Genomic DNA, 54,796 nt, shown 5'->3' on the forward strand with positions numbered 1-54,796 from the left:
TAGCTAATCCGAAAAAATATGGGACAAGATAAGGATGGAATCTTGCGCTAGAAAACCATTCTTAAACAAGTTCTACGTTATTTATAAGCTCTTAGTGTAACAGAAATTCTTCGTTTTTTGTATTTCTGAAAATGGGGAACTTCATGGGTATAATTTTGATTTGTTTCCCACGGTATCACCAATACATCGCCGTCTTTTACTTCATAGTCTTGATATCCTTGTCCTCCATAAGGTCTTAGTCTAAAAATTCTTTCCTCTCCAAGTGAAACCGTTACAATCGGACTTCCTTCTTCCAATCCTTTTATTGAATCCCTATGTTTTCCAATATAGTGTTGATTCTTGCCCTCATACCAGTTTAGCAGCAGACCATTTAATCGCTCATCAATATTTTCTTGACACCACATCAGATATTTTTCATCTATTCTATCTAAAGGTAAGGCATTGTTTTTTGAGCCTGTATATTCATAGTTCTTTCCATACGCTTGTTGCCACCTTGGTGTTTTTATCTTTTTTCCATGAATTACCACTTCATGAAATTCTGCAGGATGCTCGTTCCATAATATATCAAATTCTGTTTCATTCAACTTAAATATCTCAACTTGATAATACATCAAGATATAATGCTCTTCATCCAAGTATATTTTTTTATACTTCGAAGAGTTATTTTGAAAAAAAACTAATTGTTTCATGTCTATATCTTTTTTTCCTTACCCAGCTATAAATTTAATAAGACTCCCTTCAGTCTGATTTTTCTGAATATGCAGATGCGTTCGGATTTCTTGTTGCAGACTTTCTACGTGTGAAATAATACCAACAACTTTGTTTTCTTTTTGCAGACTTTGCAGCGTAGAGAGGACGATTTGAAGCGAATCATTATCTAAAGAGCCAAAACCTTCATCTATGAAAAAGAACTCTTGCTGTTTTCGCATGCTTTCCGAAAGTGCGAGCGCAACGCACAATGAGGCTTGAAAAAGCTGTCCTCCTGAAAGCGTTTTGATAGCTCTAGTTTTGCCCTCACTTAAAAAATCTCTAATCTCAAATTCGTTGTTTTCATTCAAAATAAGTTCTAAAGAATGATGTGTAAGCTCTCTAAAACGGATGTTTGCCAAATTGCACAAATTCCTCAAATATTCTGTGGATGCAAAATCCACAAAACCACCACTTCCTCCCTTAAAAAGCTTGGTAAGCGTTTGTAAATTGTCTTGGCGTTGCAAGAGTTTAGATTGCTTTTGCTCTAGCTTTTCTTTTTCTATTGTATCTTTTTCGGCTTTTTTGATGTCTTGCAGGATGAGTGTTTGCTGTGAGCTATCTTGTTTTTGTTTGGCTGTAAGGTCTTTAATTTCCTTCACTACTTTTTCAAACGAATCGCTTTCATAACTTTTTCCTTCAGTTTGTTTTTCTAGTTTTTCGTATTCGGTCTGTGTGGTTTTTAGATTAGTAAAAAAGGTTGTAATTTCTTTTCGCTCATTATCTGTATCGATGTTTTGCTTCAAAATAGCTTCAATATCTGCTTGAGTTCGCTGTTTCTGTGCTATTTGGTTTAGTTTTTCTAATTTTCCCTCAATTTGTTTTTGGTTATTTTCTACTTCTTCATTTAGGCTAGAGAATTGAGAATGTATAGATTTTAGTGTTCCTTCTAACTCACTTTTTTGGTGGAAAAACTGCTTTTCTTGTTCTTGATTTTTCAAAAATGCTTGCTCTGTTTTTTCTGCATTTTGCTTTATTTCTACAATAACTTTTTCTAATGCTGAAACTAAAAAATCGGCATACGTTTGACTTACCTTTTCAGAGTTTCGTTCCAGTTCTTTTATCTGTCCTGTCTGTGAAGCATATTCTTGTTTTATTTTTTCGATTCCTGTTTTGTATTTTTCTATCTCTGCTATTATTTTTTCGGCTTCTTGTTCGGATGTTATTAGATTTTTTTCAGCGTTTTTGATTTGATTTTGAATGTCTTTTTGCTGTTTCTGAATTTTCAAGATTTCATTTTTAGATAAATTTTTCCACTCTTCTAAAAATAGTTTTTGATGATTTTCAAACTCTGCTTTGGCTGTGGCTTGCTTCTGCATTTGCTTTTCCAAAGCCTGTTTTTTTTCTGCAATTTTTTCTACAAAACGAGTGAGTTCTACTTCCTGTTTTTGTAATGTTTTAAGGTCTTGTTCAGTTTCTTTTTTCTGTTGTTTGAGAGATTTTAAGTTACTATCAATATTTTTTACGTCCAAAATATTGGGGTGCGATTCCGAACCACACACAGGACAAGGCTTTCCATCTTCCAACGAATGCACAGCTTGATGAAGTCCTTTTTGCATCGTTAGTTTTTCGATTTCTTGACTAATTTTTTCTAGCTTTTGCGTTATTTCGTTTTCAGAAAGTTGTAGTTTATTTTTTTCAATATCTGATTTTTCAGTTTCTAGTTTTGTTATTTCTGCTTTTGTAAGTTCTACTTCTGTATGTGTTTCTGACTGATTTTTTGAAAATGTTTCATTTTTATCTAGCCAAATAAACGCATTTTGTAAATTTTCCGTATCAATAATCTGACTTTTAAACTCTGCAATTTTTTCTTTTTCTTTACTAATTTCTGCTTTAATTTCTTTTGATTTTTCTTCTGTTTTGGCAATTATTTCTGTTCCTTTTTGTATTCTATCACTGTTTGTTTTTATTTTTTCTTGTGCCTCTTTGAGTTTGATAAGTTGAGAGATAGGTTCTATTTGCTCTAGTTTTTTTGAAATCTCTTCTTTTTGAATAACAATTTCCTTTTGCTGCTCAACGGCTTTATCATAGCTTTTTGTAGCTTTTTGAAGATTATTTTGAGTTTCTTTTTGTTGCTCTATGGTTGAGTGTAGATTTGTATGCAGTCGTTTTTGGTCTTTCAAATCATCTTCAAACTCATTTTTTATTAAAATAAACTGATTCAGATTTGCTTCTCTTTGTTTTATAGTTTCTTCTTTGGCTTGTAGTTTTTGAAGTTCATTGAGTTTGCTATTTTTCTCCTCAAAAATAGTTTTGATAATTTCTAACTGACTTTTCTGTTCATTTTTCTGATGAATTTGTATTTCTTGTTCTTCTATGAGTTTTGTCAGAGTAGCTAACTCTTGCTTTTTTATTGTGATAAAATCATCTGTCAAGTACTCAAATTGATGGGAAATAATATTTTCATTGAGTTCAATTTGACTTTTGGTTTCTTTGAGCAAACTACGTGTAGATTCGCCCAAATCATATTCTTGCAACGAAAAAATATCTTTTATCATGTCTATCCGTGCAGCAGGCTTGAGTTGTAAAAACTCAGCAAACTGTCCTTGTGGAATAATAACAGTTCGCTTGAAATTATCATAAGAAAGACCAATGGCTTTTTCTACTTCTTCAAATTCTATGGTTTGCCACTCTTTTCCTACTTTTTTAGCTGCTCTTCGATTGTAATTCGTTACAGTATCAAATTTTTTAGAGTTTCGTTTGGCTATAAATTCACATACAAAATGCTCTTTTTCTTTTCCTGCTAAAAACTCAAAACTAATTTCGACGACATCACTGTCCAAATTCATCATATTGTAGTACCTGTTGTCGCCACTAATATTGAGTTTGTCTGTCTTTCCAAAAACAGCAAAGGTTATGGCTTCCAAAATACTAGATTTTCCACTGCCCACCTTACCAAAAATACCGAAAATACCAGCTTCTGAAAGTGTATCAAACTTAATAGTATGCTTTTTTTTGTAGGAATACAGACCGTTGATAGAAAGTGAAATAGGAAACATAGAAACAAATTTTGATGTATGATTTTAGATTGAAATCTAACTTTTACTTTGCAAATCAAATAATTTTAATAATTAGTTATTCTGTCTTTTCTAAGTTTATTTTTACTGTAGAAGTAAAATTCACTTTCATATTACCAAAATTCATGTTGATAGCTCCATTTCCTTGGCTTGTTTGGCTTCCTTGTTTTTGTAAATCATCTGCTCTCATTTTGATATTCAAAACTATCTCTCCTTCTGTAAAATAGCCTTTTTCTATGTCAAAAATATATTCTCCTTTGCCTTTTATTTCTGGCTTTTCGTCTTCTGCTATTTTATTTTCTAGTGTCATATCTTCGTATTTGTCTATCAGAATATCATTTTCTAAGGTGTATAAATTTTTGTTGATAGATTTGAGTTTGAGCGTTTGGAAACCTGTCATGATAATTTTCCCATTAGAGGTAGGTACAGGCATTTGAGCTTCTATTTTGACAGATTCTCCAACTTTTAAATCTTTAGTTGGAATAGGTAAAATTCCTGTGTGAAATAGTTTCATCTCTTCGCTTATCTCTCCGTCTATTGTTCCATCAGGATTTAACCCTTTTACAGACATATCCGTAACCTTGCTTTTGTCTGTTTTCATATTTTGTAGTAGCACCTCGCCCATTTCTCCCATATCCATATCTTCTAAAGTCAAATCAGCTTTGCCATCTTTTGTAGGAGTAACAATTAATTTTCCTGTGGCTGTATTGCTAATTCCAAAGGCTGAAAAAATGCCTCCTATCGGACTAATTTTTGTCTTTTGAGTAAAATTATAGGTCAGTTTGTCAAAATTTTGAAACTTCCATAGAATGGCTTGCTCACTTTCAGCATCTGAACAACTTGTAGAAAATAGAGCTAAAAAAATGATGCTACTAAAAAAGAATAAAATAGTATGATTATGTATTGGCTTTTTCATTGTGATGATGATATTTTTTCGATGAATAAATCCGTAATGTAAAGATAAAAAAAGCCTTTCAAAATAGCTGTATAAGTTATTCTGAAAGGCTTCTGATGTATCTGTATTAATCAACTAAGATAAGTTTAAGTTGAGATTAATACGTACTTGACTTTTCTTTAAATTTCTTTATTTGGCGACGCAGTGCCTCTACTGTATTGTCAGTAGCTGCTTCGAAAGTCTCATCTGCTTCTTTTGCAAAAAGTGTAGTTCCGGGTACGTTCAGACGAATTTCGATGACTTTTTCTTTTTTAGGGTCTCCTTTTTCCGAACGAACATATACTTCTCCATTAAGAATGCCATCGTAGAAAGTTTCTAATTTATCTACTTTTGTTTGAATAAATTCGCTTAGTGTTTCACTTCTGTCATTATCGACATAATACATTTCTAACTTCATAAAAATTGAGGTTAAGGTTAAAAAAATGAAATATTATATTTTAATTTCTTCAATAATTGTAAAATATGTGTAACTCTCGCTCGCCTTGCCTTATCTTCTATTTCAATCTACACAAATCGTAGAATAAAAACAAGAATGTATCTATAAAGTTTGATATTTTTTTTCTTCATTTTTTGGTGTGGCTTACTTTTTTTTCATGGGTAGAGAAAACGAAAATATTGTTCCTTTTCCTTCCTCACTATCTACCCATATTTTTCCTCCATTTGTTTCGACAAATTCTTTACAGAGCTTCAAACCGATTCCAGTTCCTTTTTCTTTATGTGTACCAAGTGTTGTGAAATTTTCTTCTCTAAATATTTTGGTTCTACTGTCTTCAGGCATTCCTATACCTGTATCTGCTACACGTATAATCATAAAGTCATTGGCTGTTTCTTCTGATTTTATAAGAATGGTATCTGATTTACGGCAAAACTTTACAGCATTAGCAACTAGGTTTCGGATAATTAGGTCTATCATATTTTTATCTGCATATACCATAGTTTCTTTAGGTATATAATTCATAAATGATAAATCTTTATTGTTTAGTTCCTTATTGAAAAGATTTTCTTTATTTATAACTAATTTGTAAATGTCAAAGGTTTCTGGGTCGGCGTGCAGACCACTCATTTGGCTTTTTGCCCAATAGACCAAATTATTTAGTAAATCAGAGGTATAATTTACATTCTTGATGATTTCGGGCAGAAAATACTTTAATTCAGTTTCTGAAATTCCTCCTCTTTCAAATAAATCCAAAACGCCTTTCAACTGTGCAAACGGACTACGCAAATCGTGAGAAATTATAGAAAAGAGTTTATCTTTTGTATCGTTTAACTTTTGTAATTCTAGTTCTTTATTTTTTAGGTCACTTACATCAGTTACAAAAACCGTTATATATTTGAGCTTTTGGTTTTCATCAAATACAGGAAAATATTTGCCATAAGAGTGTATTGGTTCTCCAATAGGTAAGGCTAAATAATCTGTAAATTCTATTACATTGCCTTCCAATGCTTTATTGATGTAGTTTGTATGAATGTCTATTATATTTTTAGGAAGAACTTTAGTGTAGTGGCTGCCTTCTATCTGTGAAATGGGTAAGAAAAAATTATCTTCATACATTTTATTTGCTACTAAATAGTTACCTTTTTCATCTATCATAGCTACAAAAATGGGTAAATTATCTATAATACCTCTCAAAATCATTCGCTCCATATTGACAACCTCCAATTTGAGTTTGTTATTTTTACCTTCTTCTAGTTGCTTTTGATTATTGATAATTTGGTTTCTCATTTCTATCTCCTTCTCAGCCTTAGAGAGTAAATTCTGAACCACCCGTTTATTTTCTTTTCTAAGAATACGAATATGGTCGCTTAAAGCAATAGAGAAAAGCCAAATTTCCATTACCACTCCAAAATAAATTATATTTCTTGTATAGATAGAATAGAAAACAAACCCATTTATAACAGCAAGGTAGATGATTATAGAGACAAACATAAATGTCCAACCCAATACATAAAAAAGGGCTTGCTTTTTTCTTTTAAACGTAAGCCAGTAAGAAATAAAAAGAATAATAGCTGCATTTATACACAATACAATTTGAAATAAAAACTGTATTTTATAGGTCGGAACAAACAAATTGGCAAAACCTGTCAGTAAAATTAGTACCACACCTAATAACATTAGGTAATAAAAACGCCTATATTTCCTTAGTTCTAGATATTTTATTGTAATCAGACTTACTGATAGTTGTACAGGAGCAATCCAAGAAAGTGTATGTGTATATATCCATTGACGAACTTGAAAACTGTCAAAAGCCTCTACCCAAAACGGATGACTATTTATAAATGTAACTGCTAAACAAACTCCAAAGAGATACATCAAGTAATACAGATAAATAATCTTTCTCGTGGCAACACCTAGAAAACTATTAAATAGAAACATAAGAAGTAATGCCCCTACAAAACCTGCTGTGATATAGCCTGAAATATCTTTATCTTTTCCTAAGGCTTGTAATGAACCTACCAATAGTGGAACATCGATGCTTTGCCCTGTATGTATCCTAACATAAAAAGTTTTTACTGATTTATCTCCTGCTTTTTGCAAAGGCATCCAAAACTTGTTAGTGTCATACGGTTTATTTTTACGAGGTCTTAATACTCCTGTTTGGATGAGTTGGTAGTTTGTGTTGGTGGAGTCAGAAAAATAGAAGTCAATTTCCCATAAAAAAGTAGTATTGATAGCAAGCCAACTATCTACATCTGTATTGTTTTGAGTTGTAAAGACAAACCAAAAATCGCTATTGCTAGCTCTGTGTGTAAAAATAGAGGTATTATGCTTCTTAAATTTTCCAGCTTGGGCTAGTTGTTGTATTTCTTGGAAAGATAGTTTGTTTGTTGGGTCTTCTAAAAGTGAAACTTGTTCTCCAATATTGAGTAAGTCTGTGGCATGTTCCAATATAATCACATTATCCTCTCCAAAAGAAAGGGTAGTGATAAAAAAGAAACACCATACAAAAATAACTCTAAACATAAGCTGACAGAAAAAGCAACATGTAATTGTTAGGTTAAGGCTTTGTTTAAAACACCCTAATTATCTAAACAGTGCTAAAATATGAAGAAATTAGTAAAATAGTTGCTATATGAAATAAAATTTAGTTGTTTTTTTACCCTTCCCATATGAAAAAGAAAACATACAGAAATTGTTCCTATTTCTGTATGTTTTCTAAAGGTTGTCTAACTATTTTTTATCTTGATTTCATGTAGTATGTATTCATTCTAATTAAAGATTATACTTTCTGTTTCTGAATATGTTTTTTGATGAGTTTCATCAGAATGACATAGTCCACTGGCTTTGTCATATAATCATTTGCTCCAATTTCAAGACATTTTCTTCTATCTTCATCTAATGCTTTTGCTGTTACGGCAATAATGGGAAGGTTTTTCCACTTATCTTGTTTTCGGATATTTTCGATGGTTTCAAAACCATTCATTATTGGCATCATAATGTCCATCAATACCAAATCTACTGTTTCTTCCTCCAATATCTCTAAGGCTTCTTTACCATTGAAGGCTTCCAAGATATCGGCATCATGGTTTTCTAGTGCAGAAGTCATGACAAAAACATTTCGAATATCATCATCTACAATCAAGATACGTTTTCCTCTAAGGTCATCGCTACTTTCCTCATCAGCCTCTTCTGCTAAGTAGGACTCTAAACTCTTATTTACAATAGAATCAAAGTCGTCGCTATTTACAGCCTTAAAATGGTCGTTGCTATCATCTCTTTCTTCGAAAGCAGTAGTCGCTTTAGTATCTTCTTCTTCCGACTGAGCATTAACAGCACTCTTATCAGTATTTTTTTCTTTATTTATATTTGGATTTTGCTCATGAACTTGATGTAAAAATATTTTAGCTTTTTCTAAAAGTTCTGCATAGGCTTTTGGATGTTTGATAATTACACTTACCGAATAAAGTCGCATTTCTTCTTTTTCAGAAGCAGTAAGGTCTTTTCCAGTATAAATAATGACAGGAATATTGAGATTGTGTTCTTTTATGAATCTACAAAGCCCCATTCCAGTGCCTTTTTCTAGCTTCAAGTCAGCAATTACGATGTCATAATTTCCTGCTTCCAATTCTTGTTTGGCTGCCGTTTCGGTCGTAACTCCTTTACAAACCACGCCTTCTTTATCGAAGAGTTCTAACAAGTAATTTTGTTGAAACTCGTCATCTTCCACAATGAGCATTTGCTTTGTAGATTTGTGAGAAATTCCTGTAAGGCGCAACACTTCATCACGAACAGCTTTAGACTCAATCGGTTTTTGAAGATAGCCGACAGCTCCTTTTTCCAAGAGTTCAATATTTTTATCTCTTGCCGAAACAATCGTAATCGGAATATGACGATACTTTGGTTTTTCTTTAATTTGTTCTAAAAGTTCTGTGCCTGTAATATCTGGCAAACCTAAGTCTAAAAGAACTCCTAAAGGGTTAAAATATTCGATATCTTTCCAAAACTCTTCTCCAGTTGTGGCAATGACACTATTAAACCCAAGTCCACGACTAATTTCGACCAAACTATTAGCATAATCTACATTGTCTTCTACGATGAGAATAATATCATCACCTTCTTTTAATTTTTCTCTGTCATCTTCAACGGTAAGTTGGGCTACTCGTTTGAATTTGCGCTCGGCAGCTTTTTCTTTTACCACAGCTACATCGTCAGCATTTGAGCGAGTCTTAATTTTTGGCTTGCGTTTCTTGTCATACACAACATCTAGTCTGCGCTTCTTGGCATCTTCTTCACCAATATGATTTTCTATTGGCAGAAGCATATAAAATTCACTTCCTTTTCCGTGTTCGCTACTCAAATGAACTTCACCACCTAGCATACTGGTAAGTTCACGAGCAATAGAAAGCCCTAAACCAGTTCCACCAAATTCTCTTGAAACCGAACCATCAACTTGTTGGAAGGCTTCAAAAATAACCTTTTGCTTATTGGCTGGAATTCCGATTCCTGTATCGATAACTGATATTTTGATAGGTAATTTATCGTGGTTGCTCTTCGAAACACGCAGTGTAATGCTACCTTTTTTAGTAAACTTAAAGGCATTTGATAGAAAGTTTTTCAAAACTTGGCTGATTTTGTCTCGGTCGTTGAAAAGCTCAATACCTGCATTATCTTCTACAATGAAATCCAATTTCTTTTGGCGTGCCATTTCTTCAAACAATGGCTTCAAGTGTGACAAGAGTTCAGAAGTATGGAAGTGATAAATATTGACACTCATTTTTCCAGCCTCAATCTTAGAAATATCAAGAATGTCATTGATAAGATTTAATAAATCGTTGCCTGACTGATAGACAATACTACATTTTTGTACTTCTTTTTCTGACAAATTCTTAGAAGAATTTCGACGAAGCATATCAGAAAGCAAGATAATAGAATTGAGAGGTGTTCGGAGTTCGTGCGACATATTTGCCAAAAACTCTGATTTGTATTTGCTGGCTCTGCCTAGTTCTTCTGCTTTTTCTTCTAAATCAGTTTGAATAACAGTAAGTTGCTCATTACGGATTTGTAATTCTGTACGCTGTTTTTCTAACTGTTCTTGTTGTTGTTGAAGCTCTTCATTGGTTTGCTGAAGCTCTTCGGCTTGTTGTTGCATTTCCTCATTTTGTTGCTGCAACTCTTCAGATTGCTGCTGAACGTGCATTTGTTCTTCTTTCAAGAGTGCGTTTGCTTTTTCTATCTCTTTAGCTTTAGATTGAGCTTCTCTCTTGGCAGCCTGTGCTACTTCAAAAAGATTTTTGATGCGCTCACTTTGCAAAGCAGAATATAAGTGAGAAGAAATAAGTTCTGCCGAACTAGAAATAAGCTGTTTTTTGAGTTCTGTAAACGGCTCAAAACTAGCGAGTTCAATCACGCCACAAAGTTCATTTTCATAGAGAAGAGGAAACGTATAAGTAGAGGAAGGACTTTTACTAATTGTTCCTGTTGTGATATGTTGAGAATTATCTGGAATATTTTTGAGCATAATAGGTTTTTTCTCATAGGCTACTTGTCCTACGACTCCTTCTCCCAAATGATATTCGTGAGAAAGTCTATCTCTATCTGTGAAAGCATACGAACTATACAATTTGAGTGTTCTGTTTTCTTCATCATAAATATATAACACTGCACAACCTACTTGTAAAAACTCTCCTAAAAAACTAATACTTTTCTGCCCTACTTCTTTTGAAGTAAAATGTCCAGAAAGCAGTGTATTAAGTTTGTTCGAACCTTCTTTCAGATAATACTGGTTTCTCAAAGAGTATGTCATTTCATTGAGGGCAATACTCAAATCATCTTTATTTCCACGTACGTTGAGTTGTACATCATAATTTCCTTGTGAAATGGCATTTGCCTTATCTACAATTTGCTTCAGACTTTTTACAATTTCATTAAAACTTTGTCCTAACTTACCTATTTCATCATTTCTACCTCTAAGTCTAAATTCTACATTTTCTAAATCTCCTAAAGCAACTTGCTCTGCCTTTTCTTCTATAATTCTGATAGGACGACTGATTTGTCCTCTTATCCAAAACGGAATAATTAGCGTAATGATTAATACTAAGCCTCCAAAAATACCCAAGTAAGTAAAGGTTTTACGAACCACTCTTTCGTTGTCTGTCTGTACTTGGGCAGCTATTTCTTCTTTGGTTTCGATAAGATTATCTAAGGTGGCTTTTAATTCTTTAGATTGTCTATCTAGTTTTCCATAAATAAGCGCACTAGAACGCTGCAAATCTCCCTCATCTATGGCATATACCAAAGCTGCACGACGTAAATCTTTAAATTCTTTCAGAGAAGCTACAAACTTACTATACAGTTCAGTTTCTGCTTGTGATGTCATTTTCCCTTCCAGCTGTTCTGTCCATTTTTTTATTTTTTCCTCGTCTTCCTCTATATCTAGTCTAAACGTTTTACGTTGAGGTAGCGAATCAGACAAAATTACATCTCTTGTCTTGACAAGTGTCATAGGATAGGCTTCTGCAATGTGTGTAAGTAGGCGCAATCCTTCAAAATGCACTTCTGATATTTCATGAGAACGCTCACGTAAATCTTCTACATACTTCAATGTTAGGACAGACATCACCCCTACCATTATTGTAATGATGAGAAAACTTATTGTTATTTTGCTTGATAAACTATTCAACCATTTCATATACTATACAGACGTTTAATTTTTGCTTGTTGGGTAGGAGAAATAGAAAACAGATACTTTTAGGTATGATGATATTTATTTCAATCTTTAAATAAATCAATTCGGCTCAAATATCTTGCTTGTTTAGCCAAACAAAACCTTTTTTTCGACGAATACCAAATCAAAATCTGTTTATTTTTTATCCGAAAAATAATATAGCTTTTTCCCTTTTATTTTGCAAAAAATATTAATTCATAAATTCATTTAATCGTCGAAGTTCTGCCTTACTAACCATAACATCTTATTTATTTTACTTATTTTTGTTTTGGAGCAAATGAATTGAGTAGTCTGATTTTCATTTACCATTTATAATTTATCATTCATAATATAGGAACGACTTGTTTTTTTGTTTCAATATCGGTTTTTTGGAAGTCAAGTGGGTAGATATTTTTGATATTCTTCTTGTTGGTATCTTGATTTATAATTTCTATCAGCTTGTTAAGGGAACAGTAGCACTTCGTGTTTTTATTGGCTTTTTGTCGCTCTATTTTCTGTATCTGATTGTACAGGCAACTGAAATGGAACTCTTATCTTCTATTTTGGGACAATTTATGGGCGTAGGAGTAGTCGCTGCTGTGGTTTTGTTTCAAGACGAACTGCGTCGTTTTTTACTTTTAATAGGAAAAGCCCCAACCTTTAACTCCGAATTTTGGAATAAAATCTTTGGAAAAGATGATATAAATATACGATGGAATATTGATGCAATTGTAGATTCTACAAAAGATATGGCTCGCACAAGCACAGGCGCACTCATCGTAATTTCTCGCTTCGATGATATGGATAAATATGCTCAAACAGGCGATATTATTGATGCCAAGATTTCAAAACGCATTATCTCTTCTATTTTCTTCAAAAATAGTCCTTTACACGACGGAGCAGCAATTTTTTATAAAGGAAGAATTATGGCAGCTCGTTGCCGTTTGCCACTTTCTACCAACGAACAAATACCTGCTTCTTTAGGAATGCGCCACCGTGCTGCCATTGGAATGAGTGAGGGAACAAGTACGCTTATTTTGGTAGTTTCGGAAGAAACAGGACAAATTTCTATTGTCAAGAATGGAAAAATAAGCAAAAATCTTTCTCCCCAACAAACTCGTCAGATGCTTAACGAATATCTTTCTGCTGAGAAAAAAGAAATTGATGATGTGGCATTGCCGAGTTAGTTTTATTTCTTAGCCAACAAAAGCCCTAAAAATGTAAGTCCTCCATTTATTAAAATGGCTTCAAAACCAATTTTATAGTTTCCTAAGAACGTAAAATAATTAGGATTATTAACAAAATAGACAATAGCATATGTCAGAATAGGAGAAATTATGCAAATAAAAGGTGTAAAATTATCTTTTATCTGAATTTTGGTAAACATTCCGAAAGCATATAACCCTAGTAGTGGTCCATACGTGTAGGTTGCAGCTGTAAAAATTCCATCTATAACAGCTCTATCATTATAATAATGAAAAGCCAAAATTACAGCAAGCAAAACAGCAGCAAAACCCACTTGTACTTTTAGGCGAGTAGATTTTTTTTCTTGTTCACTTTTTTTGTAATCCTTTTCTGTCATTGCTGTTTGATATTCTTCAAAACCTAAAAAATCAACACAAAAAGATGTAGTAAGAGCTGTCAGAGCCGAATCTGCACTAGAATATGCTGCTGCAATAATTCCTATCAAAAATAAAATTCCTGCAAGTGCTGGCAAGTGTTGTTGAGCAATAATAGGATATAAATCATCTGTTCGTTCTGGAATAGCAATTCCTTTGCTTTCTGCATACATATATAACAACACACCCATCACAAGGAATAACAAATTGACAAAAACGAGTACAATACTAAACCAAAAGATATTTTTTTGAGATTCGCCTAGTGTTCGGCAAGAAAGATTTTTTTGCATCATATCTTGGTCTAGCCCTGTCATTGTGATGGCAATAAAAGCTCCTGCCAAAAATTGCTTGTAGAAATTTTCAGGCGTATTGATGTCCCAAAAAAAGATTTTACTCATTTTGCTACCCGAAACGGAAGTATAAATTTCTGAAACTGAAGTCAGTCCTAGTTCTTTACCTATTATTACAATCGTAATTCCGACAGCAAGTAGCATAAAAAGGGTTTGAAGTGTATCTGTCCAAACAATCGTTTTGATGCCTCCTTGAAAAGTGTAGAGCAACACTAAAATAATAGTAACTAAAACAGCTATTTCAAAAGGAATCCCTAAAGGTTCAAAGAGAAAAATTTGCAATACACCAGCAGCTAAAAACAGACGAAAAGCTGAACCAATCACACGAGACAAAATAAAAAAACTTGCTCCTGTTTTATAAGACCAAAACCCAAAACGGTTGTTCAAATATTGGTAAATGGATGTTAGATTATGTTTGTAATATAGAGGAAGCAATACCGTTGCAATGACTAAATACCCTAAAAGATACCCAAAGACAATTTGCATATAGCTAAACGCATTTATGCCCACCTTCCCTGGTATAGAAATAAAAGTTACTCCAGAAAGTGATGCTCCAATCATTCCGAAGGCGACTAAATACCAAGGTGCATTCCGATTGGCTGTAAAGAAAGTTTCGGTAGTTGCGCCTCTTGAAGTTCGCCAAGAAATAAAAAATAGAACACCAAAATAGGCAATCAGTACGAATAGGGTAGTTTGTGGAGACATTTGCATTGGATAGCACACCATTTGGTGTGTGAATAGTTTTTTTAGAAAAGAAAAATCCAAATTTACAATAAAGAGGAGAATACTTAAAATCCTTATTTATTCTAACTAATAAACTCTTTGTTTTTGGTATCTTTGAATTTTATATTTCAAACTATAATTTTAATGATTCTAGCAGATAATATCCATACCAAAAGTAATAGTTTGGGTTTCTTACGCTCTCTTTTGGCTTCTATTGTTGTCGTACATCATGCCTTTCGTTTACGTTCTAATGAACCCTATTTTTGGGAAGATTTTTTTCCATTATCATTTGGGACATTAGGAGTATATGGCTTTTTTGTGATTAGTGGTTATCTCATTACGGCTAGTTTCGAACACTCTAGCTCTACTGTTAATTTTGTATGGAGGAGGCTATTACGCATTTTTCCAGCTTTTTGGATATGTTTGTTGCTCACTATTTTTTTGTTTGCCCCCCTAACACATTATTTTACTTATGGTAGTTTAGAAAACTACTTTACTGGTTTTGCTTCTCCTCCCCTTTCATATTTCTACAAAAATATATTTTTATCCATCAATCAAATTGATATTAATAACATAATGCAAAAAAATGTAGGAGCAGGAAATATGTTAGGAGCAGTATTTAATGGTTCGCTTTGGACACTAATACACGAGTTTCGTTTATATATTATTACAGCATTGATTGGTATAGTAGCATTTTATAAAACAAAAAAATATTATGTGTTTTATATTATATATTTTCTATATGTTGTTGTTCATTATGCTGACCCTGTAGAGGGAAGACTTTTCTTTAAATTATATACTGATAAAGCTACTATTATTCTTCCGATTTATTTTTTTGCAGGCAGTACGCTTTATCTCCTTCGAAACAAGATAAAAATAAACTATATTCTACTCAGCTTAGCTATTTTGATTACCATCATAGCACACTATACAGGTTTATTTTACTATATTTTTCCATTTTCGCTTACTTACATTCTGATATGGTTGGCTGTCAAATTACCCTTTAAAGATTGGGAAAGAAAATATGGTGATTATTCTTATGGGATTTATATCTATCATTTTGTTATTCAACAGTCTTTATTAGTTGCAGGATTTACGTATCTGAATACTATCTCTTTCTTTTTATTATCGTTTTGTATAGCTCTTTTTTTTGCTTATTTAAGTTGGAAGTTGATAGAAAAACCATCTTTAAAACTAAAGAATAAGTTTTCATAATCAAAAAAAGCAAGTCCGTTTCCGAACTTGCTTTTTTGTTTTATAAAATTTCACAGACTAAAGTCTATGCTACATTTTAAGCATTTTGCTTCTTAATCAAATTCAAGGCAGACCCTTCTTTGAACCACTCAATCTGACTTTGATTATAAGAATGGTTAAGTTTGATAGTATCTGTTGAACCGTCCTTGTGTTTTACTTCCAATGTAAGTTGTTTGTTTGGAGCAAATTCATTCAAATCTGTAAATGTGAATGAATCATCTTCTTGAATCAAATCATAATCTGCTTCATTGGCAAACGTAAGACCAAGCATACCTTGTTTTTTAAGGTTTGTTTCGTGAATACGTGCAAAAGATTTTACAATCACAGCCACAACGCCCAAATGACGAGGCTCCATAGCAGCGTGTTCTCTTGAAGAACCTTCGCCATAGTTATGGTCACCCACAACGATAGAAGGAACTCCAGCAGCTTTGTAAGCTCTAGCCGTAGCAGGAACAGCACCATATTCGCCAGTAAGCTGATTCTTTACATTGTCGGTTGCTTTATTGAAAGCATTTACAGCACCGATAAGACAGTTGTTAGAAATATTATCTAAATGTCCACGGAAGCGTAACCAAGGACCAGCCATAGAAATATGGTCTGTCGTACATTTTCCAAACGCTTTGATAAGTAATTTAGCATCTTTGATGTCTGTACCGATAGGCTCAAATGGAGTAAGAAGTTGCAAACGCTCCGACTCTGGAGAAACTACTACTTCTACATTAGAACCATCTTCTACTGGAGCTTGGAAACCTGCATCTTCTACATCAAATCCTTTTGATGGAAGTTCGTCTCCTACTGGCTCGTCTAGTAATACTTCTTCACCTGTTTTGGTTTTGAGTTTGTCTTTGGTTGGGTCAAAGTCCAAACGACCAGAAATAGCAATCGCTGCTACCAATTCTGGAGAAGTTACGAAGGCATGTGTATTTGGGTTACCATCTGCACGCTTTGCAAAGTTTCTATTAAATGAGTGAACGATAGAGTTCTTTGGCGCATTTTTAGGGTCTGAATATCTTGCCCACTGTCCAATACAAGGACCACAAGCGTTTGTAAATATTTTAGCTCCTAATTCTTCAAAAGTACCTAATAAGCCATCTCTTTCAGCTGTGAAGCGAACTTGTTCCGAACCTGGGTTGATTCCAAACTCTGCTTTTACTTCAATGCCTTTGTCCACAGCTTGTTTTGCAATAGAAGCTGCTCTTGATAAATCTTCATACGAAGAGTTAGTACAAGAACCAATAAGTCCCCATTCTACGTCTAAAGGCCAGCCATTTGCTTCAGCTTTTTCTTTTACGTCTGTTCCTGCTTCAGAAGCAATATCTGGAGAAAAAGGACCATTCAAATGAGGTTTTAATTCGCTCAAGTTGATTTCGATAACTTGGTCGAAATATTTTTCTGGGTTAGCATATACTTCGTCATCACCTGTCAAGTATTCAGCTACTTCGTTGGCTGCATCTGCCACAGCATCACGACCTGTTGCACGGAGATAACGCTCCATAGATTCGTCGTAACCGAAAGTAGAAGTAGTTGCTCCAATTTCTGCACCCATATTACAGATAGTTCCTTTACCTGTACAAGACATAGATTTTGCACCTTCTCCGAAATACTCAACGATAGCACCCGTTCCACCTTTTACAGTAAGGATTCCAGCTACTTTCAAGATAACATCTTTTGGCGCAGACCAACCAGAAAGTTTTCCAGTAAGTTTTACACCAATAAGTTTTGGAAATTTGAGTTCCCAAGGCATACCTGCCATCACATCCACAGCATCAGCTCCACCAACACCAATGGCTACCATTCCAAGACCACCAGCATTTACAGTATGAGAGTCTGTACCAATCATCATTCCCCCAGGGAAAGCATAGTTTTCTAATACTACTTGGTGGATAATTCCTGCTCCTGGTTTCCAAAATCCGATACCGTATTTGTTAGAAACAGAAGAAAGGAAATCAAATACTTCTGAGCTTGTTTTGTTGGCGTGAGCTAAATCTTTAGCAGCACCTTCTTTTGCTTGGATAAGGTGGTCGCAGTGAACTGTTGTAGGAACAGCTACCTTGTTTTTTCCTGCTTGCATAAATTGCAAAAGAGCCATTTGAGCTGTCGCATCTTGACAAGCAATACGGTCTGGTGCAAAATCCACATAATCTACTCCTCTTTTAAACGCCGTTGTAGGCTCTCCATCCCAAAGGTGGTTGTATAAAATTTTCTCTGCTAAAGTTAGGGGTCTGCCTACCACTTCTTTTGCTTTATCTACACGAGATTTAAGGTTCGCATAGACGCTTTTCATCATATCTAAATCGTAAAGAGCCATTTGGTTTATTTTTTATTTTAAAAGTAAAAGAATTTCAAAGAGATAACTACTACTTTAAAAAATAGTTGGAAATAGTTAAAAGTAGATAGTTTTTGAGAAAAATTATTAGGATTGATGTGTGTTTTTGTTTCAACTAGAAAATTACACACAACTAATCAAATTATCAATTTCTTTGCTTGTTTGACTATTAATTAGAATGATTCTAAAATAAGATAGTTGTATTTTGTTTTTTTATAGTCTTCGTTTTAATAACGGACATAACAAAACAAGCCCTAATCCTATAAAAATAGAATTAGGGCTTAAGATTTTATTAAAAAACAGCTTACGCTTTTACTTCAAGCTCGTCTATTGCTTTTTCAATTCTATGGATAACTTCTTCTTTTCCTAAAAGAACAGCAATTTCCATCAAATCAGGTCCTGAACCTGCCCCAGTCAGAGACAAACGCAAAGGAAGCATCACAGCACCCATTTTGACACCTGCGTTTTTAGCAGCGTCGTTTACGAGTTGTTTGGTCTGTGTCTCGTCTTCTAAAGAATCTGTATTTTTCAAGATTTCTACCAGTGCAGAAAGTCCTTTTACTGCATCAGCATTCCATTTTTTGGCAACTAACTGCTCATCGTATTCAGAAGGAGCTTGCAAAAATACTTTAGAACCTTCCCAAAAGTCACTCAAGAAAACAGCTCTTTCTTTTAGCATTTCGGCTAGTTTTTCTAAATAAGTTCTGTCAGCCAAAGAATTAGAAACTATCATTGATGCTAAATAATCGGCAATTTCGCTGTTAGGCTTGTTGCGTAAATACTGCTGATTGAACCATTTTGCTTTATCAAAATCAAATCTTGCTCCTGCTTTATTTACTCTAGCAATATCAAATTTTTCGATGAGTTCTTCCATTGAGAAAATCTCTTCATTGTTCCCTGGGTTCCATCCTAAAAGTGCTAAAAAGTTTACCACAGCAGCAGATTCAAATCCCCACTCTCTAAAACCTTCAAATTTATCTTCAATTCCATTTCCATTCCACTCTAAAGGAAAAACTGGCATACCAAATTTTGCTCCATCACGCTTAGAGAGTTTTCCATTTCCGTCTGGTTTCAAAATCAAAGGCAAGTGAGCAAATCTTGGCATGGTATCTTCCCAACCTAAATAGCGATACAAAAGTACGTGCAACGGTGCAGACGGCAACCACTCTTCCCCACGAATAACGTGCGTAATTTTCATCAAATGGTCATCAACAACGTTTGCCAAGTGATATGTCGGCATTCCGTCAGATTTCAATAAAACTTTATCATCAATAGCTGAAGAGTGAACTACTACCCAGCTACGAATCATGTCGTTTAATCTTACCTCTTCTTTACGTGGAATTTTGAGACGAATTACATAAGGCGTTCCATTTTCCAAAAGTTTTTTTGTTTCATCTTCTGGCAAAGTCAAAGAATTACGCATTTGTGTACGAGTAATACTGTTGTATTGAGGAGAAGCCACACCTGCATTTTTGAGGCGTTCTTTCATTGCCTCTAACTCTTCTGATGTATCAAAGGCATAGTAAGCATGTCCTTTTTCTACAAGCTGCATTGCATAGTCTTTGTACATATCTTTTCGCTCCGACTGGCGATAAGGTGCATACTCTCCTCCGTGCTTAGGACTTTCAGTTGGCGAAATTCCCACCCACTCTAAGGCTTCCATAATATATTCTTCTGCTCCTTCTACAAAACGAGTTTGGTCGGTATCTTCAATACGGACAATAAACTCTCCACCATGTTTTTTGGCAAACAAATAATTAAAAAGGGCAGTACGAACTCCTCCAATATGCAATGCACCTGTTGGAGAAGGCGCAAAACGAACTCTTACATTAGTATCTTTACTCATAAAGGTAATTTTCTATATGTTGTATTTTGATAGATTTCTATTTTGAAGCACAAATTTACAAAAAATAATATGGCTTCTGTGTAGTTTTTATTTTAACTTGCTATTAGACTTTTGGGTTCATTTATTTACCTTTCAACTTGATATTTTTAAATCAGCAGAAAATTTTATGGTAGCAAATTATAAGTAGTTAGCTGGTATAATTTTGTTATTTTCAAAAGCTAGTGCAATTTTATAAAAAGTTGAATTTTAACTTTGTCAAGGGTCTTTTCGAAGAAAAAAACAGACCTTGACAATAGTTTTTATAAACTAAATTGTACTACTCAACTACTTAAAATGGCATTTTTACTTTTGACTTTTATAGTTCTTTTTGCTTGTACGAAAAGCCAAGAGGGAAATAGACAAGAAAAAATGAATAATGATGCTACTAAAAATGAAGGTGTACAAATAGATAAAGAGGCTTCTAAATCATCTCACACAATTTTTTACATATCAGATTCTACTTATTACTCTCTTGAGTTTCTAGCAGGGCTAAAAAAAACACATCCTTATAAAACAGTTTCTCTGAACCAAGATTCTATTATCATAAATAACGACCAAAAAAGTATAATACTTTTCCCTCAAGATTTACCACTTAATAATAATGTCAGCTATCAAAAATTAGAAGAAGAAAAATTATATTCATTAAAGCTAAAACGTATAAATTACTCTAGCGTTGAATATGACTATAAAGAAAAGGTAGGTAGTGAGATTCGTTCTAGTTTTACAGGAGTAGCACATCTAAGAGGAAATTTCTACACAGGGTCAGCAGGTTTTATTGAAGACAAAAACAATAATACTTATGGAACTTATGAATATATTTCAAACTTCGATACTTGCCAAATAAGTATTCACATTGGAAAAGGTTATATTCAAAAATCTTTTTTTACTTATTATTGCGATTCAAGTAATAACATGGATAGCCCTATTTTACTAAAGCTATAAACCAAAGAAAAAATGTCAGAAAATAAAACCAAACCCACTCAAAAAAGCGTTGAAGAATTTTTGAATAGCATAGAAAATGAGCAGCGCAAAAAAGATGCTTTTGAAGTATTAGAACTTATGAAATCTGTAACTGGACTAGAACCTAAAATGTGGAGCGATAGTATGGTAGGTTTTGGTTCGTATCACTACAAATATGAAAGTGGACGAGAAGGCGATTATATGATTACTGGTTTTGCTCCACGAAATTCAAACCTTTCAATTTATATCATCAACGGATTTGAAAAGTATCAAGACCTTTTGGAAAAATTAGGCAAGCACAAAACGAGTGTATCTTGCCTGTACATTACAAAATTGGAGAAAATTGACAAAGATATTTTGAAGGAAATTATCACAGATTCATTCAACTATATGTGTGAGAACTATCCTACAACGACTGATTAGAAAAAATAGAAATTTGATTTATTCAATTGGAATAATATCTTCATATTCTGTAAAACGAATCGGATTGAGCGAGGTAACTTCTCTGTTTACGATGGCAAAGCCTGTGATGTCTCCACTAGTAGCGATGAGAGGGAAAAACTCTAACTCATAATACAAATCTTCAAATTCAGAATTTTTGATATTCGAAACCATTGTAAAGGTTTCTCCACCTAAAGCACGTTCGTAGTAAGGCTTCCAATATTCTAACTGTTCTTGTGATAAGATTTCTAATATATTTGAACCATTAGGTACTTCTGTTCCCTTCAAACGACGTAGCATTGCAGCATACGAACGGTTTAAAACTTTTATATTGTACTCTCCATCCAAAGCCAAAATCATACTCTTTGTACTGTTTACGACAGCCTCATAATTAGTCAGTCGTTCTCTCAAATCTCCTTGAATGCGTTCTAATTCTTCTTGTGTAGTAGTTAGTTCTTCCATACTCTGACGCATCTCTTCCTCTTGCGCTCGCATTTGTTCGGCATACATCTGCGACTCTTGTAAGAGTATTTTGGTACGCTCATTACTTCTTACATTGGCAAGTGTAGCAGCAATACTTTCAGAGAGTTTAATAACAAAAGCAAGCTGATATTCTTCAATAACTTTAAAGGAAGCAAGTTCAATCACTCCGTGTACTTCATCATTTGAAATCAAAGGAACAATCAGCAAATAACTTGGCGTAGCTTCCCCCAAACCAGAGGTAAGACGAATATAGTCTGGCGAAATCTGATTGAAATATAAATATCCTTTTTCCATAACTGCCTGTCCTAAAAGCCCTTGTTCGGCAGGAATAGATTGTTTTATGAATTTTTGTTGATTGTAGGCATAGGCAGCCTTCAAAACTAGATTTGCTTTGGCATCTTCACTATCGCCTTCTCTTTCTAAACTATAAATTCCACCCTGATTTGCTCCCAAATAGTGTACTAAGTTCGAAATAAGTTGATACGAAAGAGCTTGCATATCTTGTGCGTGTTGACGCAAAATATCAGAAAACTTGGCTGTTCCCTCATTTGCCCAGTTTCGGCGTTTGTCTTCTTCTGCATTTTGTTTGAGGTCGTTTCGCATTTCCAAGAGTGCATACCCTAAAGAATCTTTTTTACTTCTGACTTCAAACTCTTGGTCAAAATTTCCCTTTCCTACTTGCGTTGCAAAATCCGTAATCTTTTCCAACCCTTGTGAAAAACGACTCAAATCTTGAATAAGGCTACCTACTTCGTCGTGAGAGGAAGCTAAAAGCGTACGAGAAATATCTCCTGCTGACAAACGATTAATAAGTCGGCGAATTTTGAGCAGTGGATGCAAAGATGTTTTGACAACAAACCAAAAGCCCAAACCAATCACAATAGCATTGATGAGAAACAGAGCTATCATCCAATAACGCAAACGTACTTGGTCGTAATGTAGTCTAGTAGAAAGAGAGTTTTCCAAGTTTTTATTGAGCAAAACCAGTTTTTCAGCATTGCGAATAATATAATTTACATCTGGAACAATGTTTCCACTCAAGACATTATCAAACTGATATTCCATCCTTCTATAATTAATGGAAAGTGTTGCATTAGCATCATTTTCTTTAAAAGAATTATTGAAAGTAAGCGACAAATTTCCTAAGTCGCTTCCCAAATCTCCATCTATGTTGCCTATATCGCCCAAAGAAAACAGGTCTTCTTCTATTGGTAGCTGTGAGTCTGAACTTACGGCACGTTCTGGCACATAGTACACCAAAACGCTATCGTGGTGCAACTGGCTCGTAGTTCTTATTTTTGTAAATCTTTTGTCAAATTCTCTCCACAGACGTTGAAAGGCAGTAAGTTGATTTTTAATATCTTCAGAGACAGGTTCAACTTCTATTTCTTCATCAAAACGAGCTTTATAAACTCCTCCATTTTGAAGGATTTCAAGATTTGAATTGATAGAATGTACTCGGTTATTAAGGTCGTTGAGGTCAGTTTGTTGATTTCCATTTACTACATTTCGCAAATAAAAAATGGCTTGTTGGATAGACATTCCGTTGCGCTGAGCTATGTCTAGCTTTGTTCCGTCATCTAGGATATTGCTGTCTAACTTAAAGACTAAAAAATAATGAAGCACCAACATTACAAACAATCCTGAAAACAAGATTGCCAATTTCTGACTAATTTTTAAATGTCTTACATTCATAATTGATAAGCAATGTCTAGCATATTATACAAACTGAGCTAAAAGATACAAAAAGAATTTAGCAGATTCAATTTTCTATCTTGAAATTTAGTGTTTACAACACAAAAAAACATCTACTGTTACCCTATAAAAAAGCGATTTCGATAAATAACGCTAAAAAACAAGTAGAACTCATAGTTTTTGATTACTTTCACTCAACTATTTTATAGAAAAAGACTTTTTAGAAACTAGAAACATCCTCTGATTAGATTTTTATTATAAGTAATATGATTTGGAACAATAGCTTAGGCATCACAGAAACTATTTTTATTCTTGCTTTTATGCTTTTATATGGTATCTATATTTTTAGAACCTATAAAAAGGCGAACTACCTTCGCACAACCTCAAAATATGTTTGGTTGAAATTTGTACTTAGAAGTAGCTACATTATTCTGATGATATTGGCTTTGTTAGGACCTTCTTTTGGAGAAACAAAGCAAGATGTAAAGAGTGTGGGGAAAGATATTTTTTATTTGGTGGACTTGTCTCGTTCAATGGATGCTATTGATATTCAACCTTCAAGAATGGAACGTATCAAGCACGAACTCAAAGGCATTACTTCTGCATTTGCTTCTGACAGACAAGGAATTATTATTTTTTCATCGGAAGCCTTTCTACAATGCCCTTTGACAAGCGACCAAAGTGCATTAAAGTTGATTTTAGAATCCTTAAACACTGGTCTTGTACCAAGTGGAGGAACAGACTTTGCCCCCCCTTTAAAAATGGCATTGGAAAAGTTTGAAAGTGATAAAGAAACCAAAACCAATTCAAAAATTATTATTATGATAAGTGATGGAGAAGACTTTGGAGAAGAAACAGATGATGCCATCGACGAAATAGAAGATTTAGGTATCAAACTTTTTGCTTTGGGAATTGGAACAGAACAAGGAGGTAAAATCCCTTCTGGAAGTGGATTTAAAAAAGACAAACGTACTGGAGAAACTATTATTACAAAACTCAATCCTTCTGATTTGCAAAACTTAGCCGACCAAACAGGAGGCAAGTATTTTGAAATTGGAGAAACTCAAAATGATGTACAACGTCTGATAAATGCTGTTCAAGCCATTCAAGGAGAAGTTAGAGGTGTAAAACAAATAGATACAACTACCAATAAATATTATTACTTTCTCTATGCAGCTTTGTTTTTAGCTATTATTGATGTTCTGTTTACTATCAAAGTTATTAAAATATAATTAAAATAATATGCACAAATTAACACTTGTATTTATCTGCCTACTCTTATTCTCTTGCAATAAAGAAAAAAATACTCATTCAATTAAGGAGCAAAAAACAGTTGAAATAGACATAAACAAAACTATTGAGACGTTTATGATTCTACGTTCTATTTCTGATGATGACCCTCTGTTTCAATATCGTGATTCAACTTATAAAGGTAAGCCAATTATGTATGAGGCAAGAAAGGTATTTTTAGATTATAAGAACCATCCAGCTATCGAAGAAACACAAAAGTTACTAAAAGCTACGAGTAGTACTGGAGATTTAATTCTACAAGGATTGCTATATTTTGAAGAACTGCCATCTACAAATCAAAAATTTGAGATTGATTCTAAGTTTTGGCAAACAAAAGAAGATACATTAGCCAACTATATTTCAGTAATTAATAAATTTTACAAAGAGGCAAAAGTAGAAGAGTTTATCAATAACAATAAGAATTTTTATGATAATGCAAAAATAGAAGCAAAATCTTATTTAGATGACAATCTGATACCTACAATGGAAGAATACTTCGGAATTCAAAACTATGCTTATAAGATGCTACTTATACCAAACTCTCCATTCGGAATGGGGTTTGGAGCAAGTGTAAAATCAGATAAAGGCAACATATTTTATCAAATTATTTCTCCTGCAAATGATATTGAATGGAATAAAAATTCAACTTACGCTACTTATGGTTTTTCAGGAAAGGGAGCAAATGAATATTACAGAGACATGGTTGTACACGAATTTTGTCATCCATTTGTAACACCATATCTAGAATCTGATAAAATGAAATCAGAAATAGCTAAAACGGATTCATTATTTATTCCTAAACTTGATTCCATAATGTCAAAACAAGGATATGGTTCTTGGTGGGGATTTGTAAATGAACATCTTGTAAGATTGGGAGAAATCAGAATTGCTAAAGCAATGAAAACTCAAGATTTAGATGCGATGAGGAAGACCAATATAAACGAAAATGGTTTTATTTTATTACCAGAAGCAGAAGAATTAATCTTGAAATATGAAAACAATAGAGATAAGTATGCTACATTTCAAGATTTTATTCCAATACTGATTAATCAACTTGAAACGTTTAATAAACAACAAATAGATAATAAGTTGCAACAATTGAAAAAAGATATAAAACAATAGCACGATGACTTCATAATTCAATTAGAAATTTCGCAAATAGGATTTCTGACAAAGGTTTATATTTTAAGTTATATATACGGAGTTAAAAACCTATCAAATGTTATTCATTCTGAATCTATACCTAAAAGTTGTTTAAGAATAGAAAAATAACCGTCGTTGAGGCTCAAAATGCAGCTATCAACGAGGATAAAATTCCCTCAACAACGGTTTAAAACCCCATTTACGATTGATGAAACACATTCTTAAACAACTTTCTAGGGTAAACACACGAAAAAAGCATGGCTATAAATCAAATAGATAGAAGATACTTTTTACTTTGAAAAATAAAGTTTTTTTTAAAAAAACTAATTGGATTAGTATAAAAACCTTAGTGCTTTTACTCTCTTTCAGATACAATGAAAGGAGAGAATTATAGATTAATTGCCATTATTGTAATATCATCTCTTTGCTCTTCTTCTTCTCTAAAGTTTTCAAGGTCTTCTAAAAGTAAACTCTCTTGCATAGAAATTGGAAGGTGTGTCCATTCAGAAACTTTATCTAAAAAGCGTTTTGTTCCATATTTTTTACGGTCTTTGTTGGGTTGGTCTATAAGTCCATCAGAAGTAAGGAAAAGAGTCGTACGTGGTAACAAAGTAAGATGATGTTCTTCGAATGGTTTCTTTTTACGCTGAATACCACCAATAGAGCGAGATGTACCACGTAGTTGTACGATTTCCTTATCTGCTTCTTTGTAAATCAGAGGGCGTTTTGCTCCACAAAAATCAAGTTCTATATTTCCATTTTCTAAATATGTATAGCGAATCAAAATAATATCCATTCCGTCTGTATTACTTCCTTTTTTGCCTGTCTGACGTAGTGAACGACGTATTTCATTATCCAAATGTTCTAACATATCAGCAGGTGAGGTGATTTCCTTTTCATACAAAATTTCTCGTAAAAGGGAGCTTCCTACCATAGACATAAATGCCCCTGGAACACCGTGTCCTGTACAATCTACAACAGCAGCATATTGAAACCCTTCACTATAACCAGTCCAGTAAAAATCACCACTTACAATATCTTTAGGTTTATAAATAATGTAGTGTTCTCCTACCGAACGTTTAATTTCTTTTTCTGTTGGCAAGATAGATTCTTGAATGGTTTGAGCATAGCGAATAGAATCTGTAATTTCTTGGTTTCTGCGCTCAATAAGTTGGTATGCCTTAATATTAGAAAGAGCAATCGCCGTAGCTGAAGCAATAGATTGTAAGAGCAAAATATCTTGTTCTGAATAATCTAGTTCATAGAAAGTTTGAACTGTCATGACGCCAAACTTTTGTCCCTCTGCAATTAGAGGTACATAGATTACAGCATAGGGCAAGTCTCCTTTTTCTATTGTTATGTTATGTTCTTCAAACTTTTCTTTCCATACTTTAGCAACATTATTTATAGTAATCGTTTTTTCTTCCATCAAACATTCTACTGAAGGATGGTTCTTATCTTCCAAAGAATCTGAATGAGGTTCTAGTATTTTACCTTTTTCAAAAAAATCATCGAAGTCAATCGTATTCCTTTGTTCGTTCAACAGTCCAACTCCAAAGCCTTCTGCTGGCATCAGTCCAATAACTCGCTGAAAAACAGCTGATGTTAGCTCTTTAGTATCAAGAATTGACGTTATCTCATGTGTAATATCACTCAGTTCTTCTAATCTTTTGTTGGCATTTTGGAGTGATTTTTTTTGTCGCATCACCTCTTTATTTGCCTTCTTCAGATATTCAGCTTGAGAAGCAAGCTCTTCTTTCTGATTGAATACTTCTTGGCTCTGACTTAAAAGCTCCTTTTGTTGTGCTTCTAACTCTTCTGTTTTTTGACTAATTTCTTGGGTACGTTCTGCAATAATTGAATTGAGTTCTTTATTTTTCTTTTTTAGATTTCGTTCGTGTAGATAGGTAAATCCAACAGCAAGCAAAAACACAAGTCCCACATAAATGATGTATGCCCACCAACGCTGATACCAAGCTGTTGAAACTTCAAAAATTCGTGTAACAATATTACTTAACTCTCCCGTTTTATTTTTTGCTTGTATTTCTAAAGTATATTCTCCAGATGGCAAGATATTGAACTCTATTTCATCTTTTGCTGTCCAAGGCGACCAATTTAGCGAAGAAGGTAACAAACGGTATCTATATTGAAGTTCTTCATTTTGCCCGAAAGCTGTACTAACTAGCTGCACAGAATAATTATTGAAATCAGTAGACAGTTTATGTTTTCCATAATTTGAAACTAATGAATCTCTAATTTTAGTATAACGAACAAAAATAGATAGGGAATCCTTTGGTAAAGCAGAGTTTTGTGTATAGTCATACCTATATACCCCTTCAGAGGTAGCTACCCAAGTAAATATTGGTTTAATAAAATCATTCTCTATAAGAGTATATTTATTGTCCTCATAAATATCATTAAAATCAGTATTGGAAAGATTTAAAAAAGCACTTTCTATGGCTTCATTGTCTTGATAACATAAAAGTTGATTATCTTTTACCATCCAATAAGCATTTGCCACACTTCCATTTTGGTTTTTAGGATAATGAGCAAAACTTTCTATGAGCGAAACATCAGAATGAATAGCATTTTTTGCTTGAAAGTTAGGATTTTTCTGTGTATTGTTTGCAATAACAGCCGAAATAAACTCATCTTTGAGTGTATCCAAATAAAAAATTCCTCTTGAAGTTGCTACAAAAAGTTGCTCATTATTGACGACTAACTGTCTTATTTCTGCTTTTGGAAGTCCGTTCAACGAATCATAAAAGGTAGCTTGATAATCTTCTGTTGATTTATCTATTTTGACAATACCTTTATATTCTGTTTCAGCCCAAATCTGATTTTGGTTTAAAAGTACAGTTCGCTTTAAAGGTTCTTCTAAAGAAGTGCCTTCTATCTTGAAAGCAGTATTCATTTTTTTCAGCCCTTCAGAAGTAGAAATATAGACTATGCCAGTTTTGTCCACTAAAAGATGCTTTGCCTCCAACTCACTTATCTTTTCTATCTTTTTTCTAAGAGGATTATAGGCAAAAATTCCAGCTTGCCCTGCAATAAGTAATTTAGGATTTTTTGGGTCGTAGTCATATATTTTCAAATCCCAAACTTGTCCCAAGACTTCTTTTACACCTTCCCATATTTGCAATTTAGCATCATAGTAAAACAAACCTTGCCCAGTAGCAGCATACAAAACTCCATCAAAACGAGTTATTTTATTTACTTTTCCCAATCTACTCTCTTCCCCAAAATACGTATAAGCCCATGAAGTTTGAACATGTGCTACTCCTTGGCTAAGAGCTACCCATAAGTTTCCATTTTTTTCAGCATACAGATTCCAAACTGCATTGTCTTGCAAGCCTTTTAGGTCTGAAATATGATTTTTCCATTTGCCATTTTTATCTATAAGCACGATACCCTCAGTAGCCGTTCCAATAGCAAACTGTCCGTTTGACAAAGCTGCCAAACTATGGATAGCATTTTTTTGAAAGAAATCATTTTTTTCGACTTCAAACCTACTTATTTTGTTAGTGGTAGTGTGGTGAGTATAGAATAAACCTTCCTTAGTAGCAATTAGAGTAACATTGTCAGCATATTCTACCATTCCCACTATTAAATGGTTATAAAGTAAGTTGGTATGCTCTAAATTATTGAGATAGTTATTGGTATATTCAAAAATACCTAGTTTAGCTTCCTGTACATAGAGTTTGTCGTGGATAACAAAAGCTGATAAAAAAGTATTTGCTCTTGGTTGAATAATCCTAAATTCTTCATTTTTGTAAATAAAAATAAAATCTTTAGTGAGGAAAAAAACTTCTTCTCCCAACACTAACGTTTTCCAAACATCTTTAAAATTTCTATATTTTTCTGGCATTTTACTAAACAAAGAAATATACTTTGTATTGCCTAAAGAGTCTAAATACGCATATCCAACATCTCCTACTCCACCAATATACACTCTATCAGAAAAGCTAGAATAAGAAAGCGAACGCACTACACCTGTTCCTCCAATTTTGGTACGCTCCCATCTTTTACCATCGAACGATAGTAAATGCGTTGTATTTCCAATATAAACAATGCCATTTTTGTCTTGTGTAATTGCCCAGTTTTGAGGGGAAGCACTATATTCTTTTGGAGAAAAGTTTTTCACAAAAAGCCACCCTGCCTCTTGGTAAGGCACATTTTGCGTATTTTGTTCTTGTGTACTGCTTTGCTGAGCAAAAGAAAGTGTGGAAGATAAAATACTGATACCGAGAAAAGTAAAAAATATCAGATAAAAAAATGTCTGTTTCATATACGGTAATAAGTATGGGTATAGAACAGAGAAAGGCAGAATAAGTTTTGAAAATTTCGATTTAAAACATCAGATTTATTAAAGAATAATTTTCCCTACTTACAAACTACTCTCAATTTTGTATCAAAATTCAAATTGATTTCATTATTTCGTAAATTTAGGCTGTTAATTCTGCATTCAAATATTAGCTACGCTGATTGTTTCACAATTCTAAAATCTAAATGTATATGACCATACAAAACGCAACACAAAAAGGAAAAACACCCACTGGAACGACTCTCAATACAAAAGGCTGGCAGCAAGAAGCCGTCTTGAGAATGCTCTACAACAACCTTGACCCAGATGTAGCCGAACGTCCAGAAGACCTAGTAGTTTATGGAGGAATTGGAAAAGCTGCACGCAACTGGGAATCTTTTGACCTCATTGTAAAAGCTCTCAAAAATATGAGTGATGAGCAGACACTTTTAGTTCAGTCTGGAAAACCAGTAGCTATTCTTCCAACACACAAAAATGCTCCTCGTGTCTTGATTTCTAATTCTATGCTTGTTCCTCGCTGGGCAAACTGGGATCACTTCAACGAACTAGACAAAAAAGGCTTGATGATGTACGGGCAAATGACAGCAGGTTCTTGGATTTATATCGGCACACAAGGTATTGTACAAGGAACGTATGAAACCTATGCCGAACTGGCTCGCCAACACTTTGGAGGTTCTTTGAAAAATACGCTCAACGTAACAGCAGGACTTGGAGGAATGGGTGGCGCACAGCCTTTAGCTATCACAATGAATGAAGGGGTTTGTCTAGCTGCCGAAGTCGAAGAATGGAGAATCGATAAACGCTTAGAAACTCGTTATTTGGATGAAAAATATTTTGATATTGATAAAGCGATTGATGCAGCATTAGAATATAAAAAAGAAGGCAAAAACATTTCTATCGGAGTAGTTTGTAACATTATTGATTTGCTTCAAAGGCTCATTGATAGAAACATAACACCAGACACGCTGACCGACCAAACCTCTGCCCACGATGCTTTGAATGGTTATTTTCCAGAAAATATGAGTGTAGAGGAAGCCAACACGCTTAGAGAAACCAATCCAGAAAAATATACAGAACTCTCTTTGGACACCATGGCACACCACGTAAAACAAATGTTGGAACTTCAAAAACGTGGAGCAATTACTTTTGATTATGGAAATAATCTTAGAGGACAAGCCAAAGACCAGAGAAAAGTAGAAAACGCTTTTGATTTCCCTGGATTTGTTCCTGCTTATATTCGTCCGTTGTTTTGTGAAGGAAAAGGACCTTTTCGTTTTGTAGCTCTTTCTGGAGATGAGCAAGATATTTTCGAATGTGATAAGGTTTTGTTGGAGTTATTCCCTGAAAACGAATCGCTACACCGTTGGATAAAAATGGCACAAGAACGCATTGCTTTCCAAGGCTTGCCAGCTCGTATTTGTTGGCTTAGTATGGGAGAACGAGAAAAAGCTGCACTCGCTTTCAACGAACTTGTAAAGAATGGAACACTAAAAGCTCCTATCGTCATTGGAAGAGACCATTTGGATAGTGGTTCAGTGGCTTCTCCCAACCGAGAAACCGAAGCGATGCTAGACGGTTCGGATGCTGTGGCAGATTGGCCTATCTTGAATGCGCTTATCAATACGGCTGGTGGTGCTACGTGGGTTTCGCTTCACCACGGAGGAGGCGTAGGAATGGGTTATTCTATCCACGCAGGAATGGTAATTTTGGCAGATGGAACAGAAGAAGCACACCAAAGACTAAAACGTGTCTTGCACAACGACCCTGCTATGGGAGTAATTCGCCACGCTGATGCAGGATACCAAAAAGCGCAAGAGTGGGCAGAAGAATTTAATCTGAATTTAAAGAAGAATTTGAGTTAATTTTAATCTACGCACCTAATTTGAGTTCTGGTGCTTGAATTAGGTGTTTTTTTAAAAGAGACTAGGACATGCTATCGTCGTTGAAAAGTCGTTGTCAATGAGAAGTTAAGTTTCCATATCTCAAAGATGGTATTGACCTCGTTTTATGGTAGAATAAATAGTTTTATTTGATGAAGTATTATGAAAACAAAACTTCCCTTGCTTATTCCAATCATTATCTTATTTAATAGCTGTGTTTTCGATGATTCGTTTGATGTAGCACTTCTTGACGACTTTAAGAGTTTTCAAAAAGTTATTCAAGATAATCCAAGTCAAATTAAGGATGAGTATGGTTGGATAATTGAGTCAAACTTTGATAGGTTATTTGACTTTACAGATGAAAATTTTAAAAATAAATTTATAGAACTTTATAAACAGAATAAAATAACAAGAATTGAAGTTCTGAATGAAAAATGTATCTCTTTTAGAATCAGACCCAACTACAACAACTCATTCTTAAAGTCAGAGTGGAAAGAATTATGGGTTATTTATAACGGAGAGTGTGAGTGTGTTTGTCTAGACAAGGCTAATGCCTTAGAAATTGAAGATAATTGGTATAAAATAATAACAACAAAGAAAAGATATATAGGTGGATAAATCGATCTTTACAAGTTTGATGCACTACCCAGCATTTTATGTGGGTAAAATTTATCTATAGCTCTCCCCAATCCACTCCACTGTTTCATCCAACATTCTAAATTCTACATCTAATTTTACTTTTATTTTCTGATTAGAATGTGTAACAGTTCTGTCGGCAGCTTCTAAAGAATCTTTTGTAATGATGGGCGAGCTTCCACTCACAAAACTCCACGCTTTGGCAAGTCTCCAACCGTATTTCTTTACCCAGTTCGGTACTGGCTTATGAGGAGGTTTTTTATTGAGTGCTTTTGCAATTTTGGGCATAAGTTCAGAGTAAGGAACTGTTCCTCCGTTCAAAATATAGCGTTCGTTATGAAGCTCTGATTTATCTAAGAGCGAAACCGTCATTTCAGCTACATCACGCACATCTACAAAGTTGCTAAAACCTCCTCCGTAGTACGCTTTTTCACTTTTTATGTACTCTATAAGTGCTGTACTGCTTCTTCCATTTTCATCATAACCCAAAATAAATGATGGATTAACTATTACTACATCAAGTCCTTCGGCTTGCCCTCGCCATACCTCTAACTCTGAAAGGTGTTTTGTAAAAGCATACGCACTAAAACCAGTATATTCGGGTGTCCAGCGTGCTTTTTCGTCTATAAAAGTAATTTCGTTTATTTTCCCATTCGCCTCTATTTTTATATTCTGACTTTGCTGTGAGGCAAGAGGCTGTCCTAGTGCAGCTACCGAACTTATCTGACAAAAAAGTTTGACATCACTTGCCAAAGCTGCATTAATCATATTTTTTGTTCCTTCTACATTGGTAACGTGCATTTTATTCTTATCTCTAGGGTCAAAAGAAACAATAGCAGCTCCGTGAATCACTCTATCTATGTTTTTCATTATCTCATCCAAAAAAACAACATCCAACAAGTCGCCATCTACCCACTCTAAAATTGAAGTTGGGTAATCTTGAAGTTTTGTAGATATTTTGCTGTTTTTTCGCTTGAGAGCAACAATTTTAATATCCTTATCTTGATTTTCACTTATTAATTCTTCTACTAAATAACTTCCTAAAAAACCTGTTGCTCCTGTGATAAAATAATTCATCTTTGAATAATGATTAGTGATAAATGATTAATGAATTTCGTAAATACGATTTTATTCTAATCAATTAATGATGAACAAAACTACAAAATTTAGAATCACTATCTTTCGAAAATATATTTGTCTTAATTCTTAGCTTGGTAAAATTTGAACTATTCTTTAATTATCCATTAGTTTATTTATGGTCTGCTCTAGCAAGACTGAGCTAATAAACTAAGGTCAGTAACGATAACTGTAATAGGTAAAATATTATTTATACTTATCAAAAACCTTTTCTAATTCTTCTATTTTTTCTCTAATTTCTTGACGACAGCAATTACCTGTTCTTTTCCATTCTACTGTCGTCTCTTTTTCTTCCTCAGTTATGATTATTGAAATTGGAAATAATAGATAATCACAAGGAGTAGCATAAATGGTAGAGTCAATTTCAGCTTGATAACTCTTCAATTTTTCTGTTGGAATATTAGAAATTTTTTTGACTATCAGCTCATCATTCAATTCAACTATTTTAGTGGTATTAAAAATATTGTTTTCGAAGTTATAGCAGGTATCAATTTCGATTTTCTCATTTGAGATACGAAAAGCAATACGTTTACAATCTCTGTTACTGTATTCTCCACTTACAATGATTATACTCCTGTTGTCTGAATATTCACTAAAGTTTAGAAGTATGAAAAATGGTGTTAAGAAGGCAAAAATCAGTAATTTCATAGTTATATTGGATTTTATAAAAATATAGTTGCCAAGTAAATATACACGAAATGCCTATCTGTATCAATCCAATTTTTTGAGTCTTAACGTTTTGTAGATAACATTAAAGTTGTTTCGTTTTTTTTAACAGAGTGATATTAAGTAATATGCTCAACTGCCATTAAATACTATAATTTTTTAGTAGTTTGGAAGAAAGAATTTCTTATTATTAGTTTATGAAATACATACTTTTTTATACCGTCAATGGTTTGGGGCTAGGACATCTTAGCCGTTGTTTGGCGATTGCTCGGCAACTCAAAAAGCAGGATGATTCGCTTGTACCTCTATTTTTTACAGCTTCGGAAGGCTCTCATTTGCTCTATCAAGAAGGATTTGCTTATTATAAAGTCCCTAGCAAGACGATAGCCAGAGAATCCAAACTTTTAAAACGTAACTTAGCCCTTTCTTATTCTGAAATATTGACTTCGCTCGTCAATACGTATCGTCCTGTGGCATTGGTAGTAGATACATTTCCACTTGGTTCGCTCAACGACTTGCTTTCTGTGTTGGGTTTGCCTCTAAAATGGAAAAAGTTTTTTATTCATAGAGAACAAATGAATATGAACAAAGAAAAAATAGCAACACAGAATTTTTATGACTACATCATTGCGCCTCATAGCGAAGGAAGTGCAGAAATTCCTGTTCCAGATTCGAAGAGAGATGATTTGTTTTGGAGTAATGAGATTTTGATACGAGAAACATCAGAACTACAAACTAGAGAAGAAATTAGAAAAAAGTTAGGCGTATCAGAAGATGAAAACCTACTTTTAGTTAATTTGGGAGGTGGAGGAGATGCCACAACACTTAAAAATTATGAACAGATTTTTGATTTGATTTTGAACTCATCTTTTTTGGAGGAAAAAATACGTTTGTTTGTACCAAAACCACCTTTAAACGTTTCAGATGCGCTTCATCAGCTCTTCTCAACACTGCCCTCTTCTGTTATTCTACAAACACACTATCCACTCATGGAACTGATGCCTGCCTTTGATTGTGCTATTTCAGCGACAGGCTACAATACATTTCATGAGCTTTTGGCTTGTCAAATTCCAACGATTTTCATTCCCAAATCAAGAGGTTACGACGACCAATATAGCAGAGCCAAACGAGCTTTTGATGCAAAGGCTGCTTTGTTTTTGGAAGAAAATCAAATTCAAGCCGAACTCATCACAACACTACAAACGCTATTACACAAAAAAACAGAACTCTCTCAAAATGCCTTATCTTTTCTCAAGACAGATGGAGCAAAGCGAGCAGCACAATTTTTGATAGAAAAAATAAAGAGTTAAGTCTAAAAGTGAAAGCAAGTTGTTTTATTTTATTGAAAAATAGCAAATAGTTTTCTATATTAAAGGGACATAACTGAGTAGAAGTATATCTTCTATCTCTCTCACAACTTACAACAACTATTTCTGTTATTATGGACAAAAAAGTAATTCTTTGTGTTGATGATGAACTTATTATCTTAAATAGTTTAAAACAAGAACTATCTGAACGTTTTGCTGAAACAATGATAATTGAAGTGGCAGAAAGTGGAGATGAAGGATTAGAAATTATTGATTTTTTTAGAGAAAAAGGCAAGGAAGTTGTTTTGATTATTTCAGATTATATCATGCCTCAAATGAAAGGAGATGAGTTTTTGATAGAAGCTCATAAGGTACTTCCCAATACAATGAAAATACTTTTGACAGGACAAGCAAGCCTAGAAGGAGTTACGAATGCTGTAAATAAGACAAATTTATACCGATATATCCCCAAACCATGGAAGACCAGAGACTTGATAATGACTGTTGAGGGAGCTATCGAAAATTATAATAAAGATAAATTATTAAAAAGTCAGAATAGACAAATACAATCTAGCATTCGATATGCAGAGCGTATTCAGTCGGCAGTATTACCTTCTTCTAAATACCTTTCAGAAGTATTTCCAAATCATTTTGTTTTTTACCAACCTAAAGATGTTGTGAGTGGAGATTTTTATTGGGCTAGGGAAGAAGGAAACAAGACAATTATTGCTGTGGCAGACTGTACAGGACACGGTGTTCTGGGGGCATTTATGTCATTGATTGGACATCAACTGCTTAATCGTGCTATTGTGGATAAAAAAATTTATTCTCCAGAAGAGATATTGAAAAATATGAACACTGCTATTAGAAACGTTTGGAGCGAAAAACAAGTTAATAGTCGTGAAGGAATGGAAGTCGCTATTTGTGTAATTGATAAAGAAGAAAAGAAACTTTCTTTTGCTGGGGCAAGAAGACCTATTTGTATAATAGAAAATGGTAGTCTTAACTATATAAAAGGAGATAGAGCAGGCATTGAAGGAAAAGAAAATGCTTTTTATAGCAAGCACGAGTTTGATTTGAGACCTAATACTCAAATTTATTTATATTCAGATGGTTACCAAGACCAGTTTGGAGGCATACAAAATAGGCGTTTCATGAGCAAAAACCTAAGAGATTTGTTTGTCTCAATAGAAAATAAATCATCAAAGGAGCAACTAGAAGAGATTGCTTCTACATTTACAGAGTGGAAAAGAAACTACGACCAGATAGATGACGTTCTTGTTTTAGGTATTCATTTATAATTTAACCTTAACTATATAATTTTAACTAATACAATTTTGAAAGAAACTGACACAAAGATAATTCTTCCCCTTAGCTCTAACCCAAAAAAATTATCTACAAAATCAGTCATTAATTCCCTTTTTATGATACCCCTTAAAACATGGAAGATTTTAAAAATTCTAAATGGTTTCAACGGTTAGCTCTTGCTACTTGCTTTGGGCTAATAGTTGCTGTTTTTGCTTCTTTTTGGTGGCAAGAATGGCAATACCTTCTTCCTACTCCTATACCCGATGGATACCAAGAAGTTTTTGTAGGTAAGCAGATACCACAAGATGTTATCTTACAAGTTACGCAAACTCAAAAACAAAACAACGCTCAAAAGAAACCTATTTTTCTACACTTTTTTAGTCCTTTTTGTCCTTGTTCTAAATTTAATATTGCACATATTAATTATCTTGTTGAAAGATATGGAAATGAAATAGACTTTTATGCTATCATATTCAATGATTCAGAATATGAAATGGAATTTATTGATTTTTCTGAAAAATATAATATTCCTATTCCGACTATCTTAGACCAAAACAACACCATTGCTGCTTCTTGTGGAGTATATTCAACCCCACAAGCTGCCATCATAACTAGCGAAGGGAAACTATTTTACAAAGGGAATTACAATATCAGTAGATATTGCAACAACCGAGATACTAATTTTGCCGAACAAGCTCTAGGCGCACTCTTAGAAGGAAAAAATCCTCCAGATTTTGGAGAATTAGCTAACAAAGCATACGGTTGTGAGCTACCAGAAGACTATTTTCAATAAGGCAAAAATACTACTCCAAAAACACTCGTAAAAAAAAACACATAACATGAAACATAGAACTCCAACCTTATCCCCTACTCTAGAAAGACCAAAGTTTTATACTTTAGAGTTAGAAACTTATTTGGAGCAGGTACAAGAAAAAGCTGATAAAATCTCTGATAAGTTTGTAGGTGTGTTCTTTATTTTAGGACTATGCCTTATGCCAATATATGAAACATGGACATTTACGATTGCCAACAGTCTAATAATTGCAGCACTTTATATGATAGCTCGCCTTGGACTTACTAATAAATCTATTTCTAGAATGGTAATTAGTGTAGTGTATGCGATTTTTATGCTTCAATTTATTGGTCAAATGCACGGCATGGCAGAAATGCACTTTTTCTTTTTTACCAATATTACATTATTAATAATCTATCAAGATTGGAAAATAATGATACCATACGGTGTCCTGACAATTTTGCATCACGCTCTTTTGGCGTACATACAAGTAGTATATGATATGCCTGAACTTGCAAAATATTTTATTACTTATGGAGGAATGGATTTAGATGGAACTACACCCAATGTAACTTTATTTCAGTTATTTTTTCATTTTGGGTTAGTCGTACTAATGACGTTTGTGGCAGCTTGGTGGACTATTATTTTTAGAGAAAATAGTATTCGTCTTATGGAAAAGCAGTTTGAAGCACAGGCTCAAAATGAAGAGTTACGTTCTTCGGAAGAAGAGTTGAGACAGAATGCAGAAGAATTACAAAGTACAAACGACCAAATGCATGTCATTCAAAGAGAAATAGAAGAAAAACAAAAGTTATTGAACCGTGCTGAAAAATTAGTGGGCTTGGCAAGCTATGAAATTGATTTGACTACGCAAAAATTAACACACTCTGATAACCTACCTTTTATCTATGGCGAAAATAAGCTAAAAGATATGAAAAGAGTAATTGAGATTGCTCATCCAGAAGATGTTTATAAAGTAGTAAATATGCTACAAGATGCTGTACAAGGAAAAATAGAGAATTACGATATTTCATATCGTTCGAAAGGAGAACAGTTTGAGGAATACAATCACTACAGAGCAGTCGGAGAGCTGATTAGAGATGCTATGGGCAATCCAGAAAAGTTAGTAGGAACAGTTCAAGATATTACAGAAAGCCTAAAAAAAGAAGAATACAACCAACTTTTGACTACTCTTATTGATAATACAGCCGATGCAATGCAGGTTGCTACCACAGATGGAAAATTTATCTACATGAATAAAGTAGGATTAGGACGTTTAGGACTGGAAGGAGAGGATATTACCAATTATACTACTGCTGATATTGAATCTGTTTTTAAAGAAGAAGGAGTTTGGGAAAAACATGTAGAAGAAGTAAAGGCTGTCGATACATTTAAACTACAAAGTAAGAATATTGATAAACGCACTGGTAAAGAGTTTCATGTTGAGGTTTCAATAAAACATACAGAAGTCAATGGAAAAGGATTTATGGTGGCTCTTTCTAGGGACACAACCGAACAGCAAAAAAGAGAACAGGAAGTAAAGACTAAAAATGAGCAACTGCGAGCATCAGAAGAAGTGTTGCGTAAAAACTATGAAGAGCTTCAGACAACACAAGAAGAACTACATCGCCAAACACAGCGTTTAGAACAAATTTTTGATGGTGTACCTGCCATGATTTATCAGTTCAAGATGGAAAAAGATGGGCAAATGTCGCTCCCAGTAGTAAGTAAGGGGGCAGAAGCAATCTATGGTTGCACCTCAGAAGAACTTATGAACGATGTTAGCTTAATTTTATCTTGTGTGCCAGCAGAAGATATAGCTATTTTTCAACAAAGTTTGGCAGAGTCAGCCCAAAACCTTACCACTTGGAATAATGACTCAAGAGTAGTAATAGACGGGAAAACAAAATGGGTCAGAGGAAACTCCAAACCTGTAAAAAATGATGATGGTAGTATTACGTGGAGTGGAATTATCCAAGAAATAACTAAGCAAAAAGAACTGGAAGAAGCTATAAAAGATAAAAACTTAGAGTTACAAGCCTCAGCAGAAGAACTACGCCAAAACTATGAGCAACTCCAAAACACACAAGACCTTGTCAGTAATGCCTTTGCAGAGCTAGATGCTCAATTTACGGCTATCAGTACAACTCTTGGATATGTTGAAATGAATACAGATAGAAGTGTAGAACGAGTAAATAAATTATTTGCAGACTGGTTGGGTTACACTGTTGAAGAGTTACAAGGGCATAAACACATTGAGTTTATTCCAAATAATGAAGAAGACTTATTAAAATACGAACAACTTTGGGAACGACTAAGAACTGGCGAGACGGTTACAGAAATATTCAAAAGAAAAGCCAAAAACGGAGAAGAAGTTTGGCTTTATGGAGCATACTGCCCTGTCAAAGATAAAGACGGAAATATTTTCAAAATTATTAAAGTAGCTTCCAACTATAATAGTCAGAAAGAGTATGAAGACAAAATCAAGGCAGCCAATTATAGATTACAAAATCTTATCGAAAATGTAGGCGATTTAGTGTTTTTGTTAGATACTAACTTTGTCTTAAAGCAATATTATGCATCTTCAGATAAAGATTTGCTACTAAAACCTCAAGACTTCTTACAAAAGAAGATTACAGAGTTAGGTTTTCCTGATAAATCTTTACAGAAAATATTGGGAGCTTTAGAACAAACTATGTTAAATAAAGAAAAGGCAACAGTTGAATATAAATTAGAATTACCACACGGAACAGAATGGTTTAGTCTAATAGCCTCTCCTATTTTAAATGAAGAAAAAGAAATTGATGATATTCTATGCGTAACTCGTAATATAACGTATATCAAAAAAACTGAGTTAGCCGTACAGAAGCAAAACGAGTTATTATCCCAACAAAAAGAAAATATAGAAAAAGCTTTTAATGAACTTCAAACTACCCAAACCCAGCTTATTCAAGCTGAAAAAATGGCAAGTTTAGGACAGCTTATTGCCAATATTGCACATGAAATAAATACACCTTTGGGAGCAATTCGTTCGTCAGCTATGAGTATTGAAGAAATTTTAGGAAAAACTTTGCCTCAATTGCCTTCATTCATAAAACAGTTAGATGATGATTTACTGCATAGCTTCAACGAGTTTGTAAATGAATCTATTCAAAAAACAGACTTACTCTCCACCCGAGAAAAACGTACATTTAAGTACGACTTGATAGAACAATTAGAGGGCATGAAGATAGATAATGCAGAAAGGTACGCTGATTTGATTGTGGATATGAACATGCATAAGGAAAGTCATCTATTTGTTCCTTTTATGAAAAGCGATAATACAGAAGAAATACTCAAAACAGCCTTTAACTTGTCCTCTATTGTCCGAAGCAACAAAACCATCAGAACAGCTACAGATAGAGCAGCTAAGATTGTTTTTGCTCTTAAAAATTATGCTCGCCAAGACCAAACTGGAGAAAAAGCAAAGGTTAATATCAATGAGAGTATAGAAACTACGCTTACTCTGTATCACAACCAAATCAAACATGGTATTGATGTTACAAGAGATTTGGATGAAATCCCTGAGTTTATGGGATATCCAGACGAACTTGTGCAAGTATGGACAAACATTATTCATAATGCACTACAGGCCATGAACCACAAAGGACGTTTGTTTATTCAAAGTAGCGTGCAAGGCAACAACGTCTTAGTTGCTATTCAAGATACAGGAGGAGGTATTCCAAAAGAAGTACAGGGGAAAATATTTGACGCTTTCTTTACTACTAAAGCAGCAGGACAAGGAAGTGGCTTAGGGTTAGATATTACTAAGAAAATTATAGAAAAACACAATGGAAGAATTTGGTTTGCCTCCTTAGAAGGAGTTGGAACTACGTTTTTTATAGAAATTCCCCTTACAAATAATTAAGAACTACTTACTTATTAAAATATCCACAAATTATTCTAATTATATATTATGGCTAAAAAAAATAAAGCGATTCTTTGCGTCGATGACGACCCAATGATACTGATGAGCTTAAAGCTCCAACTCACACAAAGTTTTGATGGTCAGTTTGTCATAGAAACGGCTGAAAGTGGGGAGGAAGCACTAGAACTCATAGAGTTTTTGGTAGATAGAAATATAGATACACTCCTTATTATTAGCGATTGGCTGATGCCAAAAATGAAAGGAGACGAACTACTCGTACAAGTAAAAGACCGTTTTCCGAAGGTAGGGCAAATTATGCTCTCTGGGCAAGCCGAAAATGATGCTGTTCAAAATGCCTTTAAAAACTCTAATCTAAAGTATTTCATTTCTAAGCCTTGGAATAAGCAGGATTTAATTGATAAGGTAAATGAAGTATTACAAAATTAGAAACACTACTGCAACTCAATTTCTGATAATCTATTTGTGTAGATTATCAGAAATTACTCATTAAAGTATTTTAATCAGAATATTTGATAAAGAATATAAAAGACATTCTCTACTTCCTTTCTACTCATGAATAATAATGTAACCAAAACTATAAAACGCTTAGAGATTGCCTATATCACAGCAATTAGCTTTGTCGCTATAGCTTTGATTATTGGTCAGTTCGTAACACAAAACTTTTTTGATAATCAAAAAGATGATGCGAAGGTAATTAATATTTCAGGTAGGCAGCGTATGCTAAGTCAGAAAATCACAAAGGAAGCTCTGATCTATTACAACAATAATTTAGATAAAAATCAGCAAGACATCTTGCTCAATACTTTCCAACTTTTTGAAACTTCTCATCTCAACTTAATTAAAAAGTCTAATTCATTTGGTTTTTCAGAGCATTACGAAATATCCCCAAAAATAAACTCATACTATGATAGTTTAGATATTTCTTTTCAAAAATTAAAGGAGAATATCAGTGTTCTTACAAGACAAAATGTAGATAGCTTGTCTAAAAAAACAGCTCTCAATAACATTTTAGAGGCAGAAAAAGAATTTTTGCCCATCATGAACCGAATTGTTTTTGAATATGAAGCTGAAGCAAATGTAAAGCTAGATTTGCTTAGAAGAATAGAAATTGGAGTAGTAACATTGTCTATTCTTGTCCTACTTATTGTAGTCTTTCTGATTTTCCGTCCTGTTGTTAGAAAGACCAAATCATCTATGATGCAAGTTGTAGAAATGAACAATGATTTAGAGGCTACAAATGAAGAACTTACATCAGCAGAGGAAGAACTTAGACAAAACTTGGAAGAACTAAAAACTTCTCAAGAAAATCTGATGAATTTGCAAGCAGAGCAGCAGAAGTTTATCAGTTTGGTAGAGCATGTAGATGCTTTTATTGCTATTACTAGCTTAGAAGGTAAAATAAAATACCTCAATGCAGCAGGCAAAAGAATGACTGGACTAGATGATGAGTATGAAGACAAAATTATTACTAATTTTTATGACGATGAAATTTTAAAGAAAGTCATAGAAATAGCTACCCCTTCTACTTTAGAAAACGGCGAGTGGAACGGAGAGTGCAACATTGTAAACACAACCACAAGTGAAGTCTTTAATACATTAATAAGTACCTTCCTACTCACAGACTCTCATACGCAAAAACCTACTGCTAGAGCTATCGTTCAAACAGACATTACAAAACGTAAAAAAGTAGAAGAATACCAAAAATTGCTACACACTCTTATCAATAATATTTCTGATGCTTTACAGGTAGCAACTAAAGACGGGAAGTTTATCTATATGAATGAAGTAAGTCTAAACAGACTTGGCTTGGAAGGTAAAGACATAACAAAATATACTGTTGCTGATATAGAACCTGCATTTAAAGAAGATGGAGCTTGGGAAAAATATATAGAAGCTGTAAAGGCAGCAGGCACATTGGTTGTAAGAAGTAGAAATATTGATAAAAAAACAAACAAAGAATTTCCAGTAGAAGTATCTGTCAAATATGTAGAGATAAATGATAAAGGATTTATGGTAGCTATCTCTAGGGATATAACTGAACAGCTAAACAAAGAGCAAAGAATTCAGCGTCAGAATGAACAACTGAAAATTATCCAAGAGTATTTACGTCAGAAAACACAAGAATTAGAAGTCATAAATATTGCCTTAAATCAAAGCACTATACTTTCTATTGCTGATAAGAAAGGACACATTACAAAAATAAATGATAAATTCTGTAAAATCTCAAAATATACAGAAGCAGAACTCACAGGAAAAGACCATAATATCGTAAATTCTAATTATCATCCAAAAGAGTTTTGGCAGAAAATGTGGCAAACCATTACGAGAGGAAATACATGGAGAGCAGAAGTAAAAAATAAAGCAAAAGACGGTTCTATTTATTGGGTAGATACAGTCATAAACCCTCTTTTTAATGCAGATGGGAAGATTACAGGCTATTTGTCTATACGAAACTTAATTACAGATAAAAAACTTGCTGAGGAAAAGTTACTCCAACAAAAAAATGAAATAGAAAGTGCCTACAAGGAACTCAAATCTGCACAAAAACAGCTTGTTCAAGCTGAAAAAATGGCAAGTTTGGGACAGCTTGTTGCCAATATTGCACATGAGATAAATACACCTTTGGGAGCAATTCGTTCTTCATCAGTAAGCATTGAAACAGTTTTAATAAAGGTATTGCCTGCTTTGCCTAATTTTATTCAAGCACTAGATGAAACTACTTTATCTACATTCAATAAATTCTTGGTAAAATCTATACATAAAAGAAATACACTCTCTAGCCGAGAAAAACGAAGAATCAAATATAGTTTAGTAGAGAAGTTTGAAACACTAGATGTATGGGATGAGGAGTTTTATGCCAATTTGATAACTGATATGGGGATGTACGAAGAAAAAGAGCTGTTTATGCCATTATTAGATTCAAATCACCCCGAAGAACTCAAGAAGCAGATTTTTGAAATGCTCTCTGAACTCTCCATTGTTATCAGAAGCAATCATACTATCAAGGAAGCTACCAGAAGGGCTGCCAAAACGGTATTTGCACTCAAGAGTTTTGCTCGTCAAGAACATTCAGAGGAGAAACAAGAAGTACACTTAAATAAAACAATAGAAACCACTCTTACACTCTACAACAACCAAATCAAACAAGGGATAGATGTAATAAGAAAACTTGAAGACATTCCTACATTTTTAGGCTATCCAGATGAGCTTATGCAGGTCTGGACAAATATTATTCATAATGCTATTCAAGCCATGAAAGGCAAAGGAGAATTGTTTGTCTCTACCAAAAAACAAGACGATAAGGTAACAGTATCTATTCGTGATACAGGAAGTGGCATTCCAAAAGAAATACAAGATAGAATTTTTGAAGCCTTTTTTACCACCAAGCCAACAGGAGAAGGAAGTGGATTAGGACTAGACATCACTAAAAAAGTAGTTGCAAGACACGATGGAAAAATTTGGTTTGAAACCGAAGAAGGTATAGGAACTACGTTTTTTATAGAAATTCCATTGTAAAATAAATATCATGAAACAATATGAGTATATATCAAAAACTCATCGATAACGGAGTTTCACATTTAGAAACACAGATAGAACAAGAGGCAGGTCGTATAACAAATATGATGTTGTTAACAATGACCTTTGCTACTTTTGGAATAGGCATAGCATTTCTCATTTTCGCAATTCCCAAAAGTATTCTTTATGGCATATTAGCTGTGCTTTTTGCTGGTGTAACAGGACTTTTACTTAACAGACTAGGTTTCTTTAAGAGTAGTAAGTTCATATTTCTGATGACATTTAATTTGGTAGGTCTTTACATCTCTCTGAAAATCAATTTTGGAGATTATATTCTTTTCATATTAAATCCTTTACTTATTGCTCCTTTTCTTATTTTTACTCATAAAGAAAAAGTATGGAAATATTCATTGATAGCCTTGCCAATGCTATGTTATTCATTTTTATTTTATACAGATTTTACTGTATCTACCTTAAAAAAAGTAGAGATTCCAGCAGAATTATTATCTATCATTCAGATAAACGATATAATTACTGTATCTTTTATGATAGTAGCATTAATACAAGGCTTCGTTTATGCTATCAATAGACAACAGGCAGAATTGAAAAAGAGTATAGAAGCGTTAGAAGAAAAAAATAATCTCATAGAACATCAACAAGAGGAATTACAAAACCAAAACGAAGAACTCCAAACCTCTGAAGAAGAACTCAAACAAAACTTAGAAGAACTCAATGCTACACAAGAAGAGCTACGCAGACAAAAAGAAGAGGTAGAACAAGCCTTTCTACAACTCAAAACTACACAAAAACAGCTTATTCAGTCTGAAAAAATGGCAAGTTTAGGTCAGCTTGTTGCCAATATTGCTCACGAGATAAATACGCCTCTTGGTGCTATTCGCTCTTCGGCAGGTAATATTTCTAATAACTTTAAAAAAAATCTATTAGAACTTGCTAGAATAGCAGAAACTGCCCCCATAGAAACATCAGAGCTATTTATTGAACTTTTAGAAAAATCTAGCGACAAACTTGACCTTCTCACAACAAGGGAAAAAAGAAAAATACGTTTTGCATTATCTGATAGGTTAGAAAAAAAAGGAGTAGAAGAAGCAGAAAATTATGCTGATATACTTGTTGAGATGGGAATGCAAACCGAAGAAGACTTGTTCATCAAGTTACTCAATTCCACCAATGGAGAAAGACTGATTGATATTGCTTTTCAGCTTTCCAATATTATTAAGTGCAATCAAACTATTCAAACAGCCACAAACAGAGCAGCCAAAATTGTCTTTGCACTTAAAAAATTTGCTCGTCAAGACCAAACTGACAAAAAAACACCTGTTAATCTAAATGAAAGCATAAATACCACTCTCACACTTTATCACAACCAAATAAAACATGGCATAGATGTATATCAAAATTTTGTACAAACACCAACGTTTATGGGGTATCCAGACGAACTTATACAGGTTTGGACGAATATCATCCATAATGCCATTCAAGCTATGAAGGGCAAAGGAAAACTAATCGTTTCTACTCATAATGAGCAAGATAAAGTATTAATTTCTATAGAAGATACAGGTATAGGCATTGCGAAAGAAATTCAAGGTAAGATATTTGATGCTTTTTTTACAACTAAAGCCATTGGAGAAGGAAGTGGCTTAGGATTAGATATTACTCGTAAAATTATTGAAAAACATAATGGCAAGATTTGGTTCGAAACCAAAGAAGGAGTCGGAACTACTTTTTTTGTGGAAATACCTACAAACCTAAAGAATGAATGAGTTAAGAAAAGTATTGCGTCTTATTGTCTATGGCGATGAAAATAGACAATATCCAGATACATATTTTGAGGAACAAAATTACCAGTGTGCAAGGCTTTTGCCCCTTGTCAGTATTGTCTTTATGTTTATTTGGTTGGGTTACATTCCCTTAGATAGAGAACTGTATCCAAATGTAGAAGGAATTCTTTATTTAAGAGTAGGCTTATCAGTTGTTAGTATTATTACTTTTGGATTGTATTGGATTCCATTTTTTAGAAAAAATGCCATCTATTTGATGAGCATTTTGGGAGCGTATGCTGTTGTAAGTACAGCTATTATCACAGGACTTACAAAAGGAAATCCTTCATATATGGGAGGTTTTTGTATGGTCTTGGTTGCTTCTCTTTTTGTGCCTCTACGTATTGATGTATATTATTCAGTAATGCTCATTGCCCTACTTTCTTTTTTTGCTACTTTATCTATTTTGGATGTCAATATAATGGCAGATATCCCAAAATATAGTCTAAACGATTTGGTAAGTGCCGTTATTTTGGCTTTTATTTTTACTTTTTTAATGGACAGAGACAGACACTCTTACTATAAAAAATCAAAAGATAGAGACAAACAACGCAAACAAATACAACAACAAGCTCTCTTAATCCAAGAAAATAATAAAGAACTAAAACAGTCTGAACACGAACTCAAACGGAACCTAGAAGAACTAAAAACCACACAAGAGGAGCTAAAAAAACAAAAAACAGAGGTGGAAAATGCTTATAAAGAACTTCAATTTACCCAAAAACAGCTTATCCAGTCTGAAAAATTAGCTAGTTTAGGACAGCTTATTGCTAACATTGCCCACGAAATAAATACGCCTTTGGGAGCTATTCAATCTTCTGCTGAAGGTGTTGAGAGTATTCTTTTAGAGACTCTTCCAGAGCTTCCTACGTTTCTCAAAAAACTAGATGACCAAATTACACCTGTTTTCAACAAATTTGTAGAAAAATCATCTAAACAAACAGAATTACTATCGACACGAGAACAACGAAATGTAAAATATAAGCTGATAGACGAACTAGAAAGTTTAGGTTTTTCAAATATTGAGGGATACGCCGATTTGATTGCCGATATGAATATGCAAGATGAAAAAGAATGGATAATTCAGCTCTTACAAACTAAAAATAGAGAAGAAGTTTTCGAAACAGCTTACCAACTCTCTAGTATTATACGAAGCAATCAGACTATTAAAGAAGCTACTAAAAGGGCTGGAAAAACGGTAATTGCCCTCAAAAATTTTGCTCGCCAAGAGTATTCAGAAGAAAAATCAGAAGTAGATATTAATCAAAGCCTAGAAACGACATTAGTACTTTATCACAATCAAATCAAACACGGAATAGATATAAAGCGAAATTTAGATTATATCCCCTCTTTTTTAGGTTACCCAGACGAACTTATGCAAGTTTGGACAAATCTTATCCATAATGCGATTCAAGCTATGAAAGGTAAGGGAGAGCTTACCATTTCTACTCAAACAAATGACAATAAAGTGCTTATCTCCATAGAAGACACAGGAGGAGGAATACCAAAAGAAATCCAAAATAAGATATTTGATACTTTTTTTACTACAAAACCTATAGGTGAAGGAAGTGGGTTAGGGTTAGATATTACAAAAAAAATCATTCAACGACACGATGGCAAAATTTGGTTTGAGAGTGAGGAAGGAATTGGAACTACATTTTTTATTGAAATTCCTATTCATCAAAACAAAACAATTTCTTAAAAATTAAGGAGTTGCAAAACAAAACTCTTTTTCGTAATTTTGTAACCAATTAAAGAAAAAAAGAAATGGAAGGCAGAAAAAGCCTTCCATTTTCATTTTATTTGTGTTTTGTCTGTCTGAAAACAGATTTTTATTCATAATTCTCACTGGTATATGTCCGATTCAAAAACAGCACAAATCAATTCTATTAAAGAAAAAATAAGTGATTTTATTCAAAAAGCAACTTCCCCAGAAGCAACACAAGAAGGAAGTCAGATGGCTGAATATGCTTTATCACAACATATTTTTTTGTTAGAAACTCAAATTTCCAAAACCAGAACGCCAAAAATAGTCGTAATTATAGATGGAGATAATGGCGTCGGAATTGCTGACTGTGCCAACGTGAGCCGTAAACTAGGAGCTTACTTTGAAGAGGAAAGTCCATTTGGAAAAGATGAAAATGGAGAAGACAAAGCCTATAATTTGGAAGTTACTTCGCCTGGTATTGATTATGGTTTGCATATATTTAGGCAATATCCTCAACACGTAGGGCGTACTTTAGAATTTGAACTAAAAGATGGCACAAAAAAACTAGGAAAACTACAATCTATTGAAGAAACAGAGGTAGATGGAGAAATAAAAAAGGTTTTTCAAATTACAGAAGAATATCAAGTAGCTGAAGGAAAAAAAGGCAAACTCAAAACAAAATACAAACCTGCTACTATCAACTTTGATGAGGTCAAAGTAGCGTACGTACAAATATCATTTAAGAAATAATAAAATTTGACTTTTAATTAATTAAACAAGGTTTTAACCTTGTTTGAAGAATATATACAAAAATGAGCATAGAAACTACAACATTAATAGATTCGTTTGCAGACTTTGCAAGACTAAAGCGCATCGATCGTCCGACGATGATTCGTATTTTGGAAGATGTTTTCCGTACCCTTATTCGTAGAAAGTATCGTTCTGATGAAAACTTTGATGTCATTGTCAATATCGAAAAAGGAGACTTAGAAATTTGGCAATACAGAAATATCATTGATGATGATGAGCCAGAATACGACGAACAAACCGAAATTCGTTTGTCAGAAGCTCAAAAAATTGAGCCAGACTTCGAAGTAGGCGAAGATGTAGCCCAAGAAATAAAGATTGAGGACTTTGGACGCAGACTTGTCCAAACAGCTCGCCAAACACTTATCCAAAAGGTAAGAGATTTGGAAAAAGACTTACTCTATCAAAAATACAAGGAATACGTAGGAGAAATTGTTACGTGTGAAGTCTATCAAGTTTTGAAACGTGAGGTAGTCTTGCAAGACAGTGAAGGTAAAGAATTGAGTTTGCCAAAAGGAGAACAAATTCCTAAAGACCGTTTTCGTAAAGGTGATAGTGTTCGTGCTGTTGTTCATCGTGTAGAGATGCAAAATGGAAATCCAAAAATTATCCTTTCACGTACTGCACCATTGTTTTTGGAAAAATTATTCGAATCTGAAATTCCAGAAATTGAAGAGGGAACAATCGCAGTCAGAAAAGTAGTCAGAGAAGCTGGCGAACGTGCAAAAGTAGCTGTAGAATCTTTTGACGACCGTATCGACCCTGTTGGTGCGTGTGTGGGAATGAAAGGTTCTCGTATTCATGCTATCGTTAGAGAACTTTGCAATGAAAATATTGATGTTATCAATTATACAGAAAACTTAGAGCTCTTGATTTCTCGTGCGCTTAGTCCTGCCAAAACAAGCTCTATGAAAATAGATGAGGACAACAAGCGTGTAGCTGTTTTCTTAAAGAGAGACCAAATTTCATTAGCTATCGGAAAAGGTGGGCAGAATATTCGCCTAGCAGGAAAGTTAGTAGATTATGAAATTGACGTATTCAGAGAAGAAGCCATTGACGACTTTGAGGACGATGTGGACTTGTCAGAATTTAAAGATGCTATCGATGATTGGATTATCGATGAGTTTCATAAAGTAGGTTTCGATACAGCAAGAAGCGTATTGGAATACAACCGAGAAGACTTGATTCGTCGTGTAGATTTGGAAGAAGAAACGATTGATTTTGTCTTGGAAGTTCTTAAAAAAGAATTTGAATAATTATATAATTAGAAAGACCCTAAGAGTAGAAAATGCTTTTAGGGTTTGTATTTTCTTTCAAAAAATCCATAAAAACGAAATAAAAAATATTTTTTTAAGATTTTGGATTAATTTTTCTAAAAATTATCGTATTTTTGTATAATAATCTGTCTTTACTGATTTGAATCATCTACTTTTTTGTGTTTAGCTTATTATTTATAAAAAATAATGAGTGAGTAAATTCTAGGTAAAAACAAGATTACACAATAAAACATTTATATTCAGTATTATACATAAACTTAACATAGTTTATTCATCCAAACCCAATACCGTTTCAAAAAAAACTTAAATTAGTTTAAGAACAGACCCTCCTAAAATCACTAAAATCAAAAATCAATTTAGGAGTCAAAAGTAGGCAACTCATCATTTTTTAGAATTTTATTGACCTTTTTGGCATAAGTATATTACAAAAAAATAATTTTCAGAAGATACGTTAATAGTCGCCCCACAAAAAATTTATGGCAGAAAACAAAAAACAAATGAGACTCAGTCAAGTCGCCCGAAAGCTAAACATCGGACGCAATACTATCGTTGAGCATCTACGAAAGAAAGGACATGACTTGAAAGGCAACCCCAATGAGCCTATCAGTCAAGAAATGTATGCAATTTTGGAAAAAGACTTTGAATCTTCACTCAAAAACAGAAGAAAAGCATCTAATATCAAAATAGGAACTACTGCCTCAACAGGTAAAACTATTGATAAGGATACAAAGAAAAAGTCTAACAAAGAGGAAGAAAAAGAAGATACAGGGCAAGAAAAAGAATTAATTATAAAAGGAAATGTACAATCTAGCCCTGAACCTAAGAAGGAAGAAAAGAAGAAAGAACCAGAAACATTTACGACTGATTCTCATCAGATGAAGGTAGTTGGAAAGGTAGATTTAGATAAGTTTAAGAAACGCAAGAGTTCTACCAAAAAGAATACTAATACTGCTCAGAGCAAAACAACAACAACTCCAAAATCAGTAGAGAAAAAAGTAGAAAAAGTAGAAAAAACAACTTTTAAGAAAGAAGTAAACGATAAGAAAGAAGAAATCAAACCAAAGTCTATCGAAAGCAACTCTACAAAAGAGCCAGTAAATAAGAAAGTCAATACAGAGAGTGTAAAAGAAAGCCAAGAGAAAGACAAAAAGCAAGATAAGAAAGCTACTGAAAAGCCACAGATTAAGTCTGAAAAAACAACAATTTCAAAAGAAAAAGAGGTATCAAAAAAGCCATCTGAAAATATAAAAGCAGATAAGCCTGTAATTCCTTCTACTAAAAAGACAAAAGAAGAACCGAAAAAAGTAGTAGATGAAGAGGCAAATGATGACGAGTTTGTTTCCTCACAAGGAGATAAATTACCAGGGCTTAAAGTGGTTGGAAAAATAGATTTATCTTCTTTTTCTAAAAAGAAAAAATCTTCTTCCTCTTCTGATAAATCGGAAGATGGAACTCGCCGCCGTCGTCGTCGTCGCCGTCGTCGTAGAGGTGAGGGAGAAAGCTCTTCTGATAGTAAGCCACAAGATTTGACTAAGTTAAACACAAAAGAAAAATCTGGAGCTACAGCTGATAAATCAGATGCTGATTCAAGTAGAAGACGTAAGAAAAAACGTAAAGAACCTTCTGAAAAAGAAGTTCAAGACCAAATCAAGGCTACTCTTGCTCGTATGAACACAGGTTCTGGAAAAGGAGGTAGAGGTGGCAAAAAATCTAGTAGAAAAGACAGACGTGAGGCTCGTGAAAACGAACAAAACGAAGTACAAGAAGAAAAGAAATTACTCAATGTAACAGAGTTTATTCCAGCTAGTGATTTTGCTAACTTACTTGATGTATCTATCAATGAGCTTATCTCAAAAGGAATGGGATTAGGCGTAATGATTTCTATCAACTTGCGCTTAGATGCTGAACTAATTACACTTCTTGCTGACGAGTTTGGTTATGATGTAGAGTTTACATCTGCTGAGGAAGAAACAGAAGTAGTATTAGAGGTAGAAGACAAACCAGAAGACTTAGAACCTCGTGCGCCTATTGTTACCATTATGGGACACGTTGACCACGGAAAAACAACGCTTTTGGATAATATTCGTAAAGCAAAAGTAGCTGCTGGAGAAGCAGGTGGAATTACTCAACACATTGGAGCATACAATGTCGTCTTAGAAGAAGGAAAAGAACTTACATTCCTAGATACTCCAGGTCACGAAGCCTTTACAGCTATGCGTGCAAGGGGAGCAAAAGTTACTGACGTTGTAATTATTGTAGTAGCTGCTGACGATGGTGTGATGCCACAAACTAAAGAAGCCATCAATCATGCTCAACTTGCAGAAGTACCTATTATTATTGCTATCAATAAGATAGATAAAGAAGGTGCAAACCCTGATAGAGTAAAACAAGAACTTGCCGATATGAATGTATTGGTGGAAGAGTGGGGTGGAAAATATCAGTCGTATCATATTTCTGCGAAGAAAGGATTAGGTATAGATGAACTTTTAGAAGGCGTTTTATTGGAAGCTGAAGTATTAGAACTTAAAGCCAATCCGAATAGAAATGCCGTAGGAACTGTAGTAGAAGCCTCTTTAGACAAAGGACGTGGTTATGTGGCAACAACGATTGTACAAAATGGAACACTAAAAGTGGGTGATGTAATCTTAGCAGGTTCACACTTTGGTAAAGTGCGTGCCATGATAGACCATTTAGGAAAACGTTTGGATGAAGCTCCTCCTTCTATGCCAGTACAGATATTAGGTTTAGATGGTGCGCCAAATGCAGGAGATAGATTCAACGTAATGAAAACAGAAAGAGAAGCAAAAGATATTGCTACTCGCCGTGGACAAATTTTGCGTGAACAGTCTATCCGTGCTACCAAACGTCTTACACTTAGTGATATTCACAGACGACTTGCTATTGGTAACTTCCAGCAACTCAACCTTATCATCAAAGGTGATGTGGATGGTTCTGTGGAAGCATTGGCAGATTCATTACAAAAACTTTCTACTGATGAAGTGGAAGTAAATATTGTAATGAAAGGTGTAGGTCAGATTTCAGAATCAGATGTAAACTTAGCCATTAGTGCAGATGCAATTATTATTGGTTTCCAAGTTCGTCCGTCAAGAAATGCTCGTGCATTGGCAGACCGTGAGCAAGTAGAAGTTCGCCTTTATTCAGTTATCTATAAAGCGATTGAGGAAGTCAAGTCGGCTATTGTAGGTCTTCTTGCTCCGAAAATCGAAGAAGATATTGTCGGAACGGTTGAGATTCGTGAGACATTTAAAGTCTCTAAAGTCGGTACGATTGCTGGTTGTATGGTTACAAGTGGAAAAATCAAGCGTAATAACAAAATTAGAATTATTCGTGAAGGTATTGTTATTCACGAAGGAGAAATTAGTGCACTTAAACGCTACAAAGACGACGTACAAGAAGTCAAATCTGGATTTGAATGTGGTATTTCTATTAAAAACTATAACGATATTCAAGTTGGAGATGAGATAGAATCGTACGAAGAAAGAGAAGTAAAACGTACTTTTGAAGAACTCAAAAATACGAGTGCAACTCCTAAGAAGGAAAAAGAACAATCAGAAGCTAACTAAAATTAGCTTTCATATATATAACATAAAGCATTTCTATTTTTATAGGAATGCTTTTTT

General features: G+C 33.9%; 32 protein-coding genes. 19 read left to right on the top strand and 13 right to left on the bottom strand.

Going from position 1 to position 54,796, the window contains the following annotated elements; all coding sequences use genetic code 11:
* Positions 1 to 77: 77 nt before the first annotated feature.
* The 6 genes from QZ659_RS04865 to QZ659_RS04890 form a co-directional block, all read right to left on the bottom strand.
* Entirely contained in the window at positions 78 to 689 is a 612-nt protein-coding gene (locus QZ659_RS04865) for an alpha-ketoglutarate-dependent dioxygenase AlkB (protein WP_291722719.1), read from the bottom strand.
* An 18-nt stretch (positions 690 to 707) separates the two neighbouring features.
* Complete coding sequence (locus QZ659_RS04870; RefSeq protein WP_291722723.1) at positions 708 to 3,746, bottom strand: SbcC/MukB-like Walker B domain-containing protein; 3,039 nt, start codon at positions 3,744 to 3,746, stop codon at positions 708 to 710.
* A gap of 76 nt (positions 3,747 to 3,822) precedes the next feature.
* Positions 3,823 to 4,794: a hypothetical protein gene (locus QZ659_RS04875; RefSeq protein WP_291722726.1), complete on the bottom strand. Its 972-nt coding sequence runs from the start codon at positions 4,792 to 4,794 to the stop codon at positions 3,823 to 3,825.
* Between the two features lie 22 nt (positions 4,795 to 4,816).
* The gene (gene hpf / locus QZ659_RS04880; protein WP_291722729.1) at positions 4,817 to 5,116 is read right to left on the bottom strand and encodes a ribosome hibernation-promoting factor, HPF/YfiA family; all 300 of its coding nucleotides are present in this window, start codon (positions 5,114 to 5,116) and stop codon (positions 4,817 to 4,819) included.
* A 183-nt stretch (positions 5,117 to 5,299) separates the two neighbouring features.
* Positions 5,300 to 7,681 carry an ATP-binding protein gene (locus tag QZ659_RS04885; protein WP_291722733.1) on the bottom strand — a complete coding sequence of 794 codons (2,382 nt, stop codon included), beginning with the start codon at positions 7,679 to 7,681 and terminating at the stop codon, positions 5,300 to 5,302.
* Positions 7,682 to 7,937: 256 nt separating this feature from the next.
* Positions 7,938 to 11,846, bottom strand: coding sequence for a response regulator (locus QZ659_RS04890; RefSeq protein WP_291722736.1), 3,909 nt, complete (start codon positions 11,844 to 11,846; stop codon positions 7,938 to 7,940).
* 404 nt (positions 11,847 to 12,250) lie between these two features.
* On the opposite strand from QZ659_RS04890, the gene cdaA reads away from it, so the two are divergent.
* Positions 12,251 to 13,048 carry a diadenylate cyclase CdaA gene (gene cdaA, locus QZ659_RS04895; protein ID WP_291722740.1) on the top strand — a complete coding sequence of 266 codons (798 nt, stop codon included), beginning with the start codon at positions 12,251 to 12,253 and terminating at the stop codon, positions 13,046 to 13,048.
* Between the two features lie 2 nt (positions 13,049 to 13,050).
* On the opposite strand, the gene QZ659_RS04900 is transcribed toward cdaA, so the two are convergent.
* Complete coding sequence (locus tag QZ659_RS04900; RefSeq protein WP_291722877.1) at positions 13,051 to 14,535, bottom strand: sodium:solute symporter; 1,485 nt, start codon at positions 14,533 to 14,535, stop codon at positions 13,051 to 13,053.
* A 162-nt stretch (positions 14,536 to 14,697) separates the two neighbouring features.
* Here QZ659_RS04900 and QZ659_RS04905 point away from each other — a divergent pair, with 162 nt between their 5' ends.
* The gene (locus QZ659_RS04905) at positions 14,698 to 15,768 is read left to right on the top strand and encodes an acyltransferase family protein (protein WP_291722743.1); all 1,071 of its coding nucleotides are present in this window, start codon (positions 14,698 to 14,700) and stop codon (positions 15,766 to 15,768) included.
* A gap of 76 nt (positions 15,769 to 15,844) precedes the next feature.
* Here QZ659_RS04905 and QZ659_RS04910 read toward each other — a convergent pair whose 3' ends face one another.
* Both QZ659_RS04910 and gltX read right to left on the bottom strand, forming a co-directional pair.
* Complete coding sequence (locus QZ659_RS04910) at positions 15,845 to 18,115, bottom strand: aconitate hydratase (protein WP_291722748.1); 2,271 nt, start codon at positions 18,113 to 18,115, stop codon at positions 15,845 to 15,847.
* Between the two features lie 322 nt (positions 18,116 to 18,437).
* Positions 18,438 to 19,979 carry a glutamate--tRNA ligase gene (gene gltX, locus QZ659_RS04915; protein ID WP_291722750.1) on the bottom strand — a complete coding sequence of 514 codons (1,542 nt, stop codon included), beginning with the start codon at positions 19,977 to 19,979 and terminating at the stop codon, positions 18,438 to 18,440.
* A gap of 333 nt (positions 19,980 to 20,312) precedes the next feature.
* Between gltX and QZ659_RS04920 the strand changes: the two genes are divergently transcribed.
* Together QZ659_RS04920 and QZ659_RS04925 are read left to right on the top strand one after the other, a co-directional pair.
* The gene (locus tag QZ659_RS04920; protein ID WP_291722753.1) at positions 20,313 to 20,960 is read left to right on the top strand and encodes a hypothetical protein; all 648 of its coding nucleotides are present in this window, start codon (positions 20,313 to 20,315) and stop codon (positions 20,958 to 20,960) included.
* Positions 20,961 to 20,972: 12 nt separating this feature from the next.
* Positions 20,973 to 21,401: a DUF1801 domain-containing protein gene (locus QZ659_RS04925; RefSeq protein ID WP_291722756.1), complete on the top strand. Its 429-nt coding sequence runs from the start codon at positions 20,973 to 20,975 to the stop codon at positions 21,399 to 21,401.
* A gap of 18 nt (positions 21,402 to 21,419) precedes the next feature.
* Here QZ659_RS04925 and QZ659_RS04930 read toward each other — a convergent pair whose 3' ends face one another.
* Positions 21,420 to 23,597, bottom strand: coding sequence for a GAF domain-containing protein (locus tag QZ659_RS04930; protein WP_291722759.1), 2,178 nt, complete (start codon positions 23,595 to 23,597; stop codon positions 21,420 to 21,422).
* A 266-nt stretch (positions 23,598 to 23,863) separates the two neighbouring features.
* On the opposite strand from QZ659_RS04930, the gene QZ659_RS04935 reads away from it, so the two are divergent.
* The gene (locus tag QZ659_RS04935) at positions 23,864 to 24,829 is read left to right on the top strand and encodes a vWA domain-containing protein (protein ID WP_291722762.1); all 966 of its coding nucleotides are present in this window, start codon (positions 23,864 to 23,866) and stop codon (positions 24,827 to 24,829) included.
* A 10-nt stretch (positions 24,830 to 24,839) separates the two neighbouring features.
* Positions 24,840 to 26,009: a DUF4932 domain-containing protein gene (locus QZ659_RS04940; protein WP_291722765.1), complete on the top strand. Its 1,170-nt coding sequence runs from the start codon at positions 24,840 to 24,842 to the stop codon at positions 26,007 to 26,009.
* 409 nt (positions 26,010 to 26,418) lie between these two features.
* On the opposite strand, the gene QZ659_RS04945 is transcribed toward QZ659_RS04940, so the two are convergent.
* Positions 26,419 to 30,318, bottom strand: coding sequence for a SpoIIE family protein phosphatase (locus QZ659_RS04945; RefSeq protein WP_291722768.1), 3,900 nt, complete (start codon positions 30,316 to 30,318; stop codon positions 26,419 to 26,421).
* Positions 30,319 to 30,545: 227 nt separating this feature from the next.
* Between QZ659_RS04945 and hutU the strand changes: the two genes are divergently transcribed.
* On the top strand, positions 30,546 to 32,216 hold the full coding sequence (gene hutU / locus QZ659_RS04950) for a urocanate hydratase (RefSeq protein ID WP_291722771.1): 1,671 nt from the start codon (positions 30,546 to 30,548) through the stop codon (positions 32,214 to 32,216).
* Between the two features lie 180 nt (positions 32,217 to 32,396).
* On the top strand, positions 32,397 to 32,852 hold the full coding sequence (locus tag QZ659_RS04955) for a hypothetical protein (protein ID WP_291722774.1): 456 nt from the start codon (positions 32,397 to 32,399) through the stop codon (positions 32,850 to 32,852).
* 51 nt (positions 32,853 to 32,903) lie between these two features.
* Here QZ659_RS04955 and QZ659_RS04960 read toward each other — a convergent pair whose 3' ends face one another.
* Positions 32,904 to 33,947 (bottom strand): NAD-dependent epimerase/dehydratase family protein, encoded by a 1,044-nt coding sequence (locus QZ659_RS04960; protein ID WP_291722777.1) that lies wholly within the window; start codon positions 33,945 to 33,947, stop codon positions 32,904 to 32,906.
* Between the two features lie 246 nt (positions 33,948 to 34,193).
* Positions 34,194 to 34,655: a hypothetical protein gene (locus tag QZ659_RS04965; protein WP_291722780.1), complete on the bottom strand. Its 462-nt coding sequence runs from the start codon at positions 34,653 to 34,655 to the stop codon at positions 34,194 to 34,196.
* A gap of 215 nt (positions 34,656 to 34,870) precedes the next feature.
* Here QZ659_RS04965 and QZ659_RS04970 point away from each other — a divergent pair, with 215 nt between their 5' ends.
* The 11 genes from QZ659_RS04970 to infB all read left to right on the top strand — a co-directional run bounded on the left by QZ659_RS04970 (position 34,871) and on the right by infB (position 54,739).
* Positions 34,871 to 35,983, top strand: coding sequence for a glycosyltransferase (locus tag QZ659_RS04970; RefSeq protein ID WP_291722783.1), 1,113 nt, complete (start codon positions 34,871 to 34,873; stop codon positions 35,981 to 35,983).
* 131 nt (positions 35,984 to 36,114) lie between these two features.
* Positions 36,115 to 37,281 carry a PP2C family protein-serine/threonine phosphatase gene (locus QZ659_RS04975; RefSeq protein WP_291722786.1) on the top strand — a complete coding sequence of 389 codons (1,167 nt, stop codon included), beginning with the start codon at positions 36,115 to 36,117 and terminating at the stop codon, positions 37,279 to 37,281.
* A gap of 140 nt (positions 37,282 to 37,421) precedes the next feature.
* On the top strand, positions 37,422 to 38,081 hold the full coding sequence (locus QZ659_RS04980; RefSeq protein WP_291722789.1) for a redoxin domain-containing protein: 660 nt from the start codon (positions 37,422 to 37,424) through the stop codon (positions 38,079 to 38,081).
* Positions 38,082 to 38,127: 46 nt separating this feature from the next.
* A complete protein-coding gene (locus QZ659_RS04985) occupies positions 38,128 to 41,988 on the top strand; it encodes a PAS domain S-box protein (protein ID WP_291722791.1) in 3,861 nt (1,286 codons plus the stop codon).
* 48 nt (positions 41,989 to 42,036) lie between these two features.
* On the top strand, positions 42,037 to 42,435 hold the full coding sequence (locus QZ659_RS04990) for a response regulator (protein WP_291722794.1): 399 nt from the start codon (positions 42,037 to 42,039) through the stop codon (positions 42,433 to 42,435).
* 126 nt (positions 42,436 to 42,561) lie between these two features.
* Positions 42,562 to 45,525 (top strand): PAS domain S-box protein, encoded by a 2,964-nt coding sequence (locus QZ659_RS04995; protein WP_291722797.1) that lies wholly within the window; start codon positions 42,562 to 42,564, stop codon positions 45,523 to 45,525.
* Positions 45,526 to 45,545: 20 nt separating this feature from the next.
* Positions 45,546 to 47,306: an ATP-binding protein gene (locus QZ659_RS05000; RefSeq protein WP_291722800.1), complete on the top strand. Its 1,761-nt coding sequence runs from the start codon at positions 45,546 to 45,548 to the stop codon at positions 47,304 to 47,306.
* Positions 47,299 to 49,065 carry a sensor histidine kinase gene (locus QZ659_RS05005; protein ID WP_291722803.1) on the top strand — a complete coding sequence of 589 codons (1,767 nt, stop codon included), beginning with the start codon at positions 47,299 to 47,301 and terminating at the stop codon, positions 49,063 to 49,065. Before QZ659_RS05000 ends, QZ659_RS05005 begins: the two co-directional genes overlap by 8 nt.
* Positions 49,066 to 49,218: 153 nt before the next feature.
* A complete protein-coding gene (gene rimP, locus QZ659_RS05010; protein ID WP_291722805.1) occupies positions 49,219 to 49,821 on the top strand; it encodes a ribosome maturation factor RimP in 603 nt (200 codons plus the stop codon).
* Positions 49,822 to 49,883: 62 nt separating this feature from the next.
* A complete protein-coding gene (nusA, locus tag QZ659_RS05015; protein WP_412728038.1) occupies positions 49,884 to 51,134 on the top strand; it encodes a transcription termination factor NusA in 1,251 nt (416 codons plus the stop codon).
* A gap of 518 nt (positions 51,135 to 51,652) precedes the next feature.
* On the top strand, positions 51,653 to 54,739 hold the full coding sequence (infB, locus tag QZ659_RS05020) for a translation initiation factor IF-2 (protein WP_366935845.1): 3,087 nt from the start codon (positions 51,653 to 51,655) through the stop codon (positions 54,737 to 54,739).
* The last annotated feature ends 57 nt before the right edge of the window (positions 54,740 to 54,796 follow it).

The organism is Bernardetia sp., from assembly GCF_020630935.1.
Taxonomy (GTDB): domain Bacteria; phylum Bacteroidota; class Bacteroidia; order Cytophagales; family Bernardetiaceae; genus Bernardetia.

Coding starts and splice junctions, on each gene's coding strand:
- hpf (WP_291722729.1), bottom strand. CDS start 5,116: ATGAAGTTAGAAATGTATTATGTCGATAATGACAGAAGTGAAACACTA.
- QZ659_RS04995 (WP_291722797.1), top strand. CDS start 42,562: ATGAATAATAATGTAACCAAAACTATAAAACGCTTAGAGATTGCCTAT.
- QZ659_RS04885 (WP_291722733.1), bottom strand. CDS start 7,681: ATGTTTAGAGTTATTTTTGTATGGTGTTTCTTTTTTATCACTACCCTT.
- QZ659_RS04990 (WP_291722794.1), top strand. CDS start 42,037: ATGGCTAAAAAAAATAAAGCGATTCTTTGCGTCGATGACGACCCAATG.
- QZ659_RS04940 (WP_291722765.1), top strand. CDS start 24,840: ATGCACAAATTAACACTTGTATTTATCTGCCTACTCTTATTCTCTTGC.
- QZ659_RS04955 (WP_291722774.1), top strand. CDS start 32,397: ATGAAAACAAAACTTCCCTTGCTTATTCCAATCATTATCTTATTTAAT.
- QZ659_RS05005 (WP_291722803.1), top strand. CDS start 47,299: ATGAATGAGTTAAGAAAAGTATTGCGTCTTATTGTCTATGGCGATGAA.
- QZ659_RS05000 (WP_291722800.1), top strand. CDS start 45,546: ATGAGTATATATCAAAAACTCATCGATAACGGAGTTTCACATTTAGAA.
- QZ659_RS04975 (WP_291722786.1), top strand. CDS start 36,115: ATGGACAAAAAAGTAATTCTTTGTGTTGATGATGAACTTATTATCTTA.
- hutU (WP_291722771.1), top strand. CDS start 30,546: ATGACCATACAAAACGCAACACAAAAAGGAAAAACACCCACTGGAACG.
- QZ659_RS04920 (WP_291722753.1), top strand. CDS start 20,313: ATGGCATTTTTACTTTTGACTTTTATAGTTCTTTTTGCTTGTACGAAA.
- rimP (WP_291722805.1), top strand. CDS start 49,219: ATGTCCGATTCAAAAACAGCACAAATCAATTCTATTAAAGAAAAAATA.
- QZ659_RS04910 (WP_291722748.1), bottom strand. CDS start 18,115: ATGGCTCTTTACGATTTAGATATGATGAAAAGCGTCTATGCGAACCTT.
- QZ659_RS04970 (WP_291722783.1), top strand. CDS start 34,871: ATGAAATACATACTTTTTTATACCGTCAATGGTTTGGGGCTAGGACAT.
- gltX (WP_291722750.1), bottom strand. CDS start 19,979: ATGAGTAAAGATACTAATGTAAGAGTTCGTTTTGCGCCTTCTCCAACA.
- infB (WP_366935845.1), top strand. CDS start 51,653: ATGAGACTCAGTCAAGTCGCCCGAAAGCTAAACATCGGACGCAATACT.
- QZ659_RS04905 (WP_291722743.1), top strand. CDS start 14,698: ATGATTCTAGCAGATAATATCCATACCAAAAGTAATAGTTTGGGTTTC.
- QZ659_RS04865 (WP_291722719.1), bottom strand. CDS start 689: ATGAAACAATTAGTTTTTTTTCAAAATAACTCTTCGAAGTATAAAAAA.
- QZ659_RS04985 (WP_291722791.1), top strand. CDS start 38,128: ATGAAACATAGAACTCCAACCTTATCCCCTACTCTAGAAAGACCAAAG.
- QZ659_RS04925 (WP_291722756.1), top strand. CDS start 20,973: ATGTCAGAAAATAAAACCAAACCCACTCAAAAAAGCGTTGAAGAATTT.
- QZ659_RS04930 (WP_291722759.1), bottom strand. CDS start 23,597: ATGAATGTAAGACATTTAAAAATTAGTCAGAAATTGGCAATCTTGTTT.
- QZ659_RS04965 (WP_291722780.1), bottom strand. CDS start 34,655: ATGAAATTACTGATTTTTGCCTTCTTAACACCATTTTTCATACTTCTA.
- QZ659_RS04935 (WP_291722762.1), top strand. CDS start 23,864: ATGATTTGGAACAATAGCTTAGGCATCACAGAAACTATTTTTATTCTT.
- QZ659_RS04900 (WP_291722877.1), bottom strand. CDS start 14,535: ATGTCTCCACAAACTACCCTATTCGTACTGATTGCCTATTTTGGTGTT.
- QZ659_RS04945 (WP_291722768.1), bottom strand. CDS start 30,318: ATGAAACAGACATTTTTTTATCTGATATTTTTTACTTTTCTCGGTATC.
- QZ659_RS04960 (WP_291722777.1), bottom strand. CDS start 33,947: ATGAATTATTTTATCACAGGAGCAACAGGTTTTTTAGGAAGTTATTTA.
- QZ659_RS04980 (WP_291722789.1), top strand. CDS start 37,422: ATGGAAGATTTTAAAAATTCTAAATGGTTTCAACGGTTAGCTCTTGCT.
- nusA (WP_412728038.1), top strand. CDS start 49,884: ATGAGCATAGAAACTACAACATTAATAGATTCGTTTGCAGACTTTGCA.
- QZ659_RS04870 (WP_291722723.1), bottom strand. CDS start 3,746: ATGTTTCCTATTTCACTTTCTATCAACGGTCTGTATTCCTACAAAAAA.
- QZ659_RS04890 (WP_291722736.1), bottom strand. CDS start 11,846: ATGAAATGGTTGAATAGTTTATCAAGCAAAATAACAATAAGTTTTCTC.